This is a genomic window from Ensifer sp. ZNC0028, from assembly GCF_000799055.1.
Classification (GTDB): domain Bacteria; phylum Pseudomonadota; class Alphaproteobacteria; order Rhizobiales; family Rhizobiaceae; genus Ensifer.
In genome coordinates this window covers 55,749-111,444 of sequence record NZ_JTLA01000028.1, presented here as the reverse complement: position 1 = coordinate 111,444, position 55,696 = coordinate 55,749, and the positions used below count along the sequence as shown (strand labels likewise).

Genomic DNA, 55,696 nt, shown 5'->3' with positions numbered 1-55,696 from the left:
AATCTGGCGCGATCGGCAGCCCGAGCCGTGCCCGCCGGGGCCAGCGACTTGCGACGCTGCCGATCGCGGCTTATGTGAAGACAAACAGGAGAAGTTCGCTGATGTCGGACGGAATGAACAGATTCTTGGGTGACTCGCCGCTGCGCGTGCTGGTCAAGCTCATCGTGGTGTCGATCCTCGTCGGCTTCGTGATGAGGATGTTCGGCTGGTATCCGACCGATATCTACTTCGCCGTCCGCAACTTCCTGCTCGACCTCTGGTACACCGGCTTTGCAGCACTTGGCCGGGTGGGCGACTACCTGTTGCTCGGCGCGGTGATCGTCGTGCCGGCCTTCGTCATCCTGCGCGTCCTGAACTTTCGGCGCTGACGATGCAGGACCGTTTTCTTCTGATCGAACGCCGCGGCCTGCTCCGCGCGACCGCCATCCTCTCGCTCGGCGCGCTCGCCGGCTGCAACACGTCCAAGGTGCTGATGCCCGAAAGCGGCACCGGCAGCGACCAGACCGCAGCGAGCCTCGGCTATGTCAACAAGCTGCGCAAGGGCAAGGGCCTGACCGAGCTCGTCGCCGATCATGCGGCGTCCGTCGCGGCGATGCACCAGGCGGCACGCATGGCCAAGGCCGGCAAGATGCAGCACCTGATCGGCTGGAACGACAGTTTCTACGACCGCATGAAGGGCCAGGGCGTGACGCTTCCGGCCGCTGAAAACATCGCCGTGGGCCAGGACGACGCCGAGCGCGCCTATGACGCCTGGTACAGGTCGCCCAAGCATCTCGAAAACATGCTCGGCAATTACCGTGGCCTCGGCGTCGCCGTCGCCCAGAACGACGCCTCCGGAAACCGTCCCTTCTGGGCGATGGTGCTTTCGGGCTGAATCAGCTGCATTCGTATAGAACTCCGCCCCTCATCCCCCTGCCGGGACCTTCTCCCCGCAGGCGGGGAGAAGGCGGATAGCTGCGCCCTTTCGATCCATCATGACCGCTGACGGGACTGGCCTCCGACGGGTATCAAGGGGTGTGACGTCGCGTTTGCCACGTCCCCTCTCCTCGCGTGCGGGGAGAGGGCTAGGGTGAGGGGCTCTTGCCGCGTTGGGACGTTTTCGCCGAACTGCACGACGCGCTTGCATCCGCCTATGCTCATTCCCTAAAACGGTCATCTCTCACCGATCACGTCCGGACCGTTCGATGACCGCCTCTTCCGCCTCGCCGAGCGACGCTGCCGGCCCGTTTCATGTCACCCATCGGCTGATCCTGGCGATCGCGTTGCCGATGACGCTCGGCTTTCTGACGACGCCTCTGCTTGGTCTCGTCGATACCGCCGTTGTCGGACGCATGGGGCAGGCGACCTTGCTGGCGGGCCTTGCGGTCGGCGCCATCCTGTTCGACCTGATCTTCACCACGTTCAACTTCCTGCGGGCAGCGACCACGGGCTTGGTTGCCCAGGCCTATGGTCGCGGCGATCGGCGCGAGCAGCAGGCGGTGTTTTGGCGATCGCTGATCATCGCGCTTGTTTGCGGCACGGTCAGCCTTTTCTTTTCGCCGTTGCTTCTGTCGGGCGGCCTCTGGCTGATGGGGCCGGAGCCCGAGGTAGCCGGCGTCACCAGCACCTATTTTCTCTGTCGCATCCTTTCCGCGCCGGCAGCACTTGCCAACTACGCCATCCTCGGCTTCGTGCTCGGCCGCGGCGAGGGTACCATCGGCCTGATGCTGCAGACGCTGATCAACGGCATCAACATCGTGCTCTCGATCCTGCTCGGCCTTGTCCTCGGCTGGGGCGTGATGGGTGTCGCGCTCGCCACCGTCACCGGCGAGATTGTCGGCGCGCTCGCCGGCTTCGCCATCGTCTATGGCCGTTTCGACAGCAGGGATGCGCCAAGCTGGGCCGAGATCTTCGACCGCGAACGGCTGAAGCCGCTCTTCGGCCTCAACCGCGACATCATGATCCGCTCGTTCCTGCTTCTGGCAGCCTTCACGCTGATGACCCGCATCGGCACTGCCTTCGGGCCGGTGACGCTTGCGGCCAATGCGGTGCTGATGACGATTTTCCTCGTTGCCGGCTACTATCTCGACGGCCTCGCCAATGCGGCGGAACAGCTCATCGGACGCTCGATCGGTGCCGGTTACCGCCCGGCCTTCGATCGCGCACTCCGGATGACGGCCGCCTGGTCGCTGGGGCTCGCGCTGGTGACGACCGTCGCCTTTCTGCTGTTCGGTGACGGGCTCATCGATCTCCTGACCACGGCGCCGGATGTACGCGCGGCGGCTTACGAATACCTGCCCTGGGCGGCCGTGACGGCGATGACCGGTGCGCTTGCCTTCCTGATGGATGGCGTCTTTATCGGCGCCACCTGGTCGCGCGAGATGCGCAACATGATGTTGGCGGCCTTTGTCGGCTATGCCGCAGCACTCGCCCTGCTGGTCCCCGCCTTCGGCAATCATGGCCTATGGGCGGGGCTCAACCTGTTCCTGCTGATGCGGGGGCTGTTCCTGTTGTCGCGGATCCCGATGAAGGCGCGTCAGACGTTCTTGCCGGCCCAATAGTCGAGACGGCTGTCGCGGATATCGCGGATCGAGGTGAGCCGCTCGCGATCGCAGAGATCCGAGAGGCCACGTACGATGCGGCCGGGCAGGGCCGGGCCTTCATAGACCATGCAGGAATAGAGCTGCACGAGGTCGGCGCCCGCGCGGATCTTCTCTGCCGCGGTTTCGGCCGAGCTGACGCCGCCGACGCCGATGATCGGCAGCTTCGGGCCGATGCGCTTGCGCATGCGGGCAAGCACGGCCGTCGACTTATCAAAGAGTGGCTTGCCCGAGAGGCCGCCGGTCTCCTTCGCCTGGGCCTGGTCCTTCAGGCCCTCGCGCGAAAGCGTCGTGTTGGAGACGATCAGGCCGTCGAGATCGTGCGCCAGCACTTCGGCGGCGATATCGTCCATGCCTTCCTCGGTGAGATCGGGCGCGATCTTCAGGAAGATCGGAACGCGGCGATTGCTCCTCAGGGCCTCTTCGTCGCGCGCCGAGAGCACGGCTGACAGCAGGGCGGCGAGGCTTTCGCGCGCCTGCAGGTCGCGCAGGCCCGGCGTATTCGGCGAGGAGATGTTGGCAGTGAAATAGCGGGCGACCGAGTAGAAGGTATGGATGCCGCCGACATAGTCGGCGATACGGTCGGCGCTGTCCTTGTTGGCGCCGATGTTGACGCCGATCAGCGCATCGCGCGAACAGGCCTTCAGTCGCGCCAGCGCTGCGCCATGGCCTTCATTGTTGAAGCCGAGGCGGTTGATAACGGCCTCATCCTCGACCAGCCGGAAGATCCGCGGCTTGTCGTTGCCGGCCTGCGGCTTCGGCGTGACGGTGCCGATCTCGGTGAAGCCGAAGCCGATCTTCAGAAGCGCTTCCGGTACCTCGGCATTCTTGTCGTAGCCGGCCGCCATGCCGATCGGGTTTGGAAAAACGATGCCGGCGACCGTCTGCGAGAGCCGCTTGTCGGCCTTGGCAGGACAGTTCGGCACGAGCCCGGTCTTCAATGCCTTGATCGAAAGGCCGTGCGCAGCTTCCGGATCGAAGAGGAAAAGGCCGCGGCGGGCAAGGCTGGTCAGCGGGTTCATGCATCAAGTTCCGGGAAGATATGCGCGCCATCGGCGCCGAGCGGCAGGGGTTTTTCCCAGACGACGGCCGACAGGAAGAGGGGGGCATAGAGATGCGGGAAGAGAGCGCCGCCGCGGGAGGGCTCATAGACCAGTTCTTCGCCGAGCGCATCGCCGTCGACGGCAACCAGCAGCAGGTCTACCTGTCCCTCGAAATAGCGTGCCGCCGTCTCGACCACCTGTTCGCCGGTCGAAAAATGGACGTAACCGTCGGCGAGATCGACGGGCGCGCCGTCGAAGCGTCCGCTGCGCTTGGCTTCCTGCCACAGCAATGCCGGAACGATTTTGTAGATGATGGAACCCATGGTGCCCGTCTGTCCCCGTAATTTTCTGTCGTGGCCTTGCCGTAAATATCGGCGATTGTCCATCGCAGAAGGACGACGATTCGCGCATAATCCGCGGTGAAGACCGATTTCGCTCTTCTCGTTCGCGCACAGATCACGTCCCGGCAAGGATCGTAACGGAGAAGATGTCATGAAAAACGCTGCTGCCATACTTCTGTTCGGTACCGGATTGGCTCTGGCCGGCGGCGCCAGCGCACAGGATCCAGCCCCAGGGCGCTACAGCATGCAGAAGTCCGAGACCGGCATCGCGCGGCTCGATACCCAGACCGGCGAGGTGTCGCTGTGCCAGGAGAAGGACGGCCAGTTGGTCTGCCGCATGGCCGCCGACGAGCGGGCCGCCTTCGAACAGGAATTGGACCTCCTCACGAAGCGGGTCGAGGCCTTGGAAAAGACCGCCAAGGCCGGTGAAAGTGTCGCAAAACAGGACCTTCCGGCTGAGGAAGAGATTGACCGCGCAATGGGCATCATGGAAAGAATGATGCGTAGGTTCATGGATATCGTGAAGGATCTCGAAGGCAGCGACTCCACTCAGGAGCCGCAGAAGACCTGAGTTGCCGGATCGGCCATGCGGGATGCGGATCGGCGCGTGGGGGCGCGCAGATTTCAGCCCGGGCTCTTGGGAGGGAGCAGCATGACACCGGACATGACCATCATCATCGCGGACGACCATCCGCTGTTTCGCGGCGCGATGCGCCAGGCGCTGAGCGGCGTGGACGGCGCGCCTGCCATCGTCGAAGCTGGCGATTTCGCAGCCGCGCGCAAGGCGGCGGCGGACAATACTGACGCCGACCTCATGCTGCTCGACCTCACCATGCCCGGCGTCAGCGGGCTCTCTGGTCTGATCGCTCTTCGCGCCGAATATCCGAGCCTGCCGGTCATGGTGGTGTCGGCCCATGACGACCCGGCGACGATCCATCGCGCGCTCGATCTCGGCGCGTCCGGCTTTCTTTCGAAATCGGCCGGCATAGAGGAGATTCGCGAGGGGATCGAGAAGGTGATGGCCGGCGAGGTCTTCGTGCCCGCGGGTTACGACCAGGCGCAGGAATACGAGCCTGAGGTCGCCGATCTGCTGCAGCGCCTGCAGACGCTGACGCCGCAGCAATCCCGCGTCCTGAGCATGCTCGGCGAGGGCCTGCTCAACAAGCAGATCGCTTACGAACTCGGTGTCTCTGAGGCGACGATCAAGGCGCATGTCTCGGCGATCCTGTTGAAGCTCAATGTCGACAGCCGCACCCAGGCGGTCATCCAGCTTTCGAAGATAGGCACCGTTGCCGCCGCCTGATGCGGCCCGCTTTGACTTTGTGATATCCCCTTGTTTCAGGCGGCCCCGAAATGCGGGAGCCGTTCATTCCGCAGCGGTTCGTGCCGCCGTCGAAAGCTGCGTCAGCCAGGCGCGCATCGCCGCCGGACGCACCGGCTTGTTCTGGATCGCGATGCCGTCGCGTTCGGCCGCGGCGCGCACCTCCGGCGAACGGTCGGCCGTCACCAGCAGCGCCGGCGTCGCTTCGCCGGTCGATGCCCGGATGCGCGCGACCGCCTCGATGCCGGTGCCGTCGTCGAGATGGTAGTCGGCGATGACTGCATGCGGCTTCTCGCCGGGCTGGGCATTGAATTCGGAACAGGCAGCCAGCGATTCCGCCGTGCTGACGATGCAGCCCCAGCCGGAAAGCAGCACCCGCATGCCCTCGAGGATCCGCGGCTCGTTGTCGATGCACAGCACCCGCAGGCCGTTCAGCGCCTCGCTTGCCTTGCTCTGTGGCACCGGCCGGACAGCGACGCGCTCGCCGGCGCTGGCATCGAGCGGTAGGGTCACCTTGAAGCCCGTGCCCTTGCCGGGCGTCGATTGCAGGCTGACGGGATGGTTGAGCACGCGCGAGATGCGGTCGACGATCGAAAGACCGAGCCCAAGACCGGAGGCCGTGCGTGCGCCTTCATCCAGCCGGGCGAATTCCTTGAAGACGGTGCGGAACTTCGACTGGGGAATGCCGATGCCGGAATCGAGCACCTCGATTGTCGCCATGGCGCCATGCCTGCGCACCCCGACGAGCACCTTGCCGCTGAGCGTGTACTTGATCGCGTTGGAGACGAGGTTCTGGACGACGCGGCGCAGCAGGTTCGGATCGCTACGCACGACAAGCGATGTCGGCATGATGATCAGTTCGAGATCCTTGGCTCGCGCCATCGGGGCAAAATCGGTCTCGATCCTTCTAAGCAATTCGTTGAGCGGAACGGATTGTATCCGCGCCTTCATGGCGCCGGTGTCGAGGCGTGAAATGTCGAGCACGGCGCCAAGAATGGCCTCGACCGATTCCAGCGAGGAATCGATATTTTCGACCAGCGTGCTGTTGTCAGATTCACCGAGCCGCTCGACGAGGGACGAGGAATAGAGGCGAGCGGCGTTGAGCGGCTGCAGGATATCGTGGCCGGCGGCGGCAAAGAACCGCGTCTTGCCGATATTGGCCTCTTCCGCGGCGGCCCGCGCCTCGGCGAGTTCCCGGTTCACCCGGGTCAGTTCGCCGGTGCGCTCGGCCACGCGCAGTTCCAGCGTCTCGTTCGCCTGCTTCAGCGCCATGTCGGCGGCGACGCGCTGGGTGATGTCGGTATAGGTGGTGACGATGCCCTTGTCGGGCATGGCGTTGGTGCGCACTTCGATGATGCGCTCGCCGTTGCTGAGTTCGAGCAGGAAAGGTTTGTCGAGCGTCAGGAAGTTGGCGACCAGCCCCTTTTCCTGATCCTTGCTGATATCGCCGCGCTTGGTGAGGATCGAGACGATATCGGCAAGCGGGAAGCCGACCTGGCCGGCTGCTTCGGGGAGATCGAGAAGCTGGCGGAAGCGCCGATTCCAGATGATCAGGTTGTTCGCATTGTCGAAAACGGCGATGCCCTGGTCCATCTGCGAGAGCGCAGTCTGCAGCATATCCTGATTGTATTGCAGCGCCTCGCTCGCCTGGTCGAGCAGCCAGGCCGTCTCGGACGAGGTATCGTCGCCGCGCTGCAGCGCGAGCGAAAGCACCAGCCGCGCCGAGGACGAGCCGATGGCGCTGCCAAGCAGTTGCTCGGAGAAATGTACCACCGCCATGTCGGCGGGCGCGTTGTCGTCCAGCCAGCGTCCGGTCTGGCGCTCATAGGTATGGAAGGAGCGCTGCATGCGCTCGGCGCCCATGTAGCGGGCGATCGTCGCCTTGAGGTCGCGCACGGTGACCTTGGTCTTGCGGCCGCGAAAGGCGCCTTCGGTGCGCGACCGCCGGGTGATGAATACGCCGGCCTGGAAGCGTTCGATCGGCTTCGGCGTGCGGGTCAGCGATCCGAGAATATAGGTGGCGCAGTTGACGAGTAGGCTGAGCGTCGTGGCGTTCACCAGCGGATCCGCATCGGGACCGGAGAACAGGTCGGTGAACGGCAGCAGGAAGCTTAAGACCGTCGTTGCCACATGGGAATTGTCGGGTCCGCCGAGGCTCGGCAGGAAAAGCAGATAGGCCCAGACGAGAAAGCCCGAGACCATGCCGGTGATCGCGCCGCGGGCATTGGCCTGGCGCCAGACAAGGCCGCCGAGCAGCGCCGGCGCCATCTGCGAGATGGCGACGAAGGAGAGCAGCCCGAGCGAGGCGAGGCCGGCGCTGATGTCGGCGGAGCGATAGTAGGCGTAGCCGAGCAGAAGCACGGCGAAGATTGCCGAGCGTCGGATGTTGAGCAGCGTTCCCGCGAGGTTTTCCTGCAAGCCGCCGCGCTGGCTGAGGTTGCGGCGCAGGAACACCGGCATGACGATGTCGTTGGAGATCATGATCGACAGCGCCACTGACGCGACGATCACCATGGCGGTCGCCGCCGAAAAGCCGCCGATGAAGGTGATCAGCGTCAGCACCGGCAGACCGTTGGCGAGCGGCAGCGTCAGGAGGTAGAGATCGGCGTCGCCGGAGCCGGAGAAGGTGAGGATGCCGGCGATGGCGATCGGCAGCACGAAGAGATTGATGCCGATCAGGTACAGCGGAAAGAGGATGCCGGCGGTGCGAAGCTCGCCTTCGGTGCGGTTTTCGACGACCGTCACATGGAACTGCCTGGGCAGCATGATGATCGCAAAAGCGGACGTGACGATCAACAGCACCCAGCGCGCTATCGGGGTCTCGTAGGAAAGCGCCGACTGCACGGCAGGGCTTTGCGCGGCCAGAGACCACAGGTGAGCCGGGCCGTTGAAAATGACGAAGACGATGTAGAAGCCGGCCGTTACGAGCGCCACCAGCTTGACCAGCGATTCCATCGCGATCGCGAGGATCAGTCCGTCCTGGTGCTCGGTCGCATCCGTATGGCGCGTGCCGAAGACGATGGCGAAGCAGGCGAGGAAAAGCGTGACCAGCAGCGGCAGGTCGATGAAGCTTTGCCCGGCGCCGATGCCGTAGTCGCTGGTGTTGATCATGGCGGCGACGGAACTTGAGATCGCCTTTAGCTGCAGCGCGATATAGGGAATGGCGCCGACCAGCGAAATCAACGCAACGATCGCGGCCACAGCCGGGTTCTTGCCGTAACGCGCGGCGATGAAGTCGGCGACCGATGTCAGCTTCTCGGTCTTGGCGAGCCGTATGATCTTGCGGATCAGCGGCATGCCCAGCGTGAACATCAGGATCGGGCCGATATAGATGCCGGTGAATTCGAGCCCGCGTTCGGCCGCAAGCCCGATGCCGCCGAAATAGGTCCAGGAGGTGCAGTAGATGGCAAGGCTCAGCGCATAGACGAGCGGCCTGCCTTTCAGCGCAGCGCTGTTCCTCCTGGCCCGCCTGTCGCCATAGCTCGCCACTGCAAACAGCAGCAGCAGATAGGCGAAGGCCGAGGCAAAGATGACCGAACCCGAAAGCATGCCTCATTCCTCCAGGGCGGAGCATAGGACAAGTCCGCCGGGTTGAGAATTGCCCTCGCATGAGTCTTAAGTTCAAGGCTCGACACGAGAAATCGGTGTGCAGCGCCAGCTGCCTTCCCGTTCCTGCTCTATCCGGTGCTAATTGATCAAAGGCAAAGAAAGGTTTTCTCGCTGCCCGCTTTGGTTTAGTTTCCGTAAACGCTTGCAGCGCGGGACAGCGCCGCCGGCCGTTTTCAAACGGGGATAATACGGAGAGATTTATGCTGAATGAGTTCAAGGAGTTTATTGCCCGCGGGAACGTGATGGATCTCGCGGTCGGTGTCATCATCGGCGCAGCCTTCAACAAGATCGTGACGTCGGTCGTCGAAGACCTGGTCATGCCGATCGTCGGTGCGCTCACTGGCGGCGGTTTCGATTTCTCCAATTACTTCCTGCCGCTTTCGGCCAATGTGACGGCCACGTCTCTCGCCGCCGCCCGCCAGCAGGGCGCCGTCTTTGCCTACGGCAACTTCATCACCGTGCTGATCAACTTCCTGATCCTTGCCTGGATCATCTTCCTGATGATCAAGGCGGTGAACCGCATGCGCGCTTCGATGGAAAAGAAGAAGGACGAAGCGCCGGCCGCACCGCCGCCGGAAGACATTCTGCTGCTCTCGGAAATCCGCGACCTGCTGAAGCAGCGCGCCTGAGTTTTTCCTCGCGGCCCTGGCTTTGCCGGGGCCGCGAAACATCACAAAAATCGATAAATCGGTCAGATAAAGTCGCGTGATCGCCTCGGCGAAAGCGGCTAGAAGCAACGGGCAAACCGGAGCGGTCCATTTCGCTCTAGTCCATTGGAATCTTTCATGATGATTTCAGGCGGCAGCCTGCACCATCGTGCATCCGGAGCCCGCCGATGACCACGCTTGCCACCATCAGCCCCCGCGCGCTTTCCGCGCCCGAAAGCGGTATCGTCGAGGTGGTGAACTATGCCCGCGGGCGCGATGGCCTGATCCCGCTCTGGGTGGGCGAGGGCGACCTGCCGACCCCTGCCTTCATCAGCGATGTCGCACGCGATGCGCTTGCCGCCGGCGAGACCTTCTATACCTGGCAGCGCGGCATCCCGCCGCTGCGCGAGGCGCTGTCGCGCTACTATCAGCGCCGCTTCCAGAAGGCGCTTTCGCCCGAGCATTTCTACGTCGTCGGCTCCGGCATGCAGGCGATCAAGCTGTCGATCGAGGCGATCGCCTCGCCCGGCGACGAGATGGTGCTGTTGACGCCGGCCTGGCCGAACTTTGCCGCCGCCGCCGATCTCTCCGGCGTCCGGCCGGTTTCGGTCGAGTTGCGCTTCGAACACGGCAAGTGGCAGCTCGATCTCGATCGGCTGCAGGCGGCGATCGGCCCCAAGACCAAGGCGCTGTTCATCAACACCCCCTCGAACCCGACCGGCTGGACCGCGACCCGCGAGGAACTGGCCGCGATCCTGGCGCTGGCGCGCAGGCACGGGCTCTGGATCATCGCCGACGAGATCTACGCGCTCTATTATTATGGCGGCGCCCGCGCGCCGTCCTTCCTTGACGTGATGGAGGAAGGCGACCGCATCCTCTTCGTCAATTCCTTCTCGAAGAACTGGTCGATGACCGGCTGGCGTGTCGGCTGGATCGTCGCGCCGCCGGAAATCGGCCAGGTGCTCGAAAACCTGGTGCAGTATTCGACTTCGGGTGTCGCCCAGTTCCTGCAGCGGGGTGCTGTCGCAGCGCTCGACGAGGGTGACGCCTTTGTCGATGCCAATGTCGCCAAGGCGGCAAAGAACCGTGATGTCTTCTGCGACGCGCTGATCGCCACCAACCGGGTGGAAACGCTGAAGCCCGACGGTGCGCTCTACGCGTTCCTGAAAATCGATGGCGTCACGGATTCGCGCGCGGCCGCAATCGACATCGTCGACAAGACCGGTGTCGGCCTGGCGCCGGGAACCGCGTTCGGCGACGGTGGCTCGCTGTTCATGCGCGCCTGCTTCCTGCGCGATCCGGGCCACGTGAAGGAAGCGGCGGACCGCCTGCAGGGTTACATTCTCGGGCGCTGACGGCCGCAGGCCGAAAGATCGGCGACGTTACTCGTTGCCGGTTTCGCCGAGCAGCTTCTGCTCGTGGGCGATCGCGTGGCCGATCAGGCGAGCCCAGATGTCTTCGTAAAAATCAGGATCGAGGTTGACGCGGGAAGCGTTCTTGCGGGCGTTCTCGCGCACTTCCATCACCCGCGCCGGAATGTCGGCCTTCAGCTTCAGCGGCGCCTTGATCTCGGCCGCCCGGTCGATATAGCCCCAGCGCTCGGCAAACAGCGCCATCAGCGCCTGGTCGAGACGGTCGATCTCGGCACGCACGTCGGCCATGGTTTCGCATTGCGCGGGGGTTTTCTGCATCTGTCTCGTCCAATTGCCTGGATGCGGCCAAGCGCGGGCCCAGGATGTTCGAGCGTCCCTCGGCTCTCAGCAAGCGGGGCGCTTCTGCGGCGCACTGCTAACAAACGGCGAGCTGTCTTGGAAGGGGCAACAGGGTCGCAGCCGGCGACCTTGAAGTGGTCACCTCAGCAGGCGATCGCTTTACAGGGGAGGAGGGTGCGGTCCTGTCTCCGTCTGCGGCGATCGCCTGCTGACGTGTTAAAGGGAAGTTAGCCGGCCAAGCTTGAGCGAGGCTTTTTAGAGCGGGATGAGGAAAAGTGTCTGCGGTTTTCCGCCCGCATCTCGCTCCGATGGATCGATTACGTTCCGATCATCAGCTTGATCGCAAGGCCGACGAGGGTGACGGCCGCCACCCCTGCGCACCAGAGGCCGACGAACCAGAGAAGCTTGCGGCCGGTTCCCGTTTCACCAGTCAATGGTAGCCCTCCTCCGGGTCGACCTTGCCGCGGAACACCCAGTAGGAATAGGCGGTATAGGCGAGAATAATCGGCACCAGCACCAAAGCGCCGGCAAGCAGGAAGGAGAGGCTTTCCTCAGGCGCGGCCGCGTCCCAGATCGTCAGCGATGGTGGCACCATATAGGGATAGAAGCTGATCCCGATGCCGGCATAGCCGAGCACGAAGAGGCCCAGTGCGGCGATGAACGGCCGGCTGTCGTGGCGGTTGCGGATGCCCGTGATCAGCGCATAGAGGCAGCCGAGAACGAGCGCCGGCACGATGACGCTGAAGATCGCCGTCGGAAAGCTGAACCAGCGGTCCAGATATTGCGGCTCCAGGAACGGCGTCCACAGGCTGACGATGCCCATCGCGGCGACGGTGGCGAAGGAGCATTTGAGCGCGAGGTCGCGAGCCCGATCGGCAAGGTCGCCATGGGTCTTCATCACCAGCCAGGTGGCGCCGAGCAGCGCGTAGCCGACGACGACGGCAATGCCGGTCATGATCGAGAACGGCGTCAGCCAGTCCCACCAGCCACCGACATAGGCGCGGTTTTCGACCGGGATGCCCTGGACCAGCGCACCGAGCGTGATGCCCTGCGCGAAGGCGGCCAGCATCGAGCCGCCGGAGAAGGCCCAGTTCCAGAGATATTCCGCCCGCCGCGTGCGCCAGCGGTACTCGAAGGCGACGCCGCGGAAGATCAGGCCAATGACCATGGCGATGATCGGCGCATAGAGCGCCGGCAGGATGGTGGCGTAGGCGAGTGGAAAGACGGCCATCAGGCCGCCGCCGCCGAGCACCAGCCAGGTTTCGTTGCCGTCCCAGACCGGTGCGACGGAATTCATCATCACGTCGCGGTCGTGCTTTTCCGGAAAGAACGGAAAGAGGATGCCGACGCCGAGATCGAAGCCGTCGAGAATGACATAGGCGAGCACCGCAAAGGCGATGATGCCGGCCCAGATGAACGGCAGATCAAGCTCCATGATGGCCTCCCTTGATGTTTGCATGGCTGGCGTGAGTGGCGGGGCCCGGCATGATGCCAGAACTGCGCAATGGTCCTTCGCCGAGCTCCGGCATCGGATCGCGCGGCAATCGCGCCATCAGGCGCAGGATGTAGAAGGTGCCGGCGCCGAAGACGAAGAAATAGACGATGATGAAGGCGATCAGCGAGGCGGCGACGGCGGGTGCCGCGATCGGCGCCACCGAGTTCGCCGTCAGCAGGTGGCCATAGACCGTATAGGGCTGGCGGCCAACTTCGGTCGTGACCCAACCGGCGAGCACGGCGACGAAGCCGGCAGGCCCCATGGCGATCGCGGCACGGTGCAGCCAGACATTGCTGTCGAGCGTGCCGCGATAGCGACACCAGAGCGACCAGAGCCCGATCCCGAGCATGGCGAAGCCAAGGCCGACCATCACCCGGAACGACCAGAACACGATGCCAACAGGCGGATGCAGCTCCTCGGGGATCGTATCGAGCCCGGCAAGCGGCGCGTTGAGGTCATGCTTCAGAATCAGGCTCGAAAGTTTCGGGATCTCGATCGCATAGTCGACGCGCTTCTCAGGCGAGTTCGGAATGCCGAAGAGGATGAGCGGCGCACCGTCCGGATGGCTCTGGTAGTGCCCCTCCATCGCCATCACCTTGGCCGGCTGGTGTTCCAGCGTGTTGAGCCCGTGCATGTCGCCGGCAAAGATCTGGATCGGCGCGACGATCGCCGCCATCCACATCGCCATCGAGAACATCTTTCGCGCCCGCCGCGGCGCTGTCTTTCGGATCAGGTGCCAGGCGCCGCAGGCACCGACGACGAAGGCCGTCGTGAGGTAGGCGGCGAGAACCATGTGGGTGAGGCGATAGGGGAAGGACGGGTTGAAGACGATCGCCCACCAGTCGACCGGGACGAATTGGCCCGCCTCGTTCATCGCAAAGCCCGCCGGCGTCTGCATCCAGGAGTTCGCCGAAAGGATCCAGGTGGCCGAGATCAGCGTGCCGATGGCGACCATGACGGTTGCGAAGAAATGCAGCTTCGGTCCGACGCGATTGAGGCCGAACAGCATGACGCCGAGAAAGCCTGCCTCGAGGAAGAAGGCTGTCAGCACCTCATAGCCCATCAGCGGCCCGATGATCGGCCCCGCCTTGTCGGAAAAGACGCTCCAGTTGGTGCCGAACTGGTAGGACATGACGATGCCGGAGACGACGCCCATGCCGAACGCGACGGCAAAGATCGTCTTCCAGAAATTGAAGAGCTCGAGATAGACCTCGTCCTTCTTCCACAGCCACAACCCTTCGAGCACCGCGAGGTAGCTCGCAAGCCCGATGGAAAAGGCGGGGAAGATGATGTGGAAGGAAACGGTGAAGGCGAACTGGAAGCGAGCGAGCAGGGTCGCATCGAAACTCTCAAACACGGGCGCAATCCTTTCAGACACGCGGATGCGACGCCTTACGGAAGCGTGGGCCGCAATGCTCTGGCTGCTGCATCATTCGTCCGGTGACCGATCGTCGATCAGGGGACCTATCTTGGCCTCTGGCCGAGGCAAATCCTTGGGTTGCGCCGGCTTTTCAGCATGCACTTGAATCTGCGCCAAATTTGCCAAACGTCAATGTCAGCGCGTCCGCCACGTTGTCACACTGCGGCAATGTTGCGCTGCGGCATATTGGAGCGTGCCGCGCAGACGCCGTGGGCGCCGGGGAAACACGACGCCCGGCCGGTGGCCTGTCCGGCAGCGACTAATCGCTGCTCGCCACTTTGTCGCATGCCGGGGTTTGCGCGTCGCTGCCGTTGTCGTGACACGGTTGCGCCTTGGAGGGGACGGCCAGAGGCCTTGCCGCGAGCACGCCCATCCTCTTGCCGCGGTAGGGACTGTCCATGACCAGCTGATATCCGGAAAAGTCGTCGGCGTTTCGGCCAACGACGATCGCGCGGCCCTCGGGGTGGCTTGCAAACCATTGCGCCAGCCGCTGTGGAGGGACGTCGTCGACAGGTTTTTCCAGGCGAGACAGGAAGCCGAACTCGGCATGATAGTTGGCGACGAAGGCCCAGTCCCGGTCGCGATTTGCGCGCATATAGGCGGCCGTCGGCTCCAGATCATATCGCTTCAGGAACGTCGCCGACGCGATTGCCTGGCCGACGACGATGGCCGCAACCATGACGGCCATGTTCAGCACCAGGCGGCGGCTCGGGACATTTTTGAGACAGAGGACGACGGCAAGCACGACCGCCGGCACCAGCGGCATCAGGTAATGCGGCTGTTTCTCGCCGATCAGGGAAAAGCTTAAGAAAGTGGGGGCTGCCCAGAAAAACAGGAACCGCGTGCCTTCCTCCTTAAGCCACCCCTGGCGCAGCGCGGCAGCGCCCTTCCAGAAGCTTGGGAAAAATACCCATGGGATCATCATTGCGGGCAGCAGCGGCAGGTAGAAGTAGAAGGGTCGGACATGGGCGTTGAGAGTGCCCGTCGCCCGGCCGACCGTCTGATCCCAGAGCAGCGAATGGGTAAACTTGCCGTCCGCCTGCATCAACACCGGGACGAGCCAGCAGAGAACGATGAGGCCGGCGATGGCAAGCGCTGCGAGGATGCCGAGATACCACCGGCCGGGTCGCCTGAGATCGTCTGCCCAGAGCGGAGCCAGGGCGATCGGGAACAGGATGTGGAGGAGAGCCACCGGCCCTCTGGCGAGAACGCCGAACCCCAGCGACAGTCCGATCAGGAGGACGGAGCGCCAGTCCCGCTTGCGGGCATAAAGCACGATGCCGATCAGCGACAGCAACACGAAGACGGTGAGGGTGAGATCGAAATAGATCAGGGTGCTGTAAACGAGAAAGGGCACGCTCGCGACCATGACCATCGCCGTGCGGTCAGCCTGCCGGTCGAAATCGGAAAAGAGCAGGCGGCCGAGCGCGATCGTGAGATAGACGCTTGCGAGCGAAGACAGGACGACCGGCAGCGTTGCTGCCCAGCGCGTCACGCCGAAGACCGCCCATGAGGCGTTGATGAGCCAGAACAGCAGGGGCAGCTTGTGATGGTAAGGCTCGAAATTCATCGTCAGCGGCTGAAGCCAGTCGCGACGCAGGAACATTTCCCAGGCGACGCTGATGTAGCGCGTTTCGTCGATCGGAAGCAGCGGCCTGAACCATATCGCTGCGACAAACGGGATGAATACGACGAGCGGAAGCCAGAGGTGCCTTATCGGCTTGGGAAGGGCCAGATGCATGGTGTGTCAAGCTCCGCATCACGGTCGGTTTGCTTGCAGCACCATGCGGAGAGAACCTGTCTCGCGCCTGTCCAACATTTAAGCGAGATGAGGAAACGGGCCTTGGTGGCGCGGGCAGGATCCGCGCCACCAGGGCGGTAACCGTTTACGGCCTATCAGCTTCGGGAGAGATAGGCCTCGGCCAGCTCGGTCCAGAAAGCTGCGCCGATCGGCAGCAGGTCGTCGTTGAAATTGTAGCCGGGGTGATGCAGCGGCCGATCATCGTCGCTGGTCTTGGAGCCGAGGAAGAAATAGCTCCCCGGCCGTTCCTTCAGCATGTAGGCGAAATCCTCGCTGCCCATGAAGGGGCGGGCGAGATCGACCACCTTGTCGGCCCCGGCAAAGCGAACCGCGAGATCGCGGACGAAATCGGTCTCGGCCTTGTGGTTGATCGTCGCGTCGTAGCTGCGCTGATAGTCGACGGTCGCGCGCATGCCGAAGCTCGTCGCTTGCGCCTCGGCGATCATGCGGATGCGCCGTTCGAGTTCGTCGCGCACATCGGGCTCGAAGGAGCGGATGCCGACGACGATCTCGGCGCGCTCGGGAATGATGTTGCTGGCAGAGCCGGCATGAAAGGCGCCGACGGTGACGACGGTCGGATCCATCGGATGGATATTGCGCGAGACGATCGATTGCAGCGCCATGACGATCGACGCGCCGCAGACGATTGGGTCGGCCGTCTCCTGCGGCTCGGCGCCATGCCCACCGCGGCCGTGCACGGTGATGCGCGCCTCGTCGACGGCGGCCATGATGGGGCCTTCGCGAAGGGCGAACTGGCCGAAGGGAAGACCCGGCTCGTTGTGAAGCGCAAACACCGCGTCGCACGGAAACTGATCGAACAGGCCCTCGTCCATCATGATCTTGGCGCCGCCGAAATTCTCTTCGGCCGGCTGGAAGATCAGGTGAACAGTGCCGTCGAAATTACGCCGCTCGGCAAGGGCGCGGGCAGCACCGAGCAGCATCGTCGTGTGACCGTCATGGCCGCAGGCATGCATCAGGCCAGAGGTCTTGCTGGCGTAATCGAGCCCGGTTTCCTCGAGGATCGGCAGTGCATCGATGTCGGCGCGGATGCCGACCGAGCGTTTGCCGGTGCCGTTCTTGAGCGTGCCAACGACACCGGTTTTCGCCAGGCCCGTCGTCACTTCGTAGCCGAGGCTTCTGAGATGTTCCGCGATGAAGGCGGAGGTGCGTGTCTCCGCCAGCCCGAGTTCGGGATGGGCATGCAGGTCGTGGCGAATGGCGACGAGTTCCGGCATCGCGTTGGTGATCGAGGGGGAAAGTTTCATGTCAGGCACCGCGGGTTGGGATGCGATTTTCGAACGTGCGGAAAGCCACCACCAGGATGCCGGTGAGGCACATGTAGATGAGCGCGAGCAAAAGCAGCGGCTCGTAGGTGAGGAAGGTTTCCTGCCGCACCTTGGAGATGACCGCATAGACGTCGACGACGGTGACGGTGGCGACAAGCGGGGTCGATTTCAGTTGCAGCACCGTTTCGCCGTTGAGCGTCGGCAGCGCCCGATGGATGGCGCGCGGTAGCCAGATGCGACGGAACATCGTCCAGCGGCCCATGCCATAGGCCTTGGCCGCCTCGAGCTCGCCGTTCGGAACACCGGCAAAGGCGCCACGCATGACCTCGCCCTCGTAGGCGGCAAAGGAGATCGTCAGCGCCGCAACGCCATAGGGCCAAGCCTCGCGCAAATAGGGCCAGAGGAAGGACTGGCGGATCGCCGGAAACTGCGGGAACAGCGAGCCGAGCCCGTAATAGAGCAGCCAGAGCTGCAGGAGCAGCGGCGTGCCGCGAATGACGGTGCAGAAGATTTTTGCCGGCAACTTCAGGAACCACGGCCCCGTCACCTGGACGAGGCCGATCGGCACTGCCAGCAGGAAGCCGAGGATGGCGGTGCTGAACAGCATCATCAGGCTGACGAGAATGCCCCAGCCGAGCCGCGGCAGGTAGCGCGGCAGCCAGTCCCATCGCATGAAGACGGCGACGGCGACGACGAAGGCGGCAAAAACCAGCATCATGACGATGCGGTGCGGTTGGAAGAAGCTCCTCGCCGTCGGCAGGTCTTCGGGCGTAAACGCAACGGCGTGGGTGGTTTCGTCGGTCATCGGCTCTCCGCAAAACCGCGTCGGGCATGGCGTTCGAGCATGCCGATGAAGACGTTGGAGATCAGCGTCAGCGCCAGGTAGAGGGCGCCGGCCGCCAGGAAGAACAGAAGATAGGCCTTGGTCGTGCCGGCCGCCTGGCGGGTGACCAGCGTCAGCTCGCTGAAGCCGACGACGGCGAGAAGGGCCGTATCCTTGGTGGCGATCAGCCAGAGATTGGAGAGGCCGGGAATGGCATAGGGCAGCATCGCAGGCAGGGTGATGCGTCGCAGGACCATGGCTGGCGACATGCCATAGGCGCGTGCCGCCTCGATCTGGCCGGCGGGCACCGCCTTGATCGCGCCACGCAACACCTCGGTCGAATAGGCGCCCTGGACGACGCCGATGACGAAGATGCCCGCCATCAAGCCGCTGATGTCGACCGGGCCGACCGAAAACAACGCCAGAACCTGATTGAGCAGGTCGGTGCCGGCATAATAGAGCAGGAGGATCAGCACCAGCTCGGGCACGGCGCGCACGACCGTGGTGTAGCATTCGAGCAGATCGCGCAGAACCGGGCCGCCATAGAGCTTGCCGAATGCGCCGCCGATGCCGAGTGCCAGGCCGAGCGTGAAGCCGCCGACGGCGATCTGAATGGAATTGAAAAAGCCTTGCAGCAATACGCCGCCCCAGCCGGGCGCTGAAAGCGAGAGCAGGCCCCAATTGATGAGGGAATCCGCAGCCATGCGTCGTCGAGCTCCGATGGCGCCGGCCGGCGATCGCTACAGCGCTGCGGTCCGTTCGGACGCGACAGCGCTGCGACGGTTCGATCGCCGACCGATCGCGCCTTATCCGCCGTAGATGTCGAAGTCGAAGTACTTCTTCGAGAACGTATCGTAGGTGCCGTTGTCGCGGATCGCCTTGATGGCGGCGTTGATTTTGTCCTTGAGCTCGGTTTCGCCCTTGCGCAGGCCGACACCGACACCGGGGCCGATCACGGCGACGTCTTCGGCAACGTCACCCTTGTACTCGCAGCATTCCTTGCCCTGGTCGGTTGCCAAAAACGCCTTGAGTGCGATGGCATCCGCCTGCACCGCATCGAGGCGGCCGGCGGCGAGGTCGTTGTTGGCCTCGTCCTGCGTCTGGTATTCCTTGACCTCGACGCCGGCCGGCGCGAAGTGCTTGGCGGCATAGGCCTGGTGAACCGTCGAGACCTGGACGCCGAGCGTCTTGCCCTTCAGCCCTTCCGGCGAGGAGTTCATCTCGACGCCCTTGGTGCCGATGATCCCGGTCGGGGTGTTGTAGTACTTGTCGGAGAAATCGATCGTCTTCAGGCGCTCGTCGGTGATCGACATCGAGCTGATGATCATGTCGATCTTCTTCGAGGTCAGCGCCGGGATGATGCCGTCCCAGGCGACGGGCGTCAGCACGCATTCGAGCTTGGCCTCGGCGCACATCGCGTTCATGAACTCGACTTCCCAGCCTTCCCACTTGCCGCTGGCGTCAGGTGCCGTGAACGGCGGATAGGGTTCCGCTGCGACGCCGACCTTCAGCGCTTCCGCCGATGCCGCGACACCGCCGCTGACGGCGATCGCCGCCGCAACGGCCAGGACTTTCAATGCCTTCTTCATGCTGTTCCCCTTTTTGGTTGTTTAGCATTCAGGAATTCAGTGAATGGAACTGATGAACTTCTTGAGCCTTTCCGATTTCGGTGCGCCGAAGATGGCCTCCGGCGGGCCCTGCTCCTCGATCACGCCGTTGTGGAGGAAGACGATGTGGTTGGCGACGTCGCGCGCGAACTTCATCTCGTGGGTGACGAGGATCATCGTGCGCTTTTCACGCGCGAGGTCACCGATGACAGAGAGAACTTCACCGACGAGTTCGGGATCGAGCGCCGAGGTCGGCTCGTCGAAGAGCATCACGAGCGGCTGGATGGCAAGCGCCCGGGCGATCGCGGCGCGCTGCTGTTGGCCGCCGGAGAGAAAGGCCGGGTAGGCGTCGCGTTTTTCGTAGAGGCCGACCCGTTTCAGCAGGGTTTCGGCGGTGGCGACCGCCTCGGCCTTCGGTTTGCCGAGCACATGGATCGGGGCTTCGATGACGTTTTCGAGGATGGTCATGTGCTGCCAGAGATTGAAGCTCTGGAACACCATGCCGAGCTGGCTGCGGATGCGCTGGACCTGTTTGCGGTCCTCCGGCACCAGGCCGCCGCGACCGTCGGATTTCATCCGGATCTTTTCGCCATGCACGCTGACGCTGCCGGCGGAGGGGAGTTCGAGCAGATTGATGCAGCGAAGGAAGGTGGATTTGCCGGAGCCGCTGCCGCCGATGATGGCGATTACGTCGCCCTGCTTCGCCGTGAGCGAAACTCCCTTCAGCACTTCCAATGGCCCGAAACGCTTGTGCAGGTCAGTGACCGCGATTGCCTGGGCCGCATCCGTCATCGGCGCGCCGCTTCCATGGCTCTGCGAGCTTTGTCTGTCAGCATCGAAACAGTTCCCCTGTCGTCTTCCGCGCGGCATCTTTGGCCTGTCACGGGTTTTTGTTGGCAGGCATGGTTGCACTTGTGCCGCTATTGTTCAAGCGTATAATAATGGACGTCGTCGATTTTTTGACGCCCCGCCGATCGTTCGATTTCCCGAAGGAGCCGCCCATGCCGCCGTTCTGGCCGAAGCCTTTGCCGACCGCGCCTGAACAGGGTTTCGCGCCGGTTCGAGAGCAGAGTGCCGCATGAACAGACGCAGTTTTCACCGTGCGCCGGAAGGCGAACGCCGCCAGGAATTGATCGAAGCGACGCTCGACTGCATCTCGGAATTCGGGCTGAAGGGCGCGACCGTTCGGCAGATCGCGATCCGTGCCGGGGTGACCGCCGGGCTGGTGCGCCACTACTTCGAATCGAAGGACCAGATGGTCGCCGAGGCCTATCGCGCCGTCATCGCCTCGCTCACCGAAAAGGCGAGCAAGGTCGAGGGCGACCCGGAAACGCGGCTCAGGGATTTCATCGCCATCAACCTCACCGAGCCGGTGGCCGACAGCCGCAGCATCTCGCTCTGGGCGGCCTTCATCAGCCAGGTCCGAGTCGATCCGGTGCTGTCGGAGATCCATCGCGAAGGCTATCTCGCCTTCCGCAATTCGCTGCAGGAACTGCTTGCCGATTTCCTTGCGGCCAAGGGCAAGCCGGCCGATGCCGAAACCTGCCGGGCTTTCGCCATCGCCATCAACGGATTGGTCGACGGCCTCTGGGTCGAGGGCTGCCTTGCAGGCGATCTCTTTCGCGAGGGCGAGCTTGTCGCCATCGCCATGTCTTCGGTCGAGGCGCTGCTCGGCACGAAGATCGGAACTGCAAAACAATGAAAACGGGAGAAAGCACCATGCGCTACGCGTCCATCACCGAACGTCTTGCCGATCTTGGTTCGGGCAAATGGTCGCTGCATATCCGTGCCCGCCAGTTGAACGCTGCCGGTGCCGACATCATCGAGTTGACGATCGGCGAACCGGATCTTCCACCGGATCGTGCGCTGCTCGACGAATGCCAGCGCGCGATGAATGCCGGGCGCTATCGCTATTCCAACGGCCGCGGGGAGCCGGCGGTCGTGGCGGCCGTCGCGGAGAAATACCGTCGCCGCCGTGCTGATGTGACGAACGAGAACGTGCTCTGCTTTCCCGGCACGCAGACGGCACTTTTCGCCGTGATCCTGGGTTTGGCGGAGGCCGGCGATGCCGTGCTCGTCGGCGATCCGCTCTATGCGACCTATGAAGGCGTCATCCGCTCGACGGGCGCCCATCCGGTGCTGGTGCCGCTGAAGCCAGAATTCGGCTTCCACATGCAGGCCGAGGATCTCGAAAAGGCGATCACGCCGGAGAGCCGGGTGCTGCTGCTGAATACGCCGCACAATCCGACCGGCGCCGTGCTGACGGCGGAAGAAATTGCCGCGATCGGCGAAGTCGCACGCCGTCACGATCTCTGGATCGTCTGCGACGAGGTCTATGAGGAGCTGGTGTTCGACGCGGTCTTTGCCTCGCCCTTCGACAATCCGGATCTCGCCGAACGCACGATCGTCGTCTCCTCGATCTCGAAGTCGCATGCCGCGCCGGGCTTTCGCAGCGGCTGGGCGGTCGGCCCGGTCGAGTTTACCGAGTGGTTGCTGCCGGTCTCCGAAACCATGCTTTTCGGCACGCAGCCCTTCATCGCCGACATGACCGCCTATGCCCTGACCCATGACATCGATACCGCACGGCAGATGCGCCTGTCCTACAAGTCGCGCGCAGCGCAGATCGTCGCCGGCCTTGCCAAGGCACCCGGCATCGAGGTGTTCGCGCCTGAGGCCGGTATGTTCATCTTGATCGATGTTTCGGGAACCGGTCTCGACGGCGATGCGTTTGCCTGGGCGCTGCTTGAAGAGGAGGGGGTTGCCGTCATGCCCGGATCGTCCTTTGGCGACGAAGCACAGAACTATCTGCGCGTCAGCCTGACCGTGCCCGATGGTGCCATCGACGAGGCCTGCCGCCGCATCACCGCTCTTGCCGAGCGGGCTAGCCAGCGCAAGGAGCGCCGCGCATGACCACGGAAAAAACGGTTGGAGAAGTCCTGGTCGACCTGCTCGAGGCCAATGGCGTCGAGGTGGTGTTCGGCATTCCCGGCGTGCACACGGTCGAGCTCTATCGGGGCCTTGCGGCATCGAAGATCCGCCACGTGACGCCACGGCATGAACAGGGCGCGGGTTTCATGGCCGACGGCTATGCCCGCGTCAGCGGCAAGCCGGGCGTCGCCCTCGTCATCACCGGGCCGGGGCTGACGAACACCATCACGGCGATGGCGCAGGCGCGCCAGGATTCGATCCCGATGCTGGTGATTTCAGGCGTCAATCGCCGCGATTCTCTCGGCCACGGTCGCGGCTTGCTGCACGAGCTGCCCGACCAGCACGGCATGATGAAGACGCTGGCGCTCTATTCGCACACGCTCCTCAATCCGGAAGACCTGCCTTTCGTCGTCGATCGCGCCTTCTCGGTGCTCGTCTCCGGCCGGCCGGGACCGGTGCATATCGAGATCCCGACCGACGTGATGTCGGCGAAGATCACGCCGCAGGCGGTGCGCCCCGCAACGGCCACCCGACCGCGCTCCGACAGCGAGACGCTGCAGCGTGCGGCGATCCTTTGCGCCGACGCCTCGCGCCCGGTCATCATCTGCGGCGGCGGCGCGCTGACGGCGGAGGCGGAAGTGGCGGAGCTTGCCGAAAAGATCGGCGCGCCCGTCGTCACCACCGTCAACGCCCGCGGCATGTTCTCAGGCAGTCCCTTGAGAGTTCCCGCCAGCCCGAGCCTGAAGGCGGTGCGGTCGCTGCTGAAGGAGGCCGACCTGGTGCTGGCGCTCGGCACCGAAATGGGCCAGACCGACTATGACATGTATGCCGATGGCGGCTTTCCGGCCCTGCGCAACCTGATCCGCACCGACATCGATGCGGCGCAGCTCGCACGCGGGCCGCATGCAGCACTCTCCATTCTCTCCGGCGCCAAGGCGGCGACGGCGGGCATTCTCGCCTTCCTGCCGGGCCATGCCGCCAAGGATGGCGCGGGACGGGCCGAGACCGCGCGACGCGCGGCGCTGAAGGAACTGACGCCGAAGATGCGGGCCGAGATCGGCATCATCGACACCATCTACAAGGTCCTGCCGGATTGCACCGTCGTCGGCGACTCGACCCAGGCCGTCTATGCCGGCAACCTCTATTGCGATGCACCGCGGCAGCGCAGCTGGTTCAATTCGGCGACCGGCTACGGTTCCCTGGGCTACGCGCCGCCGGCAGCCGTTGGTGCGGCCGTTGCCGATCCGTCGCGGCCGGTCGTCTGCCTCGTCGGCGACGGCGGCTTCCAGTTCTCGCTGGCCGAAATCGGCTCGGCCGTCGATGCGCAAGCGCAGGTCGTCTTCCTCGTCTGGAACAATGACGGTTACCAGGAAATCGAAAGCTACATGGTCGATGCCGGCGTCACGCCGGAGGGCGTCAAGCCTTCGGCGCCGGACTTCCTGATGGCGGCCAAGGCCTATGGCGTCGAGGGGCAGCGGCTTGCTTCAGTCGCCGATCTCTCACAGGCACTCGCCGAGGCGGGCAGGCGCAAGGGACCGTCGCTCATCGAGATCCACGAGCGGCGAACGAGCGGCCTTACGGCCTGAACAACGACAACGACGAAGCGGGCCGGATTTGACTTTTCCGGCCCGGAATGGTGTTAAAGGCGCCCATGCTCGATTCCGGCCATGTTCTCTAGGTAAGGTCGGGCATTCGGGCTCAATTTTCGTCTCGCTGGCGTTCGACCGCCAGGGAAAGGGACCGCGTCCTCGATGGACCGCATGGGTGGTGGCAGCAAGAACATGCAGGCCGGCCGGCTTCTCGCCGTGCTGTGGCTGTTCTGCGCCTCCTTCGCAATGCAGGTTATCTCGGTCGGACAGAGCATCCCGTCCCGTTCGGCATCCGGCGCCCAGGCCGGCAACGTCACAGACACCGGTTCGACCGACCGTCCCGCCGCCCGGCAGCTCTCGCGGGCGACACCGCTTTCTGACCTTCGATTTACGGCCGAGCGCAAGGACGCCAAGTCCGCAGCCGATGACGGCTTGCCGGCGCTCCTGCCGGCATCGCTCCAATTTGAATTTCACCGCTCGTCGGACGGGCGGGTATTCCGAGAGACCGCCGCGTATCTCGGCGGGGCCGCGAACCATGGCCCCCACATTCGCGCACCTCCGCGCGTCTGATCCATCACACGGATTTTGGCAGGCTGGCAGCTTCGGCTGCAGCTGTCTTTTATGAAACAAGCCCTGACGACGCGCCCCGTGCCCGCGCAGGCTCTTCTGGAACCACAACATGCGTACATCGAAATGGGCGATTCTCGTCTATGTCGTCGTGATCATCTTCGGATGTATCGCGGCGCTTCCGAACGTGCTGACGCCGGCACAACGTGAACAATTTGCAGGCTGGCTGCCGGTCAAGCCGGTGACCCTCGGCCTCGACCTCAAGGGCGGCTCGCACCTCGTTCTCGAAGTCGATGCTGCCGGCCTGCGCAAGGCTCGCCTCGAAACCCTGCTTGACGATACGCGCCGGGCGCTGCGCACCGAGCGCATTTCGGCCTCTTCGGCCCGCATTGCCGGCGACACCGTCACCGTGAAGATCGAAGACCCGGCTGACCGCGAAAAGGTCCTGCCGAAGCTGAAGGAACTCGCTGCCCCCGTCGGCACGCTCGGTTTCGGTGGCTCGGCGTCCGATATCGAGGTGACCGAGAGCGGCGACAGCATCAACATCGCCATGACCGAGGCCGGCCTTGCCGACCGCACCACCAAGGCGGTCGAACAGAGCCTCGAAATCATCCGCCAGCGCGTCGACACCGTCGGTGTCGCAGAACCGCTGATCCAGCGCGTCGGTTCCGACCGTATCCTCGTCCAGCTCCCTGGCCTCGAGGATCCGACGGCCCTGCGCCAGCTCCTCGGCTCGACCGCGCAGATGAGCTTCCACATGGTCGACCAGGCCGTGGATCCCAATCAGCCGCCGCCGCGCGGCGTCGACATCCTGCCTGGTGCGCACGACAACAACAAATACGCCGTCGAAAGCCGTGTGGCGATTTCGGGCGAACGCCTGGCCGACGCCAAGGCTGGCTTCGACCAGCGCACCAACGAGCCGATCGTGTCCTTCACCTTCGATTCGCTTGGCGCCCGCCAGTTTGCTGAAATCACCCAGGCCGCCGTCGGCCGGCCCTTCGCCATTGTTCTTGACGGCAAGGTCCTGACGGCACCGGTCATTCGCGAACCGATCATCGGCGGCAACGGCCAGATCAGCGGCAATTTCACCGCAAAGGAAGCGACCGTTCTCTCCGCGCTGCTGCGCTCCGGCGCCCTGCCGGCACCGCTCACCGTCATCGAAGAACGCTCCGTCGGTCCGAACCTCGGCTCCGATTCCATCCGCATGGGCATCTACACCGGTCTTGCCGGCTTCGCCCTCGTCGTTACCCTGATGGTCGTTCTCTACGGCGCATGGGGTATGATCGCCAATGTCGGCCTGGTGCTGCACACGATCCTGACCGTCGCGCTTCTGGCTATGCTCGGTTCGACGCTGACCTTGCCCGGTATCGCCGGTATCATCCTCGGCATCGGCATGGCCGTGGACGCCAACATCCTGATCAACGCCCGTATCCGCGAAGAGACGGAAGCCGGCGCCGGCGCGATGAAGGCGCTCGATATCGGCTTCAACAAGGCCTATGCGACCATCATCGACAGTAACGTCACGACGCTTTCGGGCACCGTGCTGCTGTTCGCCTTCGGCTCCGGTCCGGTCAAGGGCTTCGCCGTCACCATGATGCTCGGCATCATCATCTCGATGTTCACCTCGATCACCGTCGTTCGCCTGATGATGCGTGAAGTCGTCGTCCGCCGGAAGATGAAGAAGCTCGAGATCCCGTCGCTGTTCGGCAAGGTTCCGAAGCTTCCGTCCTTCTCCTTCATGAAGGGCCGCTTCATTGCCATCGGCATGTCGGCCTTCCTGTCGGTAAGCTCGGTCGTGCTGTTCTTCACGCCAGGCCTCAACTACGGCATCGACTTCGTCGGTGGTATTCAGGTCGAAACCACCTCGAAGAACACGCTCGACCTTCCGACGCTGCGCCACAATCTCGAAGCGCTCAACATCGGCGAGGTGGCACTGCAGGAATTCGGCCAGGACAAGTCGGTCCTGATCCGCGTCCAGCGCCAGCCGGGCGGCGAGCAGGAGCAGACCGCTGCGCTCAACCGCATCAAGGATGCCGTCGTCCAGACGATCCCGGATGCGGCATTCGAGCGTACCGAGGTCGTCGGCCCGACCGTCAGCACCGAGCTTGCCCGTTCGGGCTTCCTCGCTGTCGGTCTCGCTATGGTGGCGATCCTGCTCTACATCTGGTTCCGCTTCGAATGGCACTTCGCCGTCGGTGCGATCGCGGTGCTCTTGCTCGACATCACCAAGACGATCGGCTTCTTCGCGCTCACAGGCATCGACTTCAACCTGACCGCCATCGCCGCGTTGCTGACGATGATCGGCTACTCGGTCAACGACAAGGTCGTGGTCTATGACCGCATGCGCGAGAACCTCAGGAAGTACAAGTCGATGCCGTTCTCGGATCTCATCGACATGAGTATCAACCAGGTGATCGCGCGATGCATCTTCACCTCGATGGCGACGGCCTTCTCGCTGGTGCCGATGGCGATCTGGGGCGGCGATGCCGTCAAGAGCTTCGCCTGGCCGATGATCTTCGGCGTGATCGTGGCAACGACCTCGTCGATCTACATCGGCGGTCCGATCCTGCTCTTCCTCAATCGTTGGTGGAAGGATCGCGAAGCGTCCCGCAGCGGCACGACCACGCCGCAGGCGGGAACGCCGGCGGCCTGAGCGTCGGCTCTCAGGATATAAAACGTGAAGGGGCGGCCGCAACGGCCGCCCCTTTTTTGTCCGAATGTGCTGTCTTTATCCACCCGTGCCTTGCAGACTGATTCTTCGCTTCCTAAATAGCGTGGGTCTCCGGCTCCGGACTGGGTGGATGGATTTTGCGTCCTCTGCCCCTAGAATTTCAGGGGTGAAGAATTTTTTTCTTCTTCTTCATCTTTTTAATTGACGGAATTGGTAGATTATTCTAGTTTGCCAATACGTGACGCGGGGAGTCCGCCTCACGGTTGTTCATCGAACGCTCCGGCATTGCTGATGCCGGACCAGCCAAAGGAGTGTGACATGTCTGAAACCGTCTCGACCGCCGCCTTCTTCGGCACGCGTCTCCTTTGTCGCGCAACAGAGAAAAAATGGCGCATTCGCAATCTCTGCCGAATGTGACCTTCGAACCCCTCGAACTTTATCTTTTGCCGAAATTGAAAGTCTCCGCGCCGCCGGCGTGGAAGGAGCGTTATTTGTATGAGCAAGCAGGTTATCGAATTTGGCGGCGAAGCCGTCGGCGTTGTTGTCCCGGATGAAGATCGCTTCAAGTTCCTGGCGGTGAAGTATCACGTCTGGGATCTGGACGCGAAGCGCTTCGGCTCGGCCGATGAAGCGCGTGCCGCGATCCGTCAGCTGTTGGCCCACCAGGCCGTCCAGGCGAAGCGGCAGAACCACAGCGCCGCTGCCTGAAGCAACACTTGAAGCGGATGAGAAAAGCCGGTTTCGGCTTTTCTCCCGCCTCTGCCGCGAAGACTTTCGCAAATCCTTGCCGCATCGGCGGCACGCGATGCCCGCGACTTCGGCCAATTCCCCACTATAATTATATGTTGGCAGTACGTTTCTTGTGCTATGCCAAGATATATTTGCATTTGCGCGGATGATTCCCGTTTTCTGGGGTGCCGCCGCAGGGAAAGCGTGCCGGAATGCTGACGAAGAAGGGAAAGTACGGACTGAAGGCCTTGGTCGATCTTGCACGGCTGGAGCCGGGGGAGACTGCCTTCATTACGGAGATCGCGCAGCGCAACAATATCCCGAAGAAGTTCCTGGATACGATCCTGCTCGAGCTGCGCAACGCCGGCATGCTGCGCTCGAAGAAGGGGCCTGGCGGCGGCTACTCGCTGTCGCGGCCGGCATCCGAAATCCGCATCGGTCACGTCATCCGCACGCTGGATGGGCCGCTTGCGCCGATCCGCTGTGCGAGCCGCACGGCCTACGAGGTGTGCGAAGACTGCAACGATCCCGAGACCTGTCAGGTGCGGGTGTCGATGACGACGGTGCGCGATGCCGTTGCCGCTATCCTCGATTCGATGACGCTCGAAGAATTCGCGGCCGACAAGTCGATGCCGCTCGAAATGGAAGAAAAGCGCGCCGGCTGACGAAAACGCCGCGGATTGCGCCAGTTTTCCCCCGAACTCTGCTTCCAAGACTTGGTTTGCCAAGAAAAAGCGCTTATCTGCCGTCAATGGTCTGGCGGGCAAATTCATGCCTGTTGCTTAAGTCTTCGCAGAATTGGGGTCATCATGGGTTTGAGACATGCATCGGCGGATGATCGCACCGCAAATGCGGCTTTGGAATCGATCGGCCGGACGCTGACGACCGCGATGGCCGGCATCAAGGCGCTTGCGGATCAATTCGGCGCCGACGAGATCTTTGCCCGCAGTGTCGTCGAAGCCGTCGAACTGATCGGCGAAAGCAAGGGGCGCGTCGTCGTCTCCGGCGTCGGCAAGAGTGGCCATATCGGCCGCAAGATCGCAGCCACCCTGGCATCGACCGGAACATCCGCCTATTTCGTGCACCCGACCGAAGCGAGCCACGGCGACCTCGGCATGGTCACCTCGCAGGACGTACTCATTCTGCTTTCCTGGTCGGGCGAGACCGCCGAGCTTGCCAACATGCTCACCTATGCCAAGCGCTTCAACGTGCCGATCGTCTCGATCTGCGCCAATCGCGACAGCGTGCTTGCCCGCAATTCCGAAGTGCCGATTGTCCTGCCGAAGGTTCAGGAAGCCTGTCCGCACGGCCTCGCGCCGACGACGTCGGCCATGCTGCAGCTTGCCATCGGCGACGCGCTCGCCATCGCGCTCCTGGAGCGGCGCGGCTTTTCGGCCGAGGACTTCAAGACTTTCCATCCGGGCGGCAAGCTCGGTGCGCAGCTGCGGCTGGTGCGCGAACTGGCGCATGAGGGCGCGCAGATGCCGCTTCTCAGCGTCGGCCGCCCGATGAGCGAGGCGCTGATCGAGATGTCGTCGAAGGGCTTCGGTGTCGTCGGCATCGTTGACGGCGGCGGTAAGCTGGCTGGCGTGATCACCGACGGCGACCTGCGCCGTCACATGTCCGGCGACCTGCTACTGCAGCCGGTCGAGGCGGTGATGTCGCGCAATCCGCGCGTGATCCGCGGCGACGTGCTCGCAAGCGGCGCCATGGAATTCATGCAGCAGCACAAGGTGACCGTGCTGTTCGTCGTCGATGATGGCGGGGCGCCGGTCAGCATCCTGCATATCCACGACCTGCTGCGCGCCGGCGTCGTCTGAGGCCGGCAGAGCGGATCTCCGTCTGACGAAAGCAGCCTAACCTTTCACCACGGCGGGCCAATCGCTCGTCGTGCCTGGCTGCACCGGCCGTTCCAGATAGGTCGAAAGCACCACATAGCTGCGCGTCGCCTTGACGCCGGGTGTGTCGTAGAGCCGCGCCAGCAGCCCTTCGAGCGCATGCGTGCTTTCGGTGCGCACCTTGAGCAGCATGCAGGTGTCGCCGGCGACCGAGTGGATCTCCTCCACCTCAGGGCATTCCTCGATCGCCAGCAGTGCCTGCGTCTTGCCCCAGCCGGTCGTATCGACATGGACGAAGGCAAGCAGCGTCTTTCCGACCGCGTCCGGATCGATGAGGGCCGACACGCGGCGGATCGCGCCCGAACGCCGGAGCCGTTTCACCCGCTCATGCGCCGCCGGCGGCGAAAGTCCGACGCGTTCGCCAAGCTCGGCATAGCTCGTGGTCGCGTCCTCGACGAGGACGCCTAATAGCTTTCGGTCCATGGCGTCGAGGTCGCGTTCCGGCGGACGCTTCCGCCGAACGTCATCTGTATTTTGGTCCATACCCGGAATTCCTCTTGTTGCTGAATTTCATTCTGCAAAAATGAAGGAATGACGAACATCGATCAACAAATTTCGCCAGATCCAATCGGCAGGGCCTCGATCGACAGGGCGCGCATCCCGCCCTTCGCCTATGTGCTGACCGTCTGCGTCGGCGTCATCGGCTCGAACTCTCTGGCGCTGGGTCCGATCGCGCCGGAGGTGGCGCGGAGCCTCGGCGCCGATGTTCCCTCCGTGATGGTCGCTTCGGCCGCGTTCGGACTGGGCACGGCCGTCAGCGCCATCTTCCTTGGGCGCTTCATCGATCGGTACGGCCCTCATCGCATTCTGGCTGCCGCGCTGCTGCTTCTGGCCGCCGGGCTTGCCGGCAGTGCGCTCGCGCCCGTGCTGGCCTTCCTGGTCGCCGCCCAGCTTGTTGTCGGCGTCGCCACCGGCATCGCGCTTCCCTCGATCTATACGCTGGCCTCGGTCATCGCGCCGGCCGGACGGGAGAGTGAGACGATCGGCCTGGTATTGACCGGCTGGACGCTCAGCATGGTGGCCGGTGTGCCGCTATCGGCAGCGATCGCCGACTTCGGGGGATGGCGCGCCGTTTACTTTGTCGTTGCCGTGGCCACGCTGGTTGCCTGCGCGGCCGTCAGGCTCGCGCCGGTACGGGAAGGTCTCGCCGGCAAGACGACGTCGCCGCTTGCCGCGCTTGGCGTGCGTGGCGCCGGGCCGCTGCTGATCGCCTGTGCCGCCTTCATGGCCGCCTTCTACGGTGTTTATGCCTATATCGGCGAACACCTGCACGCAGCGCTCGGATTGCCCCTCAGCGCCAATGGCCTTGTGGCCGTTTCCTACGGCTTCGGCTTCGGTGCGGCAGCGCTTCTCGACCGACTGATCGATCGCTTCGGCGCCGGCCGGTTGCTGCCCCTGATCTTCCTGGTCGTCGCCGGCGTCTATGCGGCGATGGCGGCCGCAAGCGGCTCCTACACGGCCATGCTGGTCGTCGTGTTCTTCTGGGGCCTTGCCAACCATTTCGGTCTCAACGTGCTGATCATGCGGTTGACGGGGCTCGATCCCACAAGGCGGGGCGCGATCATGGGACTGAACAGCGGCGTCACCTATCTGTCGCTCTTTTTGGGAACGCTTGGTTTCGGCGTCGTCTATGGCGAGGCTGGCTTTTCCGCGCTGCCCTTGGCCGCAGCCGGCCTGATGCTGGTCGCAGCAATCGCGGCAGCGCTCGCGCCGCGCTAGATCACCGCCGATAGGTAGGCGATTACTCTAGCGGCAAGCGGAAGGCGCGCGTTTCGCAGGCTTCTGTCTCGGCGCGGGGTCAACAAAGGCCCCAGGCTCGTTGAGGCTGTCTTCGTGCAGCCGCTGGGCAATCGCTTCCGCACCGGCATCGGTTCCGGCGCGGGAATAGAGGTTGCCGCGCACCTGGATCGTCGCCGCAAGCAGGCGGAACATGGCAACACTCAGCTCAGGCTCCGGCGCCTGCGGCGCCTGCCAGAAAGCGTCGAGTGGCTGTTGGTCCGTCAGGCCGGCAATATCGAAGACGGCAGTGCCGAGTACCTTGACCGGTCGCCCTTGCTTCAAGGCGTGCAGGCCGGCGGTCGAGTTTACCGTGACCATGCCGGCGCTCGCCTCGCCAAGCGTATCGAGGTTGCCGCCGTCCAGATAGAAGACCCGTCCGCTCAAGCCAAGCGTTGCCGCTTGCTGCTCGATGAAGCTGCGCCACGGGATCAGGTCGTTGTCGAGCGGATGCACCTTGAAGACCAGGCGTGCATTCGGCGCGGCAAAGGCGCTGAAGGAGGTCAGGACGTCAGCGATCGCATCCTTCTGGCTGTGAAAGGGCGAATGCGCCCTGAGCTGAAAGTCGGTTTCGAGCTGAAGCGGATGGACGAAGTAGGGGACGTCCTCGGAAAGCAACTTCGCAACGGTCGCCACCGCTTCCGCGTTGCGTCGTTTCTCGGAGAGCAGCCGGCGTATCCAGCCGGCATATTCGGCGAGCGGATGAAAAATCGCGTGACGGCGATAGTGCGGAAACAGGAACCAGAAGAAGACGTTCGGCAGATTGTAGAGCAGATCGTAGCTCGCATCGGCGAGGAACGTCTGGCTGTAGCGCTTGCGCCAGTCCGGCTCCGGCAGGTTTGACGCAGCCGAAAGGATCTGCCCGGCATCGACGGGAAAATGGGAATTCGACGACATGCCGTTGCGCTCGAGCGTCAGCCAGTCCGGCCTCAGATAGCCCATCTCGATAATGGCGACATTGACGCCGGTTCTGCGGGCGACGGCGGTCGCTGCCTGGTGATAGGGCCGCTCTTCGCCCAACAGCAGCATGTCGGTGACGCCGTGGGTGGCGATGAATGCCTCGAGATAGCCGGGCCAGGCTGCCGCCGTGCCGCGATAGTTGAAGCCGCCCTTGCGCCGCCAGAAGATCTGGTCGCCGACGTTCAGATTGATCCTGAGACAACGGTGGCCAAGGGCTTCGAGCCGGTCGGCGATCTTACGGAAGATCGGCGAAGAGGGGCCCTGCAGGAACAGGAAGACCCGCTGTTTCGGCCGTCCGGCCCCACCGGCCGATGTCATCGAAGCGTTCTCCATCCGCAGACCGCCGCTAGCGCAGCGTATCCTTTCTCAGGTTCGCGTGGTTGAGAAGCGCCTCGATCAGGTTCCAGGCTTCGACGTTGCTCGGCTCGGCCGGCTTGTGGGACGACCGCTTCGCCTTGGCGAGCGGCACGATCAGATAGTCCGTGCGCGGATCCGGGAAGGGGTCGGCAAAGGATTTGAGCAGCGGCGCGTGATCGCCGTAGAAGACGAGCCAGACCGGACGGTCGAGCTTGTCGAGGCGCTCGCTCAACGTGTTGAGCGCTGAGTCGGATTGCTCGAGGATGGCCAGATAGATGTCGACGGGGTTGGTGAGTTCGCCGACGCGGCCCGGCTCCCATGGGCCGTGATTGGCCATGGAGGCGACGAAGATGAAGCCGCTTTCGTCTTCGGGCAGCTTCTCGCTGGCGTCGATCACCTTCGCCGCGAGCTTCTCGTCGGAGACATAGGGCCCGTCTCGGTCGGGGCGATGGTCGAAGCCGTCGAGCATCGTCAGCTTGGAGAAGCCGAGCTGCGGCATCGCCTTGTGCCTGAGGAAGAATGTGCGGTCATAGGGATGGATGAAGTGGGTGTTCCAGCCGGCGCGCTTCATCTTTCCGGGCCAGACGACGTCGGCATAGTGCGACGCGCGCAGATAGGGATAGCTGGCGTCGACATGGATGTCGTCGGGCACCAGGCCGCTGATGACGGCGAATTCGGTGCGTAGCGTATAGCCGCCTTCGAATACGCTGCTGAGCCGGCCCCACTGCACCGCCTCGCGCCGCAGCCGGTCCAGCGTCGGCAGGTTCAGCGTGTCGACGCCGAAGTGCCGCATGTCGATGAAGGATTCTGATTGCCAGACGACGATCAGCGGCGAGCCGTCGTCGCCGATGAGGTCCTGCACGGCGGCCCGCACGATTTCCGAAAGTTCCGCGACGATCTTTTCGCGGCGGACACCGAGCCAGATGATGAAGCGGAAGACGACCGAGCCGAAGGTGCCGAAGCGCACGGTATTCATCTTGACGTCGAGGACCTTGAGCAGACGCTGCACCAATGCTGCAGTCGGCCGGTTCACCGGGCCGTAGAAGAGCAGGAGCCAGGGGCCATAGGCGATGCCGAGCATCACCAGGATCCAGAAGGCCTTGCCCCGATCCGGCAGAATGGCCGGCTCGAAATACATGTAGAGGCCGGAAACGCCGAAGACGTAGAGGAAGGCGACGGTCCAGAAGACGACGTTCAGCGAACTCGCATAGAAGATCGTCTTGTACTTGAACACGTCGACGACGAGCGCGATGTCCGAGAAGATCAGCGGCTCGCGAATGAACTTGAACTTGGCGCGGGAAATGCCGGTGAAGATGATGAAGAAGCTCATCGTGCCGGCCGCCGCATAGAGCGGACGCCAGGATCCCGCAAAGAAGCCGGCAAAGACCAGCGCGATCACCGGCAGGCGGGCAAGCACATCGATCACGTCCTGGGTGCGTCCGAAGGGCGAGGGATTGGCGCGCCGCTCGCGCTTCGGCAAGGCGAAGCGGTCGGTGAAGAAGATCACCGCACAGGACAGCAGATAACAACTAAGCGTCAGTGTTATCGGGTAGTCGTGCAGCTGAAAGGGAAGCAACGCCAAGCGGAAACCTTCATGTCTTCATGCCGGCCGATGCCGCTTTATGCGGCACAGCGTCCGCCCGACACTTAGATCTTATCGATGCTAGGTACAAGCACCGTCAGGTCCGGTGCTCGGACACTCCACGATTATGCGTCGCCGTGTTGCCGCACCGCACAATCGCCCGGTCGAACCACCAGTTGAGCAAGGGACGAATGGTGGGAGCGAAGCGGCCAAGGAGAAACAATGTCGTGCCGAAATAGACTTCGAACCGGCCGCGGTCGGTCCCCTTGGCGATCCGCCTGGCCACCGCTTCAACTGGCCAGGGCCTGACCGTGCCCATGATCGTGGCGGCTTCCGGCGGTCGGGCCGCGAGCTCGCGCTGAAACTGCGGCGTTTCCGTATCCGGCGGAAAGCAGACGGAGACGCTGACGCCGTGCGGACGAGCTTCCGAACGCAGAGCCTGGGCAAAGCCGTGCACGGCGAACTTGGAGGCGCAGTAGGCCGAATAGCCGTAGATGCCGAGCAGCCCCGCGCCGGACGAGATCATCATGATCCGGCCGCGCCGGCGCCGCTTCATGCTGTCGTAGACAGCGCGGACCGCATGCACCGTGCCGGAGAAATTGGTGTCCATCTGCTGCCGGAACGAGGCGCTGTCGAGTTCCTCGAACCGGCCGGGTTCGACGATGCCGGCGGATGCGACCAGGATGTCGCAGGGGCCGAAAGCCTGTTCGCACCGCCGGATCGCCGCTTCGACATCGCTTTCCACCGCGACGTCGGCGGCCTCGATCCGGATACTGTCGGCGTTCGCCCCGCTGGACGCGACAAGTTTCGCTTGGGCGTCTTCCAGGAGGCCACGGGAGCGGGCGATCAACGAGAGGCGCGCCCCGCGCGCCGCGTAGATCGATGCGACCGCAAATCCGATACCGCTCGAGCCACCGGTAATGATCACATGCGTCATGCTGGTATTCCGCTCCAGAGTTCGGAAGAGTGCGAAGCGGCTCTGCTTCGGCAACCACATGACCCGGCAGCACACGCGGTCAGGTCAGCGCGCCGAGAGCGCTTTCATCATCTGGTCGATGTCGATGCCGCCGAGGCCGAAGTTGCGTGCGGTAAGGTCGGCCAGACGCTCGGCCGTCAGCGTTACCGTGCGGCGGATCTGCTCTTCCGTGTGGTCGCTGGTGATGAAGAAGCGCAGCCGCGCCAGCCCTTCCGGAACTGCCGGGTGGATGATCGGCAGCGCATTGACGCCTTCGGCAAGCAGGTCGTTCGACAGCTGGACTGCACGCAAGGAATCGCCAACCAGAACCGGAACGACGGAAAATCCACTCGAGAGGCCCGTGTCCAGCCCCGCTTCCTTGGCAAGCTTGAGGAAGAGGGCGCCGTTGCGGCGCAGCGCCGCCGTGCGTGTCGGCTCCCGTTCCAGAACTTCCAGGCTCGCGGTAGCCGCAGCCGCCAGCACCGGCGCAAGGCCGACGCTGTAGACGAAGCCGCCGGCCGAGGCCTTCAGCACTTCGACCAACGCTTCGCTGCCGGCGATATAGCCGCCGCAGCTCGACGTGGTTTTCGACAGCGTCCCCATCCAGATATCGATCTCGCGCGGATCGACGCCGAAATGTTCCGCAAGCCCGCGGCCGGTCTTGCCGAGAACGCCGAGCGAATGGGCTTCGTCGACCATCAACCAGAAACCATATTCGGCCCTAAGCTTCAGAAGCGCCGGCAGGTCGGCGACATCGCCGTCCATCGAGTAGATGCCCTCGACGATGACCATGATGCGGCGATAGTCGCCGGCAACGGTGCGCAGCACGTGTTCGAGGTCGGCGACGTCATTGTGCTTGAACAGGCGTCGTGTCGCGCCCGAGAGCTTGACACCGGCAAGGGCGCTGTTGTGGATGAACTCGTCGTGGACGACGAGGTCCTTCGGCCCCATCAGGCAGCTGATCGCCGCCACATTGGTGAGATAACCGCTGACAAAGCAGACCGCAGCATCGACGCCGTAGAAGCTGGCGATCTTTTCTTCGAGCGCCACATGCACCGGGCGCTCGCCGGCGACGAGGCGGCTCGCCGAGGCGGAGATGCCGAAGGTGCCGATGGTGTCGCGTGCCCGCGCAAGCACCTCCGCATGGCGGTTGAGGCCAAGGTAGTCATAGGAGGCGAAGTTGATCAGCTTCCGGCCGTCGATGACGGTGGTCGCGCCCGCCGCCGTCTGGTGCGCACGATAGAACGGATTGGCGATGCCGAGCTGCTCGCTTGCGAACTTCTGCGTCATCACCTGCTTGTATTCCGGCAGGTCTTCGAAACGGGCCTGCTGCCGGCGTGCCGGCGGCGGCATCTCCCGCTCCGAACGCGCCATGCGGTTGCGCTCGGAGGATTGATGCGTGTTTCTCATCCGGTCCAGCAGGTTCTCTTTGAGGCTGCTGGTCATCTTGGATGCGCCTGGACCGTTTCCGTTCGTGCTCATTGGCCTTGTGCTTTTTCCTTCGCCGTTCCGACGTGCCGTTGCGCAAGTTCGCTGACGATCTTGTCGTCGGCGGGTTCGGCATCGTCGCTCTGGTCGCGCTTGCTCACCTTTTCATAGAGCTTGCGCGCGACATCGCCAACCGTCGTGTTGTCGGCGACGCCGCTGAGCGGCATGTCGAAGCCGGTGTTCTGCTGGAAGCTCATGCCGAGTTCGACGGCCATGAGGCTGTCGAGGCCGATTTCCTTCAGAACCTTGCTGCGGGTGACCGTATCCTTCGATACGCGCAGGATTGCGGCGATCTCGCCGGCGACGAGATCGAAGAGAATGTCCTCGGCTTCCTGCGGCGACTTGCCCTCGATCATCGCGACGAGGTCCATCTTGGTGCCTTCGCCGCCCGTCGCATGCTGGTCGGCACTGCGCAGGATGACTTCGAAGAGGGCGTTCTTGGCGACAGGCAGATTGCGTGCCGCCGACCAGTCGATCTCCGAGATCATCACGGTTGCCGCATCGACGGTGCCCGGATCGAAGGCCAGGTGGCTTTCGACCATGTCGAGCGCCGTCTGCGCCTTCAGCGCCGTCTTGCCGATACGCTTGGCGAGGATGTCGTTCACGTCCGTGTTCTGGACCAGGTAGCCCCTGTCCGCGATCGCGCCGAAGCCGACGGCGAGACCCGCAAGGCCGCGGGCGCGACGGGCGCGGGCGAGACCTTCGAGATAGCCGTTGGCCGCGACGTAATTCGCCTGTCCGGGGTTGCCGACGAGGGTCGTCGCTGACGAGAACAGGATGAAGTTGTCGAGCTTGTCGCCGCTGGTCAGTTGATCGAGAACCGCGGCACCCTTGGCCTTGGTATCGATGACCGGCCGGTTGCGCTCGCGGTTGAGGTTGCTGATCAGCGCGTCGTCGAGCACCATCGCGGCGTGGACGATCGAACGCAGCGGTGCCACGGCGCGCAGCGTCTTGAGCAGGCGCTCCGTCGCTGCCGGATCGGTGACGTCGCAGGCATGAACCGTGGCGGCAACGCCGGCCTTCGCCCAGAGCTCGATCATCGCCGTCGTCTCGGCATCCGCCTGGCCACGGCGCGAGCAGAGCGCGACCTTCGTCGCACCCTTTTCGACGAGCCAGTTGGCGGCAGCGAGGCCGAAGCCGCCGATGCCACCGACGACGAGATGCATGCCGTTCGGATCGACCTTCATGCCGCCATGCGGACGCTTGGCGACACGATGCGTGCCGGCGACCGGAGGAAGCACGACGATCTTGCCGATATGCCCGGCATTCTGCATCAGCCGGAAGGCGTTGCCGATCTCGTCGAAGTCGAAGGCGCGATAGGGAAGCGGCGTCAGCTTGCCGTCTTCGAACAGCGCGCCGATCTCGGTGAAGATCCGCTTGGTCAGCTTCGGCTGATTGACCAGCAACTGGTCGGCGTCGATGCCGAAATAGCTGACATTGCGGCGGAACGGCCGAAGGCCGATCTTGCTGTCGGCGTAATAGTCGCGCTTGCCAAGCTCAAGGAAGCGGCCGAACGGCTTCACCAGCGCCAGGCTCTGCTCCATGGCCTCGGCGAACAGCGAGTTGAGCACGAGATCGACGCCTTCGCCGTCCGTTACGGCGCGAACGTCGTTGACGAAGTCGAGTGAACGGGAATCGAAGACGTGATCGGCGCCCAGCATCGACAGGAAGCGACGCTTCTCGCGCGATCCTGCCGTGGCGATGACCTTGGCACCCTTCAGCTTTGCGACCTGCAGAGCGGCAAGACCGACGCCGCCGGCGGCGCCATGGATGAGGATCGTCTCGTCAGGCTGGATCCGTCCAAGCTCGACCATCGCGTAATAGGCGGTCAGGAATGCGACCGGGACCGTCGCTGCGGCGACCGGGCTGACCGATTGCGGCAACCTGGCGACGCCGGCGCGCGAAACGACCGCGTGGGTCGAGAAGGCGGAGGACGCAATCGCCATGACGGCATCGCCGACGGCGAGGTCATCGACGCCGGCGCCGACCGCGACCACATGGCCGGAAAGCTCCATGCCGATCGTCGCGCCTGCGAAGCCGTCTTCGAGCGCTTCTTCCGGCAGAAGGCCCATCGCCCACATCACGTCGCGGAAGTTGAGGCCGGTGGCCGCGACCGCGACGACGACGTCACCCGGGCCTGCCGAGGGAATGTCGCTTTCTTCCCAGACGATGCTGCCGACCTGGGAGCTGACGCGCTGGCGGATGGTTGCAGCATTGAAGGCAGCTGTTGCTGCGTGCGCATTGTCGACTGGCCCAGGCACGGCGCGGATCTCCGAAAGCGCAGCGCCAGCGTCACCTTCGAGCAGCCATTCGCGGTTTGCTCCCGCGGCGCCAAGCAGCGGCAATGCCGCAGCCATCTGGGCAGCCGTCGCCGGCGAACCGTCGATGTCGAGCGAGTGGACGTCGAGGAACTCGTATTCGTTCTGAAGCACGCGGGCGAAGGCCCAGAGGCCGGCATTGACGCCGTCGCTTGCGACCGCTGCGCCGACCGTCCGGCTGGCGATCGGTGCGCCGCCAGGCGCAACAAGCACCAGACGGGGCCGCTTGTCCTCCGCTGGCTCTGCACCGCCGATATGCTGGCGCAACGCTTCGGCAAACGCCCCGAGCGCGAGGATCTGCGTTTGCAGAGAGGCGGAATCGTCGGTACGCGACGCGGCCGTCGGCAAGGCGAGGAAGACTGCCCGAAGCGGTTGGGCCCCCAACGCCTCGAAGGCTGGCAGGAGCGCGGCCTTGTCCGCAGTCGCATCGCCGGTCAGGCTGACGCGAACGGCTGGCTCAGACGGTCCGCGCTGTTCGTGCCCAGCGATCTCCAGCAACAGGTAGGGGCTGGACGCCGGTACCGCCACGTCTGGGGCAGCAGCAGCTGTGCCACGCGCTTCGAGCAGGATGACGTTGCCGCTTGCACATTCGCGGTCGGCAATGTCGATGTCGCGCAGGTCAAGATCGTCGAGGCATTTCTGCCAGTGCGGCGCAGCCGCGAGGTTGCCGATCGGAAACTCCGCCGTCTGGCTGCGAGCGAACCAACCCTCGGACAGGCCAAGCGCGAAGTCGTTGAACAACGACGGCGCGCTGACCGCGGCGATGATGCCACCGGTAGGACGCAGTGCGGTACGCAACGCCGTGCGAACCGTCACATCGTCCTCGATCAGGCCGTAGAACCCATCGGAGGCGCTGACGGCAAGATCGAAGGCCGCAAACGTCGCGAGTTCGCCTTTCTTGAGGATGTGTACATGGGCGTCGTTTTCGAAGGAGAGTTCAAGGCCGCGCTGGGCGTTGTCGCGCGCTTCGAACACGGTGAGGCTTGCACCATGCTTTTCGGCAAGCGTCGCCAGGCGTCGGGTGAAACCGGCGGATACGCTGCCGAGCTCGACGATGCGCAGACGCGCTCCGGCGGGCTGCGTCGAGAGCGCTGTTTCGAGTGCTTCCAGCACGAAGGCCATGCGCTGACGGCTTGCCTCCGAGTGAACCGCCTGATGGTCGATGGTAGCGTCGCTGATGAAGTTCGAGCCCGAGGCCGCTTCGTCGCCCGCATGCAGGGCGTCGATGCGGGCAAGCGCTTCCGCGTAGGCATTGTTGATCAGCACGGCTTCGACGGCGCGGTCAGGCCGTTCGCCGTAGAGTTCGCTCAGAATTTCAGACACGCTCGGCAGGTTGAATTCCTGCGCGACGGTCCAGATACCATCCTTGTGCTCACAAAGCCCGGCATCTTCGAGCACGTAGAGGCAACTCGTCAGGAAACACTGGAACGCGAAATCGCCGGGCAGGCTGCCGCCCTGGATCGTTGAACGACCCTTGCCGAGCTTGAGGGCGATCTCCTGGCAGGCGCGGTAGATCGCGGCATTGAAGAGCAGCGTCGCGTTGTCGATGCCAGCCTCGCCGGCGGCCGGCATGGCGATCGAGACCGGTGCCAGGCTGTTGTGCAGAAGGCCCGGCAGGGCGGCTTCCGATTGTACTGCCTCGTAGTGGAAGGACAGCGCGTCGAGCGTCTTGTGCTTGCGCAGATAGGTGCGGCGGAAACGGCAATCCTCGAAATGCGCGATCGGTTCGCCCGACTGGCCGAAGAAGTGGAACTTCGCCTTGATCGAGTTGGCGCTGACACGTTCGATTTCGATCATGGCGCGCGCGATCGGCAGGCCGCCGTTGACGACACGGACCGAACCGAAACGGACCGGGATATAGGGTGCGCCGCTCTTGTCGCCGGTGAAACGGTCGAAGAGGGCCACCAGTCCGTGGAAGGTCGCATCGACCGAAATCGGGTTCAACGCATAGCTGACAAGCGGGTGTCCGGTGGCTTCGGCCGTCTTCAGTTCTACATCGACCAGGCGATCGCCGTAGGCAACTGCTTTCGCGAGCAGCTGGAAGCGGGGACCGTAGTCTAGGCCGAACTGCCGTGCCGTTTCATAGGCGCGGCCCGGTGCCACCGTTGCCGTCTTGGCGAGGCCCGCAAGCGACGGATAGGCGCGATCCCCGGCCGGCAGCGGCTTGCGGCAGCGGGCAACCGCATGTACGGCCCAGTCGTCTTCCGACAGCCGTTCGCGCGAACGGATCTCAAGGTCGCCGGTCTCTGGCGACAGGACGGTCGACAGCTCCATGATTTTCGTGTCGCTGAGTTCCAGCGGCCGGACGATTTCCAGATTGGTGATCTCGACTTCGTCGCTGCCATAGAACTGCTGTGCCGCAGCGACGGCGATCTCGATGAAGCCGCTGCCCGGCAAGATCGCCTTGCCGTCCACCACGTGTTCGGCAAGGTCCGGGAAGAGATGGGCGTCGATATGGTTCTTCCAGCTGCCGCTGTTCGGATCGCTGCGCCAGCCGGTCAGGCGGTAAGGTCTGGCAATCCGGCCGAAGAGGTCGGTGGCATCGGTCGTCGCCGCCGGGCGAAGCTCGACGGGCTCGAACGGCAGACTTGGCAGGGCGATCGATGCATTGCGCTTGCCGAAGACCCGGGTCGTGTCGACCACGGCGCCATGCGCAACGGCACGCGCCATCGCGGCCGAAATCGGATCCTGGCCGCTTTCGGCGACGTCCCTGAGCAGCGTCGGCACCACCATGCCGGGGGCGGCTGCCTGCTTGATCGTCTCCTTGACGTAGGACGACAGGATTGGGCGCGGCGAGATTTCGATGAACAGGCGGCAGCCCATTTCGATCGCGGCTTCTGCGGCCGCCTGGAAGCGGACCGGCTCGCGAACGTTCTTCCACCAGTATTCCGGATCGAGCTGCGTGCCTTCGAGTGCGGCACCCGTCACCGTCGAGAGATAGGCGAGTTCGGTGCGGCGCGGCGCGATATCGGGGATGTCCGAGAGGAAGGCATCCTTCGCCCGGTCGATGATCGGGTGGTGGAACGGATAGTTGATGTCGAGGATCTGGACCGGGATCTTCGCCTTGCGGGCGGCATCGCGGAAGGCCGAGATCTGTTCGGCCGGGCCCGAGATCGTCACGGAGTTATGGGCGTTGACCGCAGCAACGCAGAGTTCGTCAAGGCCGCGAGCCTCGGCGAAAGCGCGAGCAGCCTCTTCACCGAGCATGACGGCAGCCATCGTGCCATGGCCAGCAAGCAGGTCCTGGTGCAGCGAGCGCTTGGCAACGATCGAAACGGCATCGACGAGCGACAGCGCGCCGGCGGCATAGGCAGCGGCGATTTCACCGACGGAGTGACCGAAGACGGCGACCGGCTTGATGCCCATGGCAACCAGCGAATCCGACAGGGCGGCCTGCACCGCAAAGAGCAGCGGCTGGGCGATCTTCGTGTCGGCAAGCTTCTTGTCGAGATCAGGATCGGTCAGGAGATCGGTGAGCGCGATGTCCGAATGGAACTTGAACAGCGCGCTGACCGAGGTGAAACACTGGCGGAAATGCAGGTTTTCACGGAAGGCTTCCACCCCCATGCCGGCCCATTGCGAGCCGTTGCCGGAGAACACGAACGCGACCTTGGCGTCGCGAGCGACGGCCTCGCCGACCTCGCCGATGTCCGAGCCGGGCTTTTCCAGGTGGCTGGCGATTGCACGGACGATATCTTCAGGCTGGTCGCTGCGTGCGGCAAACCGATGGCGCATATGGGTGCGGTTGGCACCCGATGCGGCGATCATCGCACGGGCTTCACTCTTGGAAGCATGCGCGAAAGCCGTCTTGTAATCCTTGAGAAGGGCTTCCAGGCTCGACTGCGTATGGGCGCTTGCGAGGAACACGTGTCCCGAGGACGACGGGTTAACGGCCTTTTCATCGGCGGCCGGTTCCGGGTCGCTGATAACGACGTGCGCATTGGCGCCGCCGAAACCGAAAGAGTTGATGCCGGCGAGGCGCGCGCGCTTTCCACGCAGAAGCTCGATCGGGTTTGCCGTGACGCGAACGTTCAGGCCGTCGAAATCGATATGCTCGTTCGGCGTATCGAAATGCAGCGACGCCGGCAGGTAATTGTTCTCGAGCGCCATCATGGCCTTCAGCATGCCGAAGAGGCCGGAGGCGGGTTCGGTATGGCCGATGTTCGACTTGATCGAGCCGATCGGCACGGGCGCCCGGCGCTTGGCGCCAATGACCGTTCCGATCGACCAGACTTCTGCCGGATCGCCGACCTTGGTGCCGGTGCCGTGGCCCTCGACGAAGGCCACCTGATTGGCGTCGATGCCGTTGCCTTCGTAGATCGCTCTCAGCAGATTGGCCTGGGCTTCGCGCGACGGCAGCGAAATGCCGTTGGTGCGCCCGGCCGAATTCACGCCCGTCGCGACGATGCGCGCATAGCTGCGGTCTTTTTCGCGGCGTGCGCGATCAGAACGGCGCAGCACGAAGACCACGCCGCCTTCGGCGCGCACGTAGCCGGCGCCGTCATTGTCATAGGCGCGGCAGAGGCCTTCCGGCGACAGCATGCGCGCCTGGGCGAAGCCGACGAAGGGCAGGGGGTGGGCAAGGATGTTGACGCCGCCGACGATCGCCGTGTCGATCTCGCCCGATGTCAGGGCCCGCATCGCCTGGTCGAGTGCGACCAGCGAGGAGGAACAGGCGGTATCGACCGTCATGCTCGGGCCGCTGAGGCCGAAGATATGCGAGATGCGGTTGGACACGATCGACAGCGTGTTGCCGGTCATGAAATAGGGGCCGGCTGCGGCCGGATCCTCGACCGTCAGGTTGGCGTGGTCGAGGCTCGATGCGCCGATATAGACACCGACGTTTTCGCCGTGCAGCGACGTCGACGAGATGTTGGCGTCTTCAAGCGCCCGCCAGGCAAGCTGTAGCAGCACGCGCTGCTGCGGGTCCATATACATGGCCTCGCGCTGCGACATGCCGAAGACGGCCGGGTCGAAATCGTAGAGTTGATCCAGCACGCCGGCCGCGAAGGAATAGGTCTTCCCCTGCGTGCCCATGACGGGATGCCAGAATCGCGCGACGTCCCAGCGATCCGATGGAATGCTGGTGACGGTGCACTTGCCCTGACGTAGAAGTTTGAACAACGCCGAGGGCGATTCTGCTCCAGGGGCGAGGCATGCACGCCCAATAATCTCAACAGCCATGTATGATCGAACGCTCTAAAATGCCGTTAAAGTTGCACCTGCGATTGCGCGGCGGAGGTCGAAATGCAATCGCCAATCGTCATGCTTGTGGGCTATCCCCAGCTATATTCGTTCCGCCTCATTAGTCAGCTTTTAACTTAAAGTCCCTAGCTTTCAACCCCAAAGACTGAAGATATACACGCTGTCAACGCCAGTCCAAGTCGGATTGGGCGACAAACCACGCTCAAGGTATCGAAGGTATGACCAGAAAGACGCGGGCTCAAATAAATTGCCCGTCTTGGTCTTTGGGTGACTTGTTGTGGGACGGCGATTGTGCTTTTCAGAGACCGGCGAAATTCCCTGCCGGGGGATGATGCGGCGCGGAACCATGAGCAAAATCATGGCTGTGCCGAATGTGGAGTGTCGTAGTTGAAACGAGTCAGTGCCCTTCTGCTTTGTTCCGCCCTTGTCGGATGCCAGGCTGTGCCTGGTGAGGGGCCGCTGGCTGGGGCGATCGTCAAGGATGCCGGCCAGTCCGGCGCCGAGATCGGCCGCCAGAATGCAACGGTTTTCGACATCGTCGATGTGGACGGGCGCTCCGCACGTCTCGTTTCCGATTATGTCTCCTCGACGCTCAATCGCCGTTTCGGCGTCGGCGGCGGCGTCGGCCGCGTCGTGATCGGCGTCGGTGACGCCCTCAAGGTTTCGATCTTCGAAGCCGGCAGCGACGGCCTGTTCTCGACGCAGGATTCCAAGCAGACAAGCATCGATCTCGTCGTCCAGCCTGATGGCAAGGCGGCAATACCTTATGTCGGGCCCGTGCGTTTTGCCGGCCTGACGCTGGAGCAGGCGCGCCAGGAAATTCTGGAAGCCTTGAAGCAGAAGGCGGTCGAGCCTGACGTCATCGTCACGAGCATGAGCACCGCGTCGCGCAACGTTACGGTGTCGGGCGCTGTCGGTAAATCGTCCGTGGTGCCGCTCAGCCTCGTCGACGAGACGATCAACGAAGTCATCGCCAAGGCCGGCGGCCCGGTCGCGCAGCCCTATGAAACCTTCGTCACATTGGTGCGCGGCAAGAAGACCGGAACGGTTCTTCTGAAGTCGATCATCGAAAACCCGTCGGAAAATATCCACGTCAAGCCGGGCGACCAGATCTTCGTGACGCGCGATCCGCGCCGCTTCACGATCCTCGGTGCGGTCAAGGCCAACCAGCGCGTCGAATTCGGCGCCAACGACCTGAACCTGCTCGAGGCCATGGGCCTTGCTGGCGGTGGTTCGGACTACACGCTCGACATGAAGGGCTACTTCATCTTCCGTTACGAAGAACCGGATGTGGTCATGAGCCTGCTCGGTCAGCAGCGTTTCAACGAAATGCTGCGCAAGGGCATGAAGACCGACAGCGTCGGTCGCTACCCGATCGTCTACCGCTTCGACATGAGCAAGCCTGACAGCCTGATCGTCGGACAGACCTTCCCGGTCAAGAATCGCGACGTCATCTATGCCTCGCGTCACCCGTCGGTCGATTTCTCGAAGTTCCTCAACTTCGTCGCCCAGCCGGTCGGCATTGCCAATTCCGGCTTCTCGATCGCGGACAACATCAACAGTCTCGGAAACTGATTGTTTTCAATCGCATTTGTTCAAGGGCGCCGGCTATGCCGGCGCCCTTTTTGCTTATCTATCCTCCTGATCCTCGAAGCCTGCGGAACTGGCTTGTCGTCGCTCAAATTCTGTGATTGATCTTGGACTTAAATCGATTTTGGTGATCGATAACCAGTTGATCGGCCAAGAGGTGAATGATGGCGGATAAAGCGTTGATCGTCGTGGATGTGCAGAACGATTTCTGCCCGGGCGGAGCGCTCGGTGTGGCAGGTGGCGACGAGATCGTGCCGATGATCAATGGCCTGATCGATCGCTTCGAGCATGTGGTTCTGACCCAGGACTGGCATCCGGCCGGCCACTCGAGCTTCGCTTCCAGCCATCCTGGTAAAAACCCCTTCGAAATGATCGGCATGCCCTATGGCGCGCAGACGCTCTGGCCGGATCATTGCGTGCAGGGCAGCGCTGGCGCCGAATTCCATCCGGCGCTCGAATGGACCCGCGCCGAGCTTTTGATCCGCAAGGGTTTCCGCCCTCAGATCGACAGCTATTCCGCCTTCTTCGAGAACGACCGCCGGACGCCGACCGGTCTTTCCGGCTATCTCAGGGACCGCGGCATCAAAAAGGTGACGCTCTGCGGGCTCGCGACCGATTTCTGCGTTGCTTTCTCCGCGCTCGACGCGGTGACGCAGGGCTTCTCGACCTCGGTCGTTCTCGACGCCTGTCGGGGCATCGACCTCAATGGCTCTCTTCATGCCATGATCACGCGCATGCGTGACGCCGGCGTTGAGCTGAATTAGCCGGGATGATCTAGCCTCGCCCAAGAGGAAGGAGCAATTTCACCGATGACGAAGACCGATATCGCCAGGCGCGTCTACAATCACGCCTGGAAGCTCGACCCGATCGTGCGCAGCCTGCTGGACACGGATTTCTACAAGCTCCTGATGCTGCAGATGATCTGGCAGCTCTATCCGGATGTCGACGCGACCTTCTCGTTGATCAATCGCACGAAGACGGTGCGGCTTGCCGACGAGATCGACGAGCAGGAACTACGCGAGCAGCTCGATCACGCGCGCGAGCTGCGGTTCTCCAAGAAGGAAATGATCTGGCTTGCCGGTAATACGTTCTATGGCCGCAAGCAGATCTTCTCGCCGGAGTTTCTCGCCTGGCTCGCGAAATTCCGGTTGCCCGATTATGAGCTGAAACGTAGCGACGGCCAGTTCGAGCTGACCTTCCGCGGCCGCTGGGCGGAGACCACCATGTGGGAGATCCCGGCGCTGGCGATCATCAACGAGCTGCGCTCGCGCTCGGCAATGAAGGGCCTCGGCCCGTTTACCCTCGATGTGCTCTATGCCCGCGCCAAGGCAAAGATGTGGTCCAAGGTCGAGCGCCTCAGGCAGTATCCGAACCTCAGGATTTCCGATTTCGGCACGCGCCGCCGCCACAGCTTCCTTTGGCAGCGCTGGTGCGTCGAGGCGCTGAAGGAAGGGATTGGCAGTTCGTTCTCCGGTACCAGCAACGTGTTGCTCGCCATGGACAACGATCTGGAAGCGCTTGGCACCAACGCACACGAATTGCCGATGGTGGCCGCGGCCCTTGCCCGCAACGACAAGGAACTGGCTGCCGCCCCCTACAAGGTACTGCAGGACTGGAACCAACTCTATGGCGGCAATCTCCTGATCGTGCTGCCCGATGCCTTCGGCACAGCGGCGTTCCTGCGTGATGCGCCGAAATGGGTGGCGGACTGGACGGGCTTCAGGCCGGACAGTGCGCCGCCGATCGAGGGCGGTGAAAAGATCCTCACCTGGTGGAAGAAGATGGGCCGGGACCCCCGGGAAAAGCTGCTGATCTTCTCCGACGGTCTCGACGTCGACACGATCATCGAGACGTATCGCCACTTCGAGGGGCGCGTGCGCATGAGCTTCGGCTGGGGCACCAACCTCACCAACGATTTCGCCGGTTGCGCGCCGACAGAAATCAGCGGTCTCAGCCCGATTTCGATCGTCTGCAAGGTCAGCGAAGCCGATGGCCGGCCGGCGGTGAAGCTGTCCGACAATCCGCGCAAGGCGACCGGTGACCCGGCCGAGGTCGAGCGTTACCTCAAGTTCTTCGGCTCACAGGATTTCGTGGAGCAGGCGGTCAAGGTCTGACCGCCAAGTAACGCAAGCAAGTAACGCCAAGTACGAAACAGGTGCAAAAAAAAGAAACCGGCAGAAGCCGGTTTCAAAAGGGGATCAAAGATGTTGCGATTGTCCATCATCGCAATGTCAAATCTGGCAGTGGAATCTTAAGGTCGCGTTAATCTGCCAACCTGCCGTTGCATTTTGCTTCTCTAGAATACGAACATGTAGAGAAGGATGATGACGATGAGCGGCACGCCCATAAGCCAGAGAACGATACCTTTCATTGAGAAGCCTCCGCGTTGCTGCCTTTGAAACGGTAACGCGGCGAAGGCGGATACGTTCCCGATGTCAGCCAGCCAAGCTTCGTATCAATTGATTGATTGGAGCCGTGCCTCCCCCTTACTCAAGAAGCAGGCCTTGTCGAAAAGCCGGAGATCGAGCGGGTTCGGCATACGGATATCGTCCAGGTCCGGAAATCGTCTCGCGGTGGCTTCGAAGGACCGATCGATCTGCGAGATGAAGATGATGATAAGCCCGCGTTGCCGCGCGAATGCCCTCAATTTGCGCACCTGATCGCCAAGCGCGGGGTTTTCGCGCCGCTGATCGAGAAGCTGGAGATAATCCACCACCACAAGCGTGCCTGGCGTCGCCGTCGACAGCCTGTCAACGATATGGTCGGCACTGATCGTGTCGGAGCAATCGATCTCGAATAACGACGCAAACTGGTCGTAGTCGGCCTTGATGGCGGTAAAGCGCCCGATCACGTCCGCGACGGTGTATTCCAGCGTGAAGAAGAAGGCTCTGTGGCCGGCCCTCATCGCCTCAACAGCAAGCGCGAGGCTTCGCAGCGTCTTACCCTGGCCGGGACGCGCGCCGAGGAGAACGAGATCGCCAGGGTCGAGCTGCGAATGCTGGATCGCCGTTTCGATGCCCGCCGCCGCATGTTTGGCAGCAAGCAGGCTCCAATTGCTGTAACCCTCTTGCACCGCGATGCGATCGAGCGCCTCGTGCAAGAAAATGGCTTCGCCGCGGCATAGGCGTTTCGCCTTGCGTTTCAGATGGTAGATCGGCGCAGTCAGTTTCATCGGTAACCTCCTGATGCGAGCAACCTTCGCAATCCCTCCTTATGCGCAATGCTCGAACAGTCGGTTCGATGATGGATGGCCCCGCATGAAATCTGCTTTCCCGATCGGAGGGGGGAGGCGTGGGCGCGCCCGAATCGAAGTGTAGCGCAGAGGACGTACCAGGTGAATGGCTGTCGGTGGACCGAAAAGGGTAAGGCGTGAGCCACTGAGCCGTCATGGGTGACGCGGGCAAATGTTCGGATGAGGCGGCTTGCAGATGGCAACCGACGGAACATTGCGAAGCGCTTCGCACGCGAATAACCGATTGTATCTCTTGAGAGAAAACTGGTGCTGCTAGAGAGATTTGAACTCTCGGCCTCTCCCTTACCAAGGGAGTGCTCTACCCCTGAGCTATAGCAGCATCTGGCGGCCGGTTCGTGTGTCAGCCGCATCAAGCGAGGGGGCTATTGCCATAGCTGAGCCGGGAGTGCAAGCAGGTTTTCGAAGTTTTTCGTGAAGAGCTGTGAGAAAAGTCGCTGGCGCTTCCGAAGACCCTGGTTTTGCGCTATGGCATGGGCATGCAAACAGACGACGAAGAAAGCGGCAAGGCCGTGTCTACGCCTGACGAGCGGCAGGCGGACGGCAAGGTGCGCCAGAAAAAGATAAAGGATACGACCGAGGCGGACCTGAAAAAGGCGCGTCTTGCCAGGAACTTGCGCGACAACCTCATGCGCCGCAAGCAGCAGATGCGGGCGCGCCGATCCGGCGCTGCTGATGAAGTCAGCGGTCTTCCTGCCGCAAAAACGGACGAATCCCAAGATTAGTACGGGCAGGAAGCGGTATCCGCCGCTTCGTTTTCAATTTGCCGGCGGCATGGCCATCGGCCGTTCGAATGCACAGGTCCGTAAATCGGGACCGATCGCGGGGGAAAGCTGTGCAACGACCTAAATATTACAGCGCCAGGCGTCTGAACGGATGCGCGGCGTTCAAGGTACTTCTAATTTCGCGGCGTCTCCACTAAAGAGGCGCCTTCAGACAACATCGGATTATTTTGGAAAGGCGGGCCAAGCCCGTTCGAGAGGCCTCATGGATCGCATCAGGATTGTAGGCGGCAACAAGCTCAATGGCGTCATCCCGATTTCGGGCGCCAAGAATGCGGCCCTGCCGCTGATGATTGCGTCGCTTCTGACCGACGACACGCTGACGCTCGAAAACGTGCCGCACCTGGCCGACGTCGAGCAGCTGATCCGCATCCTCGGCAATCATGGCGCGGACATCTCCGTCAACGGCCGCCGCGAGCGCCAGGGCGAGAGCTACGCCCGCACCATCCACTTCACCTGCCGCAACATCGTCGATACGACCGCCCCTTACGAGCTGGTCTCGAAGATGCGCGCGAGCTTCTGGGTCATCGGCCCGCTGCTCGCCCGTGAAGGCAAGGCGCGAGTTTCGCTGCCGGGCGGCTGCGCCATCGGCACGCGTCCGGTCGATCTTTTCATCGAGGGCCTCAAGGCGCTTTCCGCCGACATCGAGATCGATGGCGGCTACGTCAACGCGACGGCGCCCGCCGGCGGCCTGATCGGTGCGCGTTACACCTTCCCGAAAGTGTCGGTCGGCGCCACCCACGTTCTGATGATGGCAGCGACCCTTGCCAACGGCACCACGGTGCTCGGCAACGCCGCGCGCGAGCCTGAAGTCGTCGACCTTGCCAACTGCCTCAACGCCATGGGCGCCAAGATCACCGGCCAGGGCACGCCGACGATCACAATTGAAGGCGTACGTTCGCTTTCCGGCGCGCGCCACCGCGTCTTGCCGGATCGCATCGAGACCGGCACCTATGCCATGGCCGTTGCCATGACCGGCGGCGACGTCATCCTCGAAGACACCGACATGGCCCTGCTCGACACGGCTCTCGAAGCGATCCGCCGCGCTGGCGCCGAGATCACCGAGACCAACAGCGGCATCCGCATCGTGCGCAATGGCGCCGGCATCAAGCCGGTGGATATCGTCACCGATCCCTTCCCGGGCTTCCCGACTGACCTGCAGGCGCAGTTCATGGGCCTGATGACGATGGCGAAGGGCACCTCGCACATCACCGAGACGATCTTCGAGAACCGATTCATGCATGTGCAGGAGCTCGCTCGCCTCGGCGCGAAGATCTCGCTCTCGGGCCAGACGGCCAAGATCGAGGGTGTCAGCCGCCTGAAGGGTGCGCCTGTTATGGCGACCGACCTTCGCGCCTCTGTCTCGCTCGTCATCGCCGGCCTTGCCGCCGAAGGCGAAACCATGGTCTCGCGCGTCTACCACCTCGACCGCGGCTTCGAACGGCTCGAAGAGAAGCTCACCCGTTGCGGCGCGCACGTGGAGCGCGTCAGCGACTGATTTCTTCGGTTGCGCCTGATACCGTTGCGGTTTCAGGCGCAACATCCTATGTCCATTTCAATTGTGGCACGGCAAGATGTGCGGCGAAACGAAAGGAATGGATGGCATGACCGGATTGAAGCTGCTGGCGCTCGACGAGGAGGATCTCGCTGTCGTCTCCGCCCACGTCCAGGATGCCGTGTTCAAGGTTTCGGGCCTGGAATACGACGCGCGCCGCAAGCAGTTTTCGCTCATCGTCAACCGCTTCGTCTGGGAAACGGCCGATGGCAAGCGCCGCTCCTTCGAGCGCCGGCGGGCGCTTCTCCTCTTCAAGCGGGTGAATGCGGTCCGCTCCGTCGGCTTCGACCGGCGTGATGGCGAAGCGGTGCTCGATCTGCTGACGCTGAAGTTCACGGTGGAGGGCGAGGGGCCGGAAGGCACGCTGGAGCTGGTTCTGGCTGGTGACGCCTCGATCGCGCTTGACGTCGAATGCATCGAAACGCAGCTTGCGGATACCGGCGGGGCGTGGGAAACCGCTTTCAAGCCCAAGCACCCCGAAGGCGCTTGACGCTGATCGATCCGCCCACATTGGCATGTGACACTGGCATACGAGGACGTCCCTTTGGCAATCAGGCTCAATTTTCTCGACGGTGACTTCGAACAAAAGTTCGCGTCATTCCTGACGACCAAGCGTGAGGTGTCCGAGGACGTCAATGCGGTGGTCAAGGCGATCATCGACGACGTACGGCTGCACGGCGATGCGGCGCTTGCCGAATACTCCAAGCGTTTCGATGGCGTCGATTTCCAGACGACGCCGATGGCGGTCAGCGCCGCCGAGATCGATGCGGCGATCCAGGCGGTCGAGCCGGAGGTTCTCGGCGCGCTCAAGGTCGCCGCCACCCGCATCGAAGCGCACCACGCGCGCCAGCGTCCGAAGGACGATATCTACGAAGACGCCATGGGCGTCGGCCTTGGCTCGCGCTGGACGGCGGTGGATGCCGTCGGCCTCTACGTGCCGGGGGGTACGGCGAGCTATCCGAGTTCGGTGCTGATGAATGCGCTGCCCGCGAAAGTGGCGGGCGTTCCCCGCATCGTCATGGTGGTGCCGGCAATGGGCGGTGCGATCAATCCGGCAGTATTGGCCGCGGCACGGCTCGCCGGCGTCGAGGAAATCTATCGCATCGGCGGCGCGCAGGCCGTAGCCGCCCTTGCCTATGGCACCGAGACGATTGCGCCGGTCGCCAAGATCGTCGGCCCGGGCAATGCCTATGTGGCCGCGGCCAAGCGCCAGGTTTTCGGCACGGTCGGTATCGACATGATCGCCGGCCCCTCCGAAGTGCTGGTCATTGCCGACAAGCACAACGACCCGGACTGGATCGCCGCTGATTTGCTCGCCCAGGCCGAGCACGATGTCGGCGCCCAGTCGATCCTGATCACCGACGATGCGGAATTCGGCCAGGCGGTCGAGAACGCGGTCGAGCGGCAATTGAAGACGCTGCCGCGCGCCGAAACGGCGTCGGCAAGCTGGCGCGATTTCGGCGCCGTCATCCTCGTGCCCGATCTTGCAGAGGCCGTACCGCTGGCAAACCGGATCGCTGCCGAACATTTGGAGCTGGCACTTGCCGACCCCGAGCCGATGGTCGCCAAGATCCGCAATGCCGGCGCGATTTTCGTTGGCCGCCATACGCCCGAGGTCATCGGCGACTATGTCGGCGGCTCCAACCACGTGCTGCCGACCGCCCGCTCGGCGCGCTTCTCCTCCGGCCTCGGCGTGCTCGATTATATGAAGCGCACATCGATCCTGCGGCTTGACGCCGAACAGTTGCGGATCCTCGGGCCGGCGGCGATCGTGCTTGCCAAATCCGAGGGCCTTGAGGCCCATGCGCGCTCCGTCGCCATTCGCCTCAATCTCGGTGATGCTGGATGAAGGCGGACCGCAACCAGCGTCTCTGCGATGTCGTTCTGGACGAGACCATCGGCCGCTCGACCCCGGACGTGGAGCATGAGCGCGCGGTTGCGATCTTCGACCTGCTCGAAGAAAACCTGTTCGAGCCCGCCGGCCATCCCGGCGGCCCCTACAAGCTCAATCTCTCTCTTGTCGATGCGAAGCTGGTTTTCGCGATCTCGACCGAGAAAGGCGACGGTGTCGCCACCCACATCCTGTCGTTGACCCCGTTCCGCCGGATCGTGAAGGACTACTTCATGATCTGCGAGAGCTATTACGAAGCGATCCGCTCGGCGACGCCGAGCCAGATCGAGGCGATCGACATGGGGCGTCGTGGCATCCACAACGAAGGTTCGCAGACGCTGATGGATCGCCTCTCCGGCAAGATCCGGCTGGATTTCGACACCGCCCGCCGCCTGTTCACGCTCGTCTGCGTGCTCTACTGGCGCGGGTGAGGGCGGCAACCGGCATGGCGGGAACCGAGGCTCAGCGCTTGAAAATGCCCCGCTCGGTCCTCTTCATGTGCGGCATGAACGCCATCCGCTCGCCGATGGCCGAGGCGCTTGCCAAGGCGGCGCTGCCGGCCGGAACCTATGTCGCCTCGGCAGGTGTGCGGCATGGGGAACGCGATCCCTTCGTCGACGTGGTCATGGCCGAAGTGGGCCTGAGCCTCGGTCGCCATCAGCCGCATACGCTGGACGAACTGGAGGACGATTACTTCGACCTCATCGTCACGCTGGCGCCGGAAGCCCATCACAAGGCGCTTGAATTGACGCGGTCCATGGCCGTCGACGTGGTCTATTGGCCGACGCCGGATCCGACGGTGGCCGCTGGCACGCGCGAGCAGATCGTCGATGCCTATCGCGCTGTGCGCGATCACCTGTCGACGCTGATCAATCATCGGTTGGTCGGCTCGAAGAAGGCGGAAGACGTCTGAGGCTTTGCCGAAAATCCGCGGGCGGTTCCAGCCCAAGACGTTTCCATGCCCGCTTAAATCCCGATCGATTTAAGACTAGAGACATGGAGCGGTACGAAGTGCTATAGCGGCTTCGCGCTTCTGATCCGACGCGCGGCACAGTAGCCCGTCACAAAAGCGCAAAAGCCGGTCTTAGATGGTTCACAAATCCTCGTCGATTGTGTAGTTTCCGGCGAATTTTTCGGGATACCTGACGGTTCCCTAAACAAAGATAGAAAGAACAGTCCTACATGGCGAAAGAAGAAGTCCTTGAATTTCCGGGCGTGGTCACCGAATTGCTTCCGAATGCGACCTTCCGCGTGAAGCTCGAAAACGAGCATGAGATCATCGCTCACACGGCTGGCCGCATGCGCAAGAACCGCATCCGCGTGCTTGCCGGCGACAAGGTTCTCGTTGAAATGACCCCGTACGACCTTACCAAGGGCCGTATCACCTACCGCTTCAAGTAAGCCGCTCCGGCTCTTAGCAATTCCTGGAGCATTTCCGCTTCTTCTTCGAATCGCGAAAACGCTCTAACCTTTGGTTGGATTGCAATTCCGTAAACCGCCTATCGCATTTTGCTGGAATTGCTCTGGAGTGACGGCTCGTTCCGATGACAGTGGCCAAGAAACTGATACTTGCGTCCGGTTCGCCGCGTCGCGTCGAGCTTCTGGCGCAGGCCGGCATCGAGCCCGCGCGCCTGATGCCGATGGATCTCGATGAGACGCCGAAGCGTGCCGAACATCCGCGTTCGCTCGCACGGCGCCTGTCGGCCGAAAAGGCACGGGCGGCGCTTGCTGCGGTCAAGGGCGAGGCCGGCTGGGACGGAAGCTACATCCTGGCGGCCGATACGGTCGTCTGTGTTGGCCGCCGCATCCTGCCGAAGCCGGAACTTGTCAGCGAGGCCTCGAGCGCGCTGCATCTTCTTTCCGGCCGCAGCCATCGCGTCTATACCGGCGTCTGCCTGATCACTCCGGACAAGACCGTGCG

The 55,696-nt window shown here is 63.2% G+C and carries 46 protein-coding genes and 1 tRNA gene (1 of these 47 running past the window's edge); 27 read left to right on the top strand and 20 right to left on the bottom strand.

Features of this window, described 5'->3' with window-relative positions; translation table 11 throughout:
- Nucleotides 1-101: 101 nt before the first annotated feature.
- From L981_RS06835 to L981_RS06825, 3 genes are all read left to right on the top strand, one after another.
- Entirely contained in the window at nucleotides 102-368 is a 267-nt protein-coding gene (locus L981_RS06835; protein WP_034797119.1) for a DUF6460 domain-containing protein, read from the top strand.
- Nucleotides 369-370: 2 nt separating this feature from the next.
- On the top strand, nucleotides 371-874 hold the full coding sequence (locus tag L981_RS06830) for a CAP domain-containing protein (RefSeq protein ID WP_043613177.1): 504 nt from the start codon (nucleotides 371-373) through the stop codon (nucleotides 872-874).
- Nucleotides 875-1,184: 310 nt separating this feature from the next.
- Complete coding sequence (locus L981_RS06825; RefSeq protein WP_043613175.1) at nucleotides 1,185-2,540, top strand: MATE family efflux transporter; 1,356 nt, start codon at nucleotides 1,185-1,187, stop codon at nucleotides 2,538-2,540.
- Here L981_RS06825 and L981_RS06820 read toward each other — a convergent pair.
- Together L981_RS06820 and L981_RS06815 are read right to left on the bottom strand one after the other, a co-directional pair.
- A complete protein-coding gene (locus L981_RS06820; RefSeq protein ID WP_043613173.1) occupies nucleotides 2,516-3,601 on the bottom strand; it encodes a quinone-dependent dihydroorotate dehydrogenase in 1,086 nt (361 codons plus the stop codon). The two genes, L981_RS06825 and L981_RS06820, sit on opposite strands and share 25 nt — an antisense overlap.
- A complete protein-coding gene (locus L981_RS06815) occupies nucleotides 3,598-3,945 on the bottom strand; it encodes a DUF952 domain-containing protein (RefSeq protein WP_043613171.1) in 348 nt (115 codons plus the stop codon). Before L981_RS06815 ends, L981_RS06820 begins: the two co-directional genes overlap by 4 nt.
- A gap of 169 nt (nucleotides 3,946-4,114) precedes the next feature.
- Between L981_RS06815 and L981_RS06810 the strand changes: the two genes are divergently transcribed.
- Together L981_RS06810 and L981_RS06805 are read left to right on the top strand one after the other, a co-directional pair.
- Nucleotides 4,115-4,534, top strand: coding sequence for a hypothetical protein (locus tag L981_RS06810; protein ID WP_043613169.1), 420 nt, complete (start codon nucleotides 4,115-4,117; stop codon nucleotides 4,532-4,534).
- An 81-nt stretch (nucleotides 4,535-4,615) separates the two neighbouring features.
- Nucleotides 4,616-5,266: a response regulator transcription factor gene (locus L981_RS06805; RefSeq protein ID WP_043613167.1), complete on the top strand. Its 651-nt coding sequence runs from the start codon at nucleotides 4,616-4,618 to the stop codon at nucleotides 5,264-5,266.
- A gap of 63 nt (nucleotides 5,267-5,329) precedes the next feature.
- On the opposite strand, the gene L981_RS06800 is transcribed toward L981_RS06805, so the two are convergent.
- Nucleotides 5,330-8,833: a PAS domain-containing hybrid sensor histidine kinase/response regulator gene (locus L981_RS06800; RefSeq protein ID WP_043613165.1), complete on the bottom strand. Its 3,504-nt coding sequence runs from the start codon at nucleotides 8,831-8,833 to the stop codon at nucleotides 5,330-5,332.
- Nucleotides 8,834-9,093: 260 nt separating this feature from the next.
- Between L981_RS06800 and mscL the strand changes: the two genes are divergently transcribed.
- Nucleotides 9,094-9,522: a large conductance mechanosensitive channel protein MscL gene (gene mscL / locus L981_RS06795; RefSeq protein ID WP_043613162.1), complete on the top strand. Its 429-nt coding sequence runs from the start codon at nucleotides 9,094-9,096 to the stop codon at nucleotides 9,520-9,522.
- Nucleotides 9,523-9,728: 206 nt separating this feature from the next.
- Nucleotides 9,729-10,895, top strand: a complete 1,167-nt coding sequence (locus L981_RS06790) for a pyridoxal phosphate-dependent aminotransferase (RefSeq protein ID WP_043613159.1) — start codon at nucleotides 9,729-9,731, stop codon at nucleotides 10,893-10,895.
- 27 nt (nucleotides 10,896-10,922) lie between these two features.
- Here the strand turns inward: L981_RS06790 and L981_RS06785 are convergent, their stop codons facing one another.
- From L981_RS06785 to L981_RS06740, 9 genes are all read right to left on the bottom strand, one after another.
- Nucleotides 10,923-11,231: a chorismate mutase family protein gene (locus L981_RS06785; RefSeq protein ID WP_043613157.1), complete on the bottom strand. Its 309-nt coding sequence runs from the start codon at nucleotides 11,229-11,231 to the stop codon at nucleotides 10,923-10,925.
- A gap of 451 nt (nucleotides 11,232-11,682) precedes the next feature.
- Complete coding sequence (gene cydB / locus L981_RS06775; protein ID WP_043613153.1) at nucleotides 11,683-12,687, bottom strand: cytochrome d ubiquinol oxidase subunit II; 1,005 nt, start codon at nucleotides 12,685-12,687, stop codon at nucleotides 11,683-11,685.
- Nucleotides 12,677-14,104, bottom strand: a complete 1,428-nt coding sequence (locus L981_RS06770; RefSeq protein WP_052201634.1) for a cytochrome ubiquinol oxidase subunit I — start codon at nucleotides 14,102-14,104, stop codon at nucleotides 12,677-12,679. Before L981_RS06770 ends, cydB begins: the two co-directional genes overlap by 11 nt.
- A gap of 322 nt (nucleotides 14,105-14,426) precedes the next feature.
- Nucleotides 14,427-15,908 carry a glycosyltransferase family 39 protein gene (locus tag L981_RS06765; protein WP_052201633.1) on the bottom strand — a complete coding sequence of 494 codons (1,482 nt, stop codon included), beginning with the start codon at nucleotides 15,906-15,908 and terminating at the stop codon, nucleotides 14,427-14,429.
- A 155-nt stretch (nucleotides 15,909-16,063) separates the two neighbouring features.
- Nucleotides 16,064-17,233 (bottom strand): M20 aminoacylase family protein, encoded by a 1,170-nt coding sequence (locus L981_RS06760; protein WP_043613149.1) that lies wholly within the window; start codon nucleotides 17,231-17,233, stop codon nucleotides 16,064-16,066.
- Between the two features lies 1 nt (nucleotide 17,234).
- Nucleotides 17,235-18,059 (bottom strand): ABC transporter permease, encoded by an 825-nt coding sequence (locus L981_RS06755; protein WP_043613147.1) that lies wholly within the window; start codon nucleotides 18,057-18,059, stop codon nucleotides 17,235-17,237.
- Nucleotides 18,056-18,781 (bottom strand): ABC transporter permease, encoded by a 726-nt coding sequence (locus tag L981_RS06750; RefSeq protein WP_034797065.1) that lies wholly within the window; start codon nucleotides 18,779-18,781, stop codon nucleotides 18,056-18,058. The genes L981_RS06755 and L981_RS06750 overlap by 4 nt, the downstream gene beginning before the upstream one ends.
- A 102-nt stretch (nucleotides 18,782-18,883) precedes the next feature.
- Nucleotides 18,884-19,666 (bottom strand): transporter substrate-binding domain-containing protein, encoded by a 783-nt coding sequence (locus L981_RS06745; RefSeq protein WP_034797062.1) that lies wholly within the window; start codon nucleotides 19,664-19,666, stop codon nucleotides 18,884-18,886.
- A gap of 36 nt (nucleotides 19,667-19,702) precedes the next feature.
- Complete coding sequence (locus L981_RS06740) at nucleotides 19,703-20,476, bottom strand: ABC transporter ATP-binding protein (protein ID WP_043613145.1); 774 nt, start codon at nucleotides 20,474-20,476, stop codon at nucleotides 19,703-19,705.
- A gap of 286 nt (nucleotides 20,477-20,762) precedes the next feature.
- Between L981_RS06740 and L981_RS06735 the strand changes: the two genes are divergently transcribed.
- From L981_RS06735 to L981_RS06700, 8 genes are all read left to right on the top strand, one after another.
- Complete coding sequence (locus L981_RS06735) at nucleotides 20,763-21,386, top strand: TetR/AcrR family transcriptional regulator (protein ID WP_043613143.1); 624 nt, start codon at nucleotides 20,763-20,765, stop codon at nucleotides 21,384-21,386.
- A gap of 17 nt (nucleotides 21,387-21,403) precedes the next feature.
- Entirely contained in the window at nucleotides 21,404-22,594 is a 1,191-nt protein-coding gene (locus L981_RS06730) for a pyridoxal phosphate-dependent aminotransferase (protein WP_043613140.1), read from the top strand.
- Complete coding sequence (locus L981_RS06725) at nucleotides 22,591-24,198, top strand: 5-guanidino-2-oxopentanoate decarboxylase (RefSeq protein WP_043613137.1); 1,608 nt, start codon at nucleotides 22,591-22,593, stop codon at nucleotides 24,196-24,198. Before L981_RS06730 ends, L981_RS06725 begins: the two co-directional genes overlap by 4 nt.
- A 165-nt stretch (nucleotides 24,199-24,363) precedes the next feature.
- Entirely contained in the window at nucleotides 24,364-24,771 is a 408-nt protein-coding gene (locus L981_RS35485) for a hypothetical protein (RefSeq protein ID WP_245281597.1), read from the top strand.
- A gap of 109 nt (nucleotides 24,772-24,880) precedes the next feature.
- Entirely contained in the window at nucleotides 24,881-27,421 is a 2,541-nt protein-coding gene (gene secD / locus L981_RS06715) for a protein translocase subunit SecD (protein ID WP_043613134.1), read from the top strand.
- 513 nt (nucleotides 27,422-27,934) lie between these two features.
- On the top strand, nucleotides 27,935-28,147 hold the full coding sequence (locus L981_RS06710) for a hypothetical protein (RefSeq protein WP_034797039.1): 213 nt from the start codon (nucleotides 27,935-27,937) through the stop codon (nucleotides 28,145-28,147).
- A gap of 233 nt (nucleotides 28,148-28,380) precedes the next feature.
- Nucleotides 28,381-28,833 (top strand): Rrf2 family transcriptional regulator, encoded by a 453-nt coding sequence (locus L981_RS06705; protein ID WP_034797035.1) that lies wholly within the window; start codon nucleotides 28,381-28,383, stop codon nucleotides 28,831-28,833.
- Between the two features lie 144 nt (nucleotides 28,834-28,977).
- A complete protein-coding gene (locus L981_RS06700) occupies nucleotides 28,978-29,988 on the top strand; it encodes an SIS domain-containing protein (RefSeq protein WP_043613132.1) in 1,011 nt (336 codons plus the stop codon).
- Between the two features lie 36 nt (nucleotides 29,989-30,024).
- Here L981_RS06700 and L981_RS06695 read toward each other — a convergent pair whose 3' ends face one another.
- Nucleotides 30,025-30,549, bottom strand: a complete 525-nt coding sequence (locus L981_RS06695; RefSeq protein ID WP_034797032.1) for an Lrp/AsnC family transcriptional regulator — start codon at nucleotides 30,547-30,549, stop codon at nucleotides 30,025-30,027.
- Nucleotides 30,550-30,597: 48 nt separating this feature from the next.
- On the opposite strand from L981_RS06695, the gene L981_RS06690 reads away from it, so the two are divergent.
- A complete protein-coding gene (locus tag L981_RS06690) occupies nucleotides 30,598-31,785 on the top strand; it encodes an MFS transporter (RefSeq protein ID WP_043613130.1) in 1,188 nt (395 codons plus the stop codon).
- A gap of 27 nt (nucleotides 31,786-31,812) precedes the next feature.
- Here the strand turns inward: L981_RS06690 and L981_RS06685 are convergent, their stop codons facing one another.
- From L981_RS06685 to L981_RS06665, 5 genes are all read right to left on the bottom strand, one after another.
- Complete coding sequence (locus tag L981_RS06685; protein WP_043613206.1) at nucleotides 31,813-33,120, bottom strand: capsule biosynthesis protein; 1,308 nt, start codon at nucleotides 33,118-33,120, stop codon at nucleotides 31,813-31,815.
- 28 nt (nucleotides 33,121-33,148) lie between these two features.
- A complete protein-coding gene (locus L981_RS06680; RefSeq protein WP_043613129.1) occupies nucleotides 33,149-34,741 on the bottom strand; it encodes an LTA synthase family protein in 1,593 nt (530 codons plus the stop codon).
- A 97-nt stretch (nucleotides 34,742-34,838) separates the two neighbouring features.
- Complete coding sequence (locus tag L981_RS06675) at nucleotides 34,839-35,678, bottom strand: SDR family oxidoreductase (protein WP_052201632.1); 840 nt, start codon at nucleotides 35,676-35,678, stop codon at nucleotides 34,839-34,841.
- An 84-nt stretch (nucleotides 35,679-35,762) separates the two neighbouring features.
- Entirely contained in the window at nucleotides 35,763-37,178 is a 1,416-nt protein-coding gene (locus L981_RS06670) for an aminotransferase class I/II-fold pyridoxal phosphate-dependent enzyme (protein ID WP_043613128.1), read from the bottom strand.
- Nucleotides 37,175-44,686, bottom strand: a complete 7,512-nt coding sequence (locus tag L981_RS06665) for a type I polyketide synthase (RefSeq protein ID WP_043613127.1) — start codon at nucleotides 44,684-44,686, stop codon at nucleotides 37,175-37,177. The genes L981_RS06670 and L981_RS06665 overlap by 4 nt, the downstream gene beginning before the upstream one ends.
- Before the next feature lie 408 nt (nucleotides 44,687-45,094).
- On the opposite strand from L981_RS06665, the gene L981_RS06660 reads away from it, so the two are divergent.
- The 3 genes from L981_RS06660 to pncB all read left to right on the top strand — a co-directional run bounded on the left by L981_RS06660 (nucleotide 45,095) and on the right by pncB (nucleotide 48,411).
- On the top strand, nucleotides 45,095-46,282 hold the full coding sequence (locus L981_RS06660; protein WP_043613126.1) for a polysaccharide biosynthesis/export family protein: 1,188 nt from the start codon (nucleotides 45,095-45,097) through the stop codon (nucleotides 46,280-46,282).
- A 179-nt stretch (nucleotides 46,283-46,461) separates the two neighbouring features.
- Entirely contained in the window at nucleotides 46,462-47,061 is a 600-nt protein-coding gene (gene pncA / locus L981_RS06655; RefSeq protein ID WP_043613202.1) for a bifunctional nicotinamidase/pyrazinamidase, read from the top strand.
- Nucleotides 47,062-47,106: 45 nt separating this feature from the next.
- The gene (gene pncB, locus L981_RS06650) at nucleotides 47,107-48,411 is read left to right on the top strand and encodes a nicotinate phosphoribosyltransferase (RefSeq protein WP_043613125.1); all 1,305 of its coding nucleotides are present in this window, start codon (nucleotides 47,107-47,109) and stop codon (nucleotides 48,409-48,411) included.
- 341 nt (nucleotides 48,412-48,752) lie between these two features.
- On the opposite strand, the gene L981_RS06645 is transcribed toward pncB, so the two are convergent.
- Together L981_RS06645 and L981_RS06640 are read right to left on the bottom strand one after the other, a co-directional pair.
- Complete coding sequence (locus L981_RS06645; RefSeq protein ID WP_043613123.1) at nucleotides 48,753-49,469, bottom strand: DNA helicase; 717 nt, start codon at nucleotides 49,467-49,469, stop codon at nucleotides 48,753-48,755.
- 325 nt (nucleotides 49,470-49,794) lie between these two features.
- Nucleotides 49,795-49,869: transfer RNA gene (locus tag L981_RS06640), tRNA-Thr, on the bottom strand.
- A gap of 151 nt (nucleotides 49,870-50,020) precedes the next feature.
- Between L981_RS06640 and L981_RS06635 the strand changes: the two genes are divergently transcribed.
- The 8 genes from L981_RS06635 to L981_RS06600 form a co-directional block, all read left to right on the top strand.
- Nucleotides 50,021-50,272: a hypothetical protein gene (locus L981_RS06635; protein WP_210335871.1), complete on the top strand. Its 252-nt coding sequence runs from the start codon at nucleotides 50,021-50,023 to the stop codon at nucleotides 50,270-50,272.
- 262 nt (nucleotides 50,273-50,534) lie between these two features.
- Nucleotides 50,535-51,827 (top strand): UDP-N-acetylglucosamine 1-carboxyvinyltransferase, encoded by a 1,293-nt coding sequence (gene murA, locus L981_RS06630; protein ID WP_043613121.1) that lies wholly within the window; start codon nucleotides 50,535-50,537, stop codon nucleotides 51,825-51,827.
- Between the two features lie 106 nt (nucleotides 51,828-51,933).
- Nucleotides 51,934-52,374, top strand: a complete 441-nt coding sequence (locus L981_RS06625; RefSeq protein ID WP_043613197.1) for a DUF2948 family protein — start codon at nucleotides 51,934-51,936, stop codon at nucleotides 52,372-52,374.
- 54 nt (nucleotides 52,375-52,428) lie between these two features.
- The gene (gene hisD, locus L981_RS06620) at nucleotides 52,429-53,733 is read left to right on the top strand and encodes a histidinol dehydrogenase (protein WP_043613119.1); all 1,305 of its coding nucleotides are present in this window, start codon (nucleotides 52,429-52,431) and stop codon (nucleotides 53,731-53,733) included.
- Nucleotides 53,730-54,206 carry a UPF0262 family protein gene (locus L981_RS06615; protein WP_043613116.1) on the top strand — a complete coding sequence of 159 codons (477 nt, stop codon included), beginning with the start codon at nucleotides 53,730-53,732 and terminating at the stop codon, nucleotides 54,204-54,206. Before hisD ends, L981_RS06615 begins: the two co-directional genes overlap by 4 nt.
- 14 nt (nucleotides 54,207-54,220) lie before the next feature.
- Nucleotides 54,221-54,688: a low molecular weight phosphatase family protein gene (locus L981_RS06610; RefSeq protein WP_043613113.1), complete on the top strand. Its 468-nt coding sequence runs from the start codon at nucleotides 54,221-54,223 to the stop codon at nucleotides 54,686-54,688.
- Between the two features lie 269 nt (nucleotides 54,689-54,957).
- Nucleotides 54,958-55,176 carry a translation initiation factor IF-1 gene (infA, locus tag L981_RS06605; RefSeq protein WP_004435948.1) on the top strand — a complete coding sequence of 73 codons (219 nt, stop codon included), beginning with the start codon at nucleotides 54,958-54,960 and terminating at the stop codon, nucleotides 55,174-55,176.
- Nucleotides 55,177-55,319: 143 nt separating this feature from the next.
- Nucleotides 55,320-55,696: the 5' portion of a Maf-like protein gene (locus L981_RS06600; protein ID WP_034797002.1), read on the top strand. The gene runs 244 nt beyond the window's last position; only the first 377 of its 621 coding nucleotides appear in the window; its start codon is at nucleotides 55,320-55,322; its stop codon lies off the right edge, out of view.

Excerpts from the sequence above, each read along its gene's own strand:
- L981_RS06835 (WP_034797119.1), top strand. The coding sequence starts at position 102 with ATGTCGGACGGAATGAACAGATTCTTGGGTGACTCGCCGCTGCGCGTG.
- L981_RS06830 (WP_043613177.1), top strand. The coding sequence starts at position 371 with ATGCAGGACCGTTTTCTTCTGATCGAACGCCGCGGCCTGCTCCGCGCG.
- L981_RS06825 (WP_043613175.1), top strand. The coding sequence starts at position 1,185 with ATGACCGCCTCTTCCGCCTCGCCGAGCGACGCTGCCGGCCCGTTTCAT.
- L981_RS06820 (WP_043613173.1), bottom strand. The coding sequence starts at position 3,601 with ATGAACCCGCTGACCAGCCTTGCCCGCCGCGGCCTTTTCCTCTTCGAT.
- L981_RS06815 (WP_043613171.1), bottom strand. The coding sequence starts at position 3,945 with ATGGGTTCCATCATCTACAAAATCGTTCCGGCATTGCTGTGGCAGGAA.
- L981_RS06810 (WP_043613169.1), top strand. The coding sequence starts at position 4,115 with ATGAAAAACGCTGCTGCCATACTTCTGTTCGGTACCGGATTGGCTCTG.
- L981_RS06805 (WP_043613167.1), top strand. The coding sequence starts at position 4,616 with ATGACACCGGACATGACCATCATCATCGCGGACGACCATCCGCTGTTT.
- L981_RS06800 (WP_043613165.1), bottom strand. The coding sequence starts at position 8,833 with ATGCTTTCGGGTTCGGTCATCTTTGCCTCGGCCTTCGCCTATCTGCTG.
- mscL (WP_043613162.1), top strand. The coding sequence starts at position 9,094 with ATGCTGAATGAGTTCAAGGAGTTTATTGCCCGCGGGAACGTGATGGAT.
- L981_RS06790 (WP_043613159.1), top strand. The coding sequence starts at position 9,729 with ATGACCACGCTTGCCACCATCAGCCCCCGCGCGCTTTCCGCGCCCGAA.
- L981_RS06785 (WP_043613157.1), bottom strand. The coding sequence starts at position 11,231 with ATGCAGAAAACCCCCGCGCAATGCGAAACCATGGCCGACGTGCGTGCC.
- cydB (WP_043613153.1), bottom strand. The coding sequence starts at position 12,687 with ATGGAGCTTGATCTGCCGTTCATCTGGGCCGGCATCATCGCCTTTGCG.
- L981_RS06765 (WP_052201633.1), bottom strand. The coding sequence starts at position 15,908 with ATGCATCTGGCCCTTCCCAAGCCGATAAGGCACCTCTGGCTTCCGCTC.
- L981_RS06760 (WP_043613149.1), bottom strand. The coding sequence starts at position 17,233 with ATGAAACTTTCCCCCTCGATCACCAACGCGATGCCGGAACTCGTCGCC.
- L981_RS06755 (WP_043613147.1), bottom strand. The coding sequence starts at position 18,059 with ATGACCGACGAAACCACCCACGCCGTTGCGTTTACGCCCGAAGACCTG.
- L981_RS06750 (WP_034797065.1), bottom strand. The coding sequence starts at position 18,781 with ATGGCTGCGGATTCCCTCATCAATTGGGGCCTGCTCTCGCTTTCAGCG.
- L981_RS06745 (WP_034797062.1), bottom strand. The coding sequence starts at position 19,666 with ATGAAGAAGGCATTGAAAGTCCTGGCCGTTGCGGCGGCGATCGCCGTC.
- L981_RS06740 (WP_043613145.1), bottom strand. The coding sequence starts at position 20,476 with ATGACGGATGCGGCCCAGGCAATCGCGGTCACTGACCTGCACAAGCGT.
- L981_RS06735 (WP_043613143.1), top strand. The coding sequence starts at position 20,763 with ATGAACAGACGCAGTTTTCACCGTGCGCCGGAAGGCGAACGCCGCCAG.
- L981_RS06730 (WP_043613140.1), top strand. The coding sequence starts at position 21,404 with ATGCGCTACGCGTCCATCACCGAACGTCTTGCCGATCTTGGTTCGGGC.
- L981_RS06725 (WP_043613137.1), top strand. The coding sequence starts at position 22,591 with ATGACCACGGAAAAAACGGTTGGAGAAGTCCTGGTCGACCTGCTCGAG.
- L981_RS35485 (WP_245281597.1), top strand. The coding sequence starts at position 24,364 with ATGGACCGCATGGGTGGTGGCAGCAAGAACATGCAGGCCGGCCGGCTT.
- secD (WP_043613134.1), top strand. The coding sequence starts at position 24,881 with ATGCGTACATCGAAATGGGCGATTCTCGTCTATGTCGTCGTGATCATC.
- L981_RS06710 (WP_034797039.1), top strand. The coding sequence starts at position 27,935 with ATGAGCAAGCAGGTTATCGAATTTGGCGGCGAAGCCGTCGGCGTTGTT.
- L981_RS06705 (WP_034797035.1), top strand. The coding sequence starts at position 28,381 with ATGCTGACGAAGAAGGGAAAGTACGGACTGAAGGCCTTGGTCGATCTT.
- L981_RS06700 (WP_043613132.1), top strand. The coding sequence starts at position 28,978 with ATGGGTTTGAGACATGCATCGGCGGATGATCGCACCGCAAATGCGGCT.
- L981_RS06695 (WP_034797032.1), bottom strand. The coding sequence starts at position 30,549 with ATGGACCAAAATACAGATGACGTTCGGCGGAAGCGTCCGCCGGAACGC.
- L981_RS06690 (WP_043613130.1), top strand. The coding sequence starts at position 30,598 with ATGACGAACATCGATCAACAAATTTCGCCAGATCCAATCGGCAGGGCC.
- L981_RS06685 (WP_043613206.1), bottom strand. The coding sequence starts at position 33,120 with ATGACATCGGCCGGTGGGGCCGGACGGCCGAAACAGCGGGTCTTCCTG.
- L981_RS06675 (WP_052201632.1), bottom strand. The coding sequence starts at position 35,678 with ATGACGCATGTGATCATTACCGGTGGCTCGAGCGGTATCGGATTTGCG.
- L981_RS06670 (WP_043613128.1), bottom strand. The coding sequence starts at position 37,178 with ATGAGCACGAACGGAAACGGTCCAGGCGCATCCAAGATGACCAGCAGC.
- L981_RS06665 (WP_043613127.1), bottom strand. The coding sequence starts at position 44,686 with ATGGCTGTTGAGATTATTGGGCGTGCATGCCTCGCCCCTGGAGCAGAA.
- pncA (WP_043613202.1), top strand. The coding sequence starts at position 46,462 with ATGGCGGATAAAGCGTTGATCGTCGTGGATGTGCAGAACGATTTCTGC.
- pncB (WP_043613125.1), top strand. The coding sequence starts at position 47,107 with ATGACGAAGACCGATATCGCCAGGCGCGTCTACAATCACGCCTGGAAG.
- L981_RS06645 (WP_043613123.1), bottom strand. The coding sequence starts at position 49,469 with ATGAAACTGACTGCGCCGATCTACCATCTGAAACGCAAGGCGAAACGC.
- L981_RS06635 (WP_210335871.1), top strand. The coding sequence starts at position 50,021 with ATGGGCATGCAAACAGACGACGAAGAAAGCGGCAAGGCCGTGTCTACG.
- murA (WP_043613121.1), top strand. The coding sequence starts at position 50,535 with ATGGATCGCATCAGGATTGTAGGCGGCAACAAGCTCAATGGCGTCATC.
- L981_RS06625 (WP_043613197.1), top strand. The coding sequence starts at position 51,934 with ATGACCGGATTGAAGCTGCTGGCGCTCGACGAGGAGGATCTCGCTGTC.
- L981_RS06615 (WP_043613116.1), top strand. The coding sequence starts at position 53,730 with ATGAAGGCGGACCGCAACCAGCGTCTCTGCGATGTCGTTCTGGACGAG.
- L981_RS06610 (WP_043613113.1), top strand. The coding sequence starts at position 54,221 with ATGGCGGGAACCGAGGCTCAGCGCTTGAAAATGCCCCGCTCGGTCCTC.
- infA (WP_004435948.1), top strand. The coding sequence starts at position 54,958 with ATGGCGAAAGAAGAAGTCCTTGAATTTCCGGGCGTGGTCACCGAATTG.